Origin of the sequence: Salinivibrio sp. PR932, from assembly GCF_001996125.1 — a bacterium.
Taxonomy (GTDB): Bacteria; Pseudomonadota; Gammaproteobacteria; order Enterobacterales; family Vibrionaceae; genus Salinivibrio; species Salinivibrio proteolyticus.
In genome coordinates this window covers 1-47,381 of sequence record NZ_MUFM01000026.1, presented here as the reverse complement: position 1 = coordinate 47,381, position 47,381 = coordinate 1, and the positions used below count along the sequence as shown (strand labels likewise).

Annotated in this window: 39 protein-coding genes; 23 read left to right on the top strand and 16 right to left on the bottom strand. The window is 47.9% G+C overall.

The window, feature by feature from the left end; translation table 11 throughout:
* The first annotated feature begins 160 nt into the window (after window positions 1-160).
* Window positions 161-670, top strand: coding sequence for a hypothetical protein (locus tag BZG84_RS12260; RefSeq protein WP_077479679.1), 510 nt, complete (start codon window positions 161-163; stop codon window positions 668-670).
* A gap of 790 nt (window positions 671-1,460) precedes the next feature.
* Here the strand turns inward: BZG84_RS12260 and BZG84_RS12250 are convergent.
* Window positions 1,461-2,801 carry an aminotransferase-like domain-containing protein gene (locus BZG84_RS12250; protein WP_077479677.1) on the bottom strand — a complete coding sequence of 447 codons (1,341 nt, stop codon included), beginning with the start codon at window positions 2,799-2,801 and terminating at the stop codon, window positions 1,461-1,463.
* A gap of 394 nt (window positions 2,802-3,195) precedes the next feature.
* Here BZG84_RS12250 and BZG84_RS12245 point away from each other — a divergent pair, with 394 nt between their 5' ends.
* Genes BZG84_RS12245 through BZG84_RS12235 form a run of 3 tightly spaced genes read left to right on the top strand, consistent with a single transcriptional unit; the run spans window position 3,196 to window position 5,904 of the window.
* A complete protein-coding gene (locus BZG84_RS12245) occupies window positions 3,196-4,215 on the top strand; it encodes a TauD/TfdA family dioxygenase (protein ID WP_077479676.1) in 1,020 nt (339 codons plus the stop codon).
* A gap of 10 nt (window positions 4,216-4,225) precedes the next feature.
* Entirely contained in the window at window positions 4,226-5,098 is an 873-nt protein-coding gene (locus tag BZG84_RS12240; RefSeq protein ID WP_077479675.1) for an NAD(P)-dependent oxidoreductase, read from the top strand.
* 20 nt (window positions 5,099-5,118) lie between these two features.
* Entirely contained in the window at window positions 5,119-5,904 is a 786-nt protein-coding gene (locus BZG84_RS12235; protein ID WP_077479674.1) for a TSUP family transporter, read from the top strand.
* Window positions 5,905-5,946: 42 nt separating this feature from the next.
* Here BZG84_RS12235 and BZG84_RS16585 read toward each other — a convergent pair whose 3' ends face one another.
* Window positions 5,947-6,078: a helix-turn-helix domain-containing transcriptional regulator gene (locus tag BZG84_RS16585; RefSeq protein ID WP_077479703.1), complete on the bottom strand. Its 132-nt coding sequence runs from the start codon at window positions 6,076-6,078 to the stop codon at window positions 5,947-5,949.
* Between the two features lie 91 nt (window positions 6,079-6,169).
* Between BZG84_RS16585 and BZG84_RS12225 the strand changes: the two genes are divergently transcribed.
* Both BZG84_RS12225 and BZG84_RS12220 read left to right on the top strand, forming a co-directional pair.
* Complete coding sequence (locus BZG84_RS12225) at window positions 6,170-7,018, top strand: LysR family transcriptional regulator (RefSeq protein WP_077479673.1); 849 nt, start codon at window positions 6,170-6,172, stop codon at window positions 7,016-7,018.
* 152 nt (window positions 7,019-7,170) lie between these two features.
* Window positions 7,171-7,776, top strand: a complete 606-nt coding sequence (locus BZG84_RS12220; RefSeq protein WP_077479672.1) for an isochorismatase family cysteine hydrolase — start codon at window positions 7,171-7,173, stop codon at window positions 7,774-7,776.
* Window positions 7,777-7,835: 59 nt separating this feature from the next.
* Here BZG84_RS12220 and metQ read toward each other — a convergent pair whose 3' ends face one another.
* The 3 genes from metQ to metN all read right to left on the bottom strand — a co-directional run bounded on the left by metQ (window position 7,836) and on the right by metN (window position 10,475).
* Window positions 7,836-8,651: a methionine ABC transporter substrate-binding lipoprotein MetQ gene (gene metQ / locus BZG84_RS12215; RefSeq protein WP_077479671.1), complete on the bottom strand. Its 816-nt coding sequence runs from the start codon at window positions 8,649-8,651 to the stop codon at window positions 7,836-7,838.
* A 113-nt stretch (window positions 8,652-8,764) separates the two neighbouring features.
* Window positions 8,765-9,451 carry a methionine ABC transporter permease gene (locus BZG84_RS12210; protein ID WP_077479670.1) on the bottom strand — a complete coding sequence of 229 codons (687 nt, stop codon included), beginning with the start codon at window positions 9,449-9,451 and terminating at the stop codon, window positions 8,765-8,767.
* Window positions 9,441-10,475, bottom strand: coding sequence for a methionine ABC transporter ATP-binding protein MetN (metN, locus tag BZG84_RS12205; RefSeq protein ID WP_077479669.1), 1,035 nt, complete (start codon window positions 10,473-10,475; stop codon window positions 9,441-9,443). Before metN ends, BZG84_RS12210 begins: the two co-directional genes overlap by 11 nt.
* Window positions 10,476-10,741: 266 nt before the next feature.
* Here metN and BZG84_RS12200 point away from each other — a divergent pair, with 266 nt between their 5' ends.
* The 7 genes from BZG84_RS12200 (at window position 10,742) to BZG84_RS12170 (ending at window position 21,228) form a co-directional block, all read left to right on the top strand.
* Window positions 10,742-11,365: a LysE family translocator gene (locus BZG84_RS12200; protein ID WP_198536735.1), complete on the top strand. Its 624-nt coding sequence runs from the start codon at window positions 10,742-10,744 to the stop codon at window positions 11,363-11,365.
* A gap of 67 nt (window positions 11,366-11,432) precedes the next feature.
* Window positions 11,433-12,746, top strand: coding sequence for a serine/threonine protein kinase (locus BZG84_RS12195; protein WP_077479667.1), 1,314 nt, complete (start codon window positions 11,433-11,435; stop codon window positions 12,744-12,746).
* A complete protein-coding gene (locus BZG84_RS12190) occupies window positions 12,736-14,163 on the top strand; it encodes a hypothetical protein (RefSeq protein WP_077479666.1) in 1,428 nt (475 codons plus the stop codon). Before BZG84_RS12195 ends, BZG84_RS12190 begins: the two co-directional genes overlap by 11 nt.
* Complete coding sequence (locus tag BZG84_RS12185; RefSeq protein ID WP_241825789.1) at window positions 14,153-14,734, top strand: ECF-type sigma factor; 582 nt, start codon at window positions 14,153-14,155, stop codon at window positions 14,732-14,734. Before BZG84_RS12190 ends, BZG84_RS12185 begins: the two co-directional genes overlap by 11 nt.
* Window positions 14,731-16,281 (top strand): hypothetical protein, encoded by a 1,551-nt coding sequence (locus BZG84_RS12180; protein ID WP_077479050.1) that lies wholly within the window; start codon window positions 14,731-14,733, stop codon window positions 16,279-16,281. The genes BZG84_RS12185 and BZG84_RS12180 overlap by 4 nt, the downstream gene beginning before the upstream one ends.
* A gap of 203 nt (window positions 16,282-16,484) precedes the next feature.
* Window positions 16,485-18,836, top strand: coding sequence for a hypothetical protein (locus tag BZG84_RS12175; RefSeq protein WP_077479049.1), 2,352 nt, complete (start codon window positions 16,485-16,487; stop codon window positions 18,834-18,836).
* Window positions 18,837-18,960: 124 nt separating this feature from the next.
* A complete protein-coding gene (locus tag BZG84_RS12170; RefSeq protein WP_077479048.1) occupies window positions 18,961-21,228 on the top strand; it encodes a TonB-dependent receptor plug domain-containing protein in 2,268 nt (755 codons plus the stop codon).
* 89 nt (window positions 21,229-21,317) lie between these two features.
* On the opposite strand, the gene BZG84_RS12165 is transcribed toward BZG84_RS12170, so the two are convergent.
* The 3 genes from BZG84_RS12165 to BZG84_RS12155 all read right to left on the bottom strand — a co-directional run bounded on the left by BZG84_RS12165 (window position 21,318) and on the right by BZG84_RS12155 (window position 26,041).
* Window positions 21,318-22,472: an amidohydrolase gene (locus BZG84_RS12165; protein ID WP_077678261.1), complete on the bottom strand. Its 1,155-nt coding sequence runs from the start codon at window positions 22,470-22,472 to the stop codon at window positions 21,318-21,320.
* Window positions 22,473-22,589: 117 nt separating this feature from the next.
* Window positions 22,590-24,737, bottom strand: a complete 2,148-nt coding sequence (gene pta / locus BZG84_RS12160; RefSeq protein ID WP_077479046.1) for a phosphate acetyltransferase — start codon at window positions 24,735-24,737, stop codon at window positions 22,590-22,592.
* Between the two features lie 107 nt (window positions 24,738-24,844).
* Entirely contained in the window at window positions 24,845-26,041 is a 1,197-nt protein-coding gene (locus BZG84_RS12155; protein ID WP_077678260.1) for an acetate kinase, read from the bottom strand.
* 357 nt (window positions 26,042-26,398) lie between these two features.
* Between BZG84_RS12155 and yfbV the strand changes: the two genes are divergently transcribed.
* Window positions 26,399-26,848 carry a terminus macrodomain insulation protein YfbV gene (gene yfbV, locus BZG84_RS12150; protein WP_069589343.1) on the top strand — a complete coding sequence of 150 codons (450 nt, stop codon included), beginning with the start codon at window positions 26,399-26,401 and terminating at the stop codon, window positions 26,846-26,848.
* Between the two features lie 144 nt (window positions 26,849-26,992).
* Here yfbV and BZG84_RS12145 read toward each other — a convergent pair whose 3' ends face one another.
* The 3 genes from BZG84_RS12145 to BZG84_RS12135 all read right to left on the bottom strand — a co-directional run bounded on the left by BZG84_RS12145 (window position 26,993) and on the right by BZG84_RS12135 (window position 29,432).
* Entirely contained in the window at window positions 26,993-27,943 is a 951-nt protein-coding gene (locus tag BZG84_RS12145; RefSeq protein ID WP_077479044.1) for a ChaN family lipoprotein, read from the bottom strand.
* Window positions 27,940-28,788 (bottom strand): 23S rRNA (guanine(745)-N(1))-methyltransferase, encoded by an 849-nt coding sequence (gene rlmA / locus BZG84_RS12140; protein WP_077479043.1) that lies wholly within the window; start codon window positions 28,786-28,788, stop codon window positions 27,940-27,942. Before rlmA ends, BZG84_RS12145 begins: the two co-directional genes overlap by 4 nt.
* 143 nt (window positions 28,789-28,931) lie before the next feature.
* A complete protein-coding gene (locus BZG84_RS12135) occupies window positions 28,932-29,432 on the bottom strand; it encodes a YfbU family protein (RefSeq protein ID WP_069589346.1) in 501 nt (166 codons plus the stop codon).
* Window positions 29,433-29,604: 172 nt separating this feature from the next.
* On the opposite strand from BZG84_RS12135, the gene BZG84_RS12130 reads away from it, so the two are divergent.
* Window positions 29,605-30,270, top strand: coding sequence for an energy-coupling factor ABC transporter permease (locus tag BZG84_RS12130; protein WP_077456177.1), 666 nt, complete (start codon window positions 29,605-29,607; stop codon window positions 30,268-30,270).
* A 229-nt stretch (window positions 30,271-30,499) separates the two neighbouring features.
* Window positions 30,500-31,687 (top strand): MFS transporter, encoded by a 1,188-nt coding sequence (locus tag BZG84_RS12125; protein ID WP_077479042.1) that lies wholly within the window; start codon window positions 30,500-30,502, stop codon window positions 31,685-31,687.
* Between the two features lie 93 nt (window positions 31,688-31,780).
* Here BZG84_RS12125 and focA read toward each other — a convergent pair whose 3' ends face one another.
* A complete protein-coding gene (gene focA / locus BZG84_RS12120; RefSeq protein WP_077479041.1) occupies window positions 31,781-33,238 on the bottom strand; it encodes a formate transporter FocA in 1,458 nt (485 codons plus the stop codon).
* A 203-nt stretch (window positions 33,239-33,441) separates the two neighbouring features.
* On the opposite strand from focA, the gene BZG84_RS12115 reads away from it, so the two are divergent.
* Window positions 33,442-34,347, top strand: a complete 906-nt coding sequence (locus BZG84_RS12115) for a LysR substrate-binding domain-containing protein (RefSeq protein ID WP_069589352.1) — start codon at window positions 33,442-33,444, stop codon at window positions 34,345-34,347.
* Between the two features lie 55 nt (window positions 34,348-34,402).
* Here the strand turns inward: BZG84_RS12115 and pflA are convergent, their stop codons facing one another.
* Window positions 34,403-35,143: a pyruvate formate lyase 1-activating protein gene (pflA, locus tag BZG84_RS12110; protein WP_077456180.1), complete on the bottom strand. Its 741-nt coding sequence runs from the start codon at window positions 35,141-35,143 to the stop codon at window positions 34,403-34,405.
* A 333-nt stretch (window positions 35,144-35,476) separates the two neighbouring features.
* Between pflA and BZG84_RS12105 the strand changes: the two genes are divergently transcribed.
* A complete protein-coding gene (locus tag BZG84_RS12105) occupies window positions 35,477-37,099 on the top strand; it encodes a methyl-accepting chemotaxis protein (protein ID WP_077678259.1) in 1,623 nt (540 codons plus the stop codon).
* A 168-nt stretch (window positions 37,100-37,267) separates the two neighbouring features.
* On the opposite strand, the gene pflB is transcribed toward BZG84_RS12105, so the two are convergent.
* Window positions 37,268-39,544, bottom strand: a complete 2,277-nt coding sequence (gene pflB / locus BZG84_RS12100; RefSeq protein ID WP_077456182.1) for a formate C-acetyltransferase — start codon at window positions 39,542-39,544, stop codon at window positions 37,268-37,270.
* Window positions 39,545-39,680: 136 nt separating this feature from the next.
* A complete protein-coding gene (locus tag BZG84_RS12095) occupies window positions 39,681-41,192 on the bottom strand; it encodes a DUF3360 family protein (RefSeq protein WP_077479039.1) in 1,512 nt (503 codons plus the stop codon).
* A 353-nt stretch (window positions 41,193-41,545) separates the two neighbouring features.
* Here BZG84_RS12095 and BZG84_RS12090 point away from each other — a divergent pair, with 353 nt between their 5' ends.
* From BZG84_RS12090 to BZG84_RS12070, 5 genes are all read left to right on the top strand, one after another.
* On the top strand, window positions 41,546-42,847 hold the full coding sequence (locus BZG84_RS12090; RefSeq protein ID WP_077479038.1) for a tetratricopeptide repeat protein: 1,302 nt from the start codon (window positions 41,546-41,548) through the stop codon (window positions 42,845-42,847).
* Window positions 42,848-43,420: 573 nt separating this feature from the next.
* Window positions 43,421-44,191, top strand: a complete 771-nt coding sequence (locus tag BZG84_RS12085) for an ABC transporter ATP-binding protein (protein ID WP_069589359.1) — start codon at window positions 43,421-43,423, stop codon at window positions 44,189-44,191.
* 76 nt (window positions 44,192-44,267) lie between these two features.
* Complete coding sequence (locus BZG84_RS12080; protein ID WP_077479037.1) at window positions 44,268-45,044, top strand: ABC transporter substrate-binding protein; 777 nt, start codon at window positions 44,268-44,270, stop codon at window positions 45,042-45,044.
* 38 nt (window positions 45,045-45,082) lie between these two features.
* A complete protein-coding gene (locus tag BZG84_RS12075; RefSeq protein WP_077661791.1) occupies window positions 45,083-45,823 on the top strand; it encodes an ABC transporter permease in 741 nt (246 codons plus the stop codon).
* A 6-nt stretch (window positions 45,824-45,829) separates the two neighbouring features.
* Complete coding sequence (locus tag BZG84_RS12070; protein WP_077479035.1) at window positions 45,830-46,507, top strand: ABC transporter permease; 678 nt, start codon at window positions 45,830-45,832, stop codon at window positions 46,505-46,507.
* 84 nt (window positions 46,508-46,591) lie between these two features.
* On the opposite strand, the gene xthA is transcribed toward BZG84_RS12070, so the two are convergent.
* On the bottom strand, window positions 46,592-47,381 hold a 790-nt coding region (gene xthA / locus BZG84_RS12065; RefSeq protein ID WP_108743620.1), incomplete at its 5' end, for an exodeoxyribonuclease III.

The window sequence follows — 47,381 nt, the reverse complement described above, 5'->3', positions numbered from 1 at the left end:
TTTATATGTTGATCGTAAAAATATGCAACTGATAAATGTAATGTTTCTATTTTTAGGTTTTGTCACTCTAAAAGCGAGTGATTAAGATTTTGATCTTATACCTAATCATGCATTGTAAGTCCTAGATCGAATAATTTCTTAGTGCGAAATTGAGGATAAGGTGAGAGGGCTAAAATTAATTGTATTGCTGGCTTTTGTTTTTGCTAGTGCATCATCTTGGCAGCATTTAGTTGATGTGAAGCTAGAACCAGATCCAACGCCAGGTGACAATACCATTGAAGGGGTTGATTTAGATAATAATGGTGTTAGGGATGACTATGAGCGAGCAATTAGTGATACCTATGTTGATGATGACTTGATTAAAGTTGCTATATCTGCCAGCCAAGAGTGGAAGTCACTGATAAAGATCAGCTTAGATGAGGACATAATCATCACTCAGGATTTTGCGAGTGAGAAACTCTCTAACTTAATATCCTTAAATAAATGCTTTTCAGAACTAAGAAGAATTAATCCTGAATTTGAAACGCCATCAAAGCTATATTTTAATACTTTAGAGCGAGCAATGGAAAAAAGAAAAGTAGAAAATAAGCTCTTTAAAGCACTTAAAGGCGATTTAAGAAGTGTTCAGGTGGCCGAAAGGCCGTGTTTAAATATTGATTTGGTGAAGTGATATGAAAAGATTTTTGGGCTATTTGTGTAATTGTTTTTTAGTCACAGCTTGGCGACGATTTTAGCTATATTCGAGTGGAACTTCGTTCACGCTTTGATTCCTTAAAGAGAAGAGTGAAAATAATCACGTTTATTACAATGTCATAGATAAAAGTTGACATTAGGTCGCTTGGATTTTGCTCTGAGTATTTAAAATATGGATAGATATAAGACGCGAGTGTGATGAATACTGATAGAAACGCAATGGACATCAGCTGTTTTTTAGTAAACAAAGATACGTCTTTATAAATGGAAAACAATGCGATAAGGACAAAGTAGCCGATGAACATGCTTAGTGCGCTTAATCCTTTCTCTACAAAATCACCAATGTATTGATAGCCACTAGTCAGTGATATAGCGAGAGTGATAAATAAGAATGTGATTAATGAAAGGTATTTGTCAGATTTACTCATAAATCCTCTTCGATAAAATGTAATGAGTTGGCATTATCTTTTCGCCCTATGTGGCTTCATATCTAGATTTGGGGGTGTCTAAATGTACCAACCGTTTTGGGCAAAAGTGAAGGCATTCGTGGTTTTTTGAATTAATCTCTCATAGTTTTCCACTAGATACGTCATCCTTTACATTAGAGCAACAGATAAAGGCTTCGATTTAACAAAAAACATACCTTACTCTTTGGCACCCAAATCATCACTCAGCGGATACCAAAAAGCCCGCACTTTTCAGCGCGGGCTCAGTCAGTTTGATGGGGGCGTTGTTGATCAAATCATCCACCTAACGCATTGATCCCTTTAGTTTGGAAAAAAACTATTAATGTCAGAACTCAATAATCTTTGGAGCTGATTCAAGCCATCTCTCAATCGAGCCTCATTCCCGATTGACATCAGAGACAATCTGACATGTGGAGTACTTCCATTGTTTGCGCAGAAGTAACTACCACTGGTAACTATTACCCCTCGATTTTTTGCCTCCATAGCAAATCGATCCGGCTGCCAATGGGCAGGTAATGGTAGCCAAATATGGTACCCAGAGGCCGTAAAATCAATGGAAGTAAAAATCTCCCTTACCATTTTCTGCCTTTTATGTGCAGCTTTCCTTTGTTGGTCTGCTAACCGAAAAGCATCACCAGATTCAATTAACAATGTCGCTGCAATAAAATTAATTGGAGACGCAAGCCAAATATTAGTTCGAATATTTGCATTAAGAGCCGTTATCTGACTGTCTGGGGCTTTTAAGTAACCACAACGCATCGCAGGGCTAATTGCCTTAGATAACGCAGAAATGTGGAACGTATAATCTGGGGAAAAATTAGCTATTGGAGGAACTGGCTCATCATCTAAAAAGCAATAAATATCATCTTCAACCAGCCAAACTTTCTTATCATTGATAACTCGTGCTATTTCCTTTTTTCGGGATTCTGGCATTGAAATCCCTGTTGGGTTCTGATGACTAGGAATTGCTATTACCATTGCAGCTTGATGTGCTTCAATTGCAACCTCTAAAGCTTGTGGGCATAAACCATACTCATCAAGGTCCACACCAATCACATGACGGTCAGACATATTTACGATTGCCAAAATACCTGGATAGGTGAGTCGTTCGACTAGAATCGTGTCACCTGGCTTAGTCAAAGTGTCAACGAGTAAAGATAAAGCGTGCTGCGCCCCATTCGTCAGTAACATATTACCGTTGTTTGCCCCCTCTAAACCGTACTGTTTCGCCCATTTAACACCGGCCGCCCTATGGGCCTTATGTCCAGAGCTCTCAACATATCCAATTTCAGAAGGGGTCAGTAACTCCGCGGATTGCCGGTAGGCATTCTTCAATGCAGGTACATTTCTCTCTAGGCAAGGTTGAAGTATTGAGAAGTTAAAGTGTGTTTCTTCATCGGGGGCTTGTATGGCTTTATCAAGTTCCGAGTTTGCTCTCACGAACGTGCCACGACCAACAAATGACTCCAAACACCCTCTGTTGTTAAGCAACTTATAAGCTTTTGCAACGGTAGCAGGCGTCGTTCCAAGTTCGTCAGCGAGTAAACGATGGGTGGGTAGCTTTGAGCCTGGCGGGAACTCACCTGTTTCAATTTTCTGCTCTATAGCTTCAGCTATACGAATGAACTTACTATTATTCACAAAGGGACTCCTAGGATATGGAAAGCGAATTAATTAGCTTATTGTTAACTGTAACTTGCTGATAATTAGATTTGTCTACCATCAACCAACCAAATGATCGTTCGATAATTAAACAATTTATGCCAACAATACTTGATTAAAATATGCTTGCATATACATATCGTTAACATTTTAAAAACCAAAAATTAAACAAAAATCAACTAAAACGCTCTCCCTACCTCTTGGGACAATCCTCACTTTCAATCGATTATAACATCTGTCTTTTGGTTTTTGACTCTTTTAAATAAACACACCAACTCTATTGACATATGTCATTTTCGGCAATAGTCTACATATAAAACAAAATTGAGATAACTCAATAAAAGCAATGACAACATCAAATCAGGCTTAAGAAATGCAAAAAGAAGTGTTAGAGACACCTAAAAAGCAAAGTGTTCAAGAAGTACATGTATCATACAACGCTACAAATAAGCTAAAAAGAGCATTCAGTAATTTACGGTTTCGAGAGGACAATGAGTGGCTTAACGTAAGAGAGTGGCTTGGGAACGTAGTCAAACACAGTCTTAATGATGAAGTAATCAATGCTATTCAGGACTTTAAGTCAGATGATGATCAATGCGCCCTGATTGTCCGTGGTTTACCTGTTGATAGTAATTTATGTGCGACACCTTACAACGGGTATGTTCCCCCATCAAAAACTCCTTTAGCTAGCGCAATCCATATTGGGATATATCAATTGGCTAAGGTTGAACCAGTCTCATACCAAAGTGAAAATAAAGGATTCTTATTTAGACATGTGGTACCTGCACTCAATGCTCTAAATGAAAAGTCATCTCATGGCTCCACTTTTACCTTTGGTCATCATGTAGACAACCCAGATTTACCATTATCAAGTGAGCCCGTTACAGAACGAAGTGGCTGTCCTGAATTTTTATCACTGATGGCATTGCGTTCCGATCTCAAGGTTCGATCAAATTTTATTCTATTGGATAAGTTGATTGCTCAACTGAGCCGCGGTGTAGTCAACGAATTATGCCAATCTAACTTCCGTATTAACCGGCCTGATTCATTCGGTCAGTCTCGTTCGAGCCGTCTTCCTATTTTAGTAATTAGCGAAGACGGTGTGATGTTATGTCGTTATGACAAGGAAAATACCACTCCTCTTACCGAGAGTGCCGCAGCAGCACTAGTTATGCTGGAGGCTCAGTTAAAAAATGAGTCGTTAAAACAATACGTGGTCTATCAACCAGGTGATTTATTGATAATAAAAAATCAACGGCTTCTACATAGTCGCGAAGGGTTTAAATCTAGATCAGATGGTACAGACCGCTGGTTAGCTCGCATGTTTGGGATGAGTACGTTAGAGCGTATCGTTCCAGCCAGCCCAGAATTTAACCATATTGGAAAAGATTAAGGAAAATAATATGAAATCAAACAACGTCGCTTTTATTGGTTTAGGTGTAATGGGTTTTCCAATGGCGGGTCATCTTGCAAAAGCAGGGCACAAGACCAAAGTGTTTAATCGTACAGAAAGCAAAGCAAAGCTATGGGCTCAACAATTTTCCGGTGAATATCAGCCAACTCCTCGGTTAGCTGCGACAAACTGTGACATTGTATTTTTATGCGTGGGGAATGATGAAGATGTAAGAAGTGTTGTATATGGCGAAGACGGAGTACTCGCTGGTATGGTCCCAGGTTCTGTTTTGGTTGACCACACGACAACATCTGCAGAGCTTGCAGAAGAATTAGCCAAAGTCTGTATGGAAAAGAATATTTCGTTTATTGATGCTCCAGTATCAGGTGGGCAGGCTGGAGCTGAAAACGCAGCTCTTACAATTATGTGTGGTGGTGAGCAAACTGTTTTTGAACACGTAGAGCCCGTGATGAAAAATTATGGTAAGCAATCAACTTTAATGGGAAAAAATGGCCAAGGGCAGCGCAGTAAGATGGTCAACCAAATCTGTATTGCAGGCGTGTTGAAAGGGCTAAGCGAAGGCCTCCTTCTGGCAAAAAAAGCAGGTCTAAATATAAACCAGTTAGTTGATGTGTTAAGGCATGGTGCGGCGGGGTCATGGCAAATGGAGAACAGAACCGTAACTATGTCGCAAGATAAGTTCGATTTTGGATTTGCAATTGACTGGATGCACAAAGATCTCAGCATTTGCCTTAATGAAGCAAATAAGATGGGTATTGATCTTCCGTTAACAGAAAAAGTAGATAGTGAATATCAATCCCTACAGCAACAAGGTTTGGGTCGTATGGATACGTCTGCACTTTTCAAAGTCTACAATCGATAACTTCGACAGGAATTTTCAGTATGGAACTCTTTGGTAACGACATTACACTTTTAATACTAATAGCATTAATGGTATCGGCCTTTGCGGCCGGTTTCATTGACTCAGTAGCAGGCGGTGGAGGATTAATCTTAGTTCCATCTTTTATCCTTGCTGGACTGCCACCTCAATTAGCTCTTGGACAAGAAAAAGTTGTCAGCACATTAGGTACTATCGCAGCAATACGCAATTTCATTCGAAATAAAAAAGTAATTTGGACTGCAGTGGCAACAGGGATACCCGCTGGTTTACTTGGTGCCTATGTCGGGGCAGAGGCCATTCTCTATTTTGACCCAGAGACGATTGGTAAAATTATCTTGGCGATGCTGCCGGTAGGGATCATCTTTTCCTTTCTTCCAAAAGGAAAACTAAGTGAAGAAACGGAAAAGCCTGTGAGCAAAGGCGTACTCTTGTTTGGTGTACCTGCTGCGGTGTTTGTAATTGGGTTTTATGATGGTTTTTTTGGTCCAGGAACAGGCAGCTTCTTGATATTAGCACTGCATTATTTACTCAGATTTGAACTGGTGGCTGCGTCTGCAACTTCCAAGCTATTTAATTTTGCATCCAATATTGGTGCTCTTATTGCCTTTATGATTGCAGGCCACGTGCTGTACCTTCTGGCATTGCCTTTGGTAGCAATGAATTTGATCGGCAATCACGTTGGTAGTTCGTCGGCGATGAAGTACGGGCCAAAACTGATACGTAGAACCATTTCAGCCTCACTCAGCCTTTTGATGTTCTCGCTGGGATATAAATTTCTGCTTGCCTAATAATAGTGAAGCCACCGCTCACTCTGTTGTGTAGGTGGCTTTCTATCGGCGTTGTTGATCAAATGAGTCACCTAACGCATCCACAATCGCCATCAGTGTCTTGAGGTTAGGATTGCCTTTTGGGCTGAGTGTGCGGTAGAGCGTTTCTCGTGAAAGACCGGTTTGGGTTGCAATATCATATGTTTAGGTTTTTATGTGTTAGGGTGCGTAGTTAGATGCCTTTATTCGGTTTGCATTTTTACCTGATCTTTAGGAGAGCCTAGCGGTGATAAATTGGGACGATTTAAAGTACTTTCTGGCGCTTTACGAATCAGGCAAGGTCAGTGACGCAGCAGCGAGGTTAAATGTAAACCATGCGACGATTTCAAGGCGTATTAATCGGCTTGAAGACGCGTTACGAATCAACCTTTTCGATCGTACTGGAGATGGATTTACGCCCTCAATAGAGGGCGAATTACTCTATGAGCGCTCTGTGATTGTGAGAGATGAGGTTGATGGATTATCGGAGTCAATTTCTCCAGACGCTCGTTTTAACCAGTCGGTGAAGATTTCGATGGTGCCATTTTTAGCTGAGAGCATGCTCGTTGAGCAACTAAAAAGTCTTCAATACCGTTTTCCAGAACTGAGAATAGAAGTAGATACATCGACTAGGAATCTGAATGTATCGAAGCAAGAGGTTGATATTGCGTTAAGAATGGGACTACCTAAGCAAGGAGAGTCCATATGTAAAAAAGTGGGAGAATGCTCCTTTCTGATTGCAGGAAACGCGTTTTGGATTGAGAGATTGAAAAACGGTGAGCCAGTGAATATTGTCACTTATACCTCTGAGCTGAGCCATTTAAGAGAGTGTCAATTTTTAATAGAAAAGCATGGCCTTAAGTCAATTCGATTCCAGGCTGATACTGTATCTCTACAGAAAAAGGCAGCAGAGCTTGGCTATGGTGTTGCGCTATTACCCGAAATAACACTTCGCTCCAGCCCTTTAGTGACTTTGGAGCCCGAACAACCCATAAAACGTGATATTTGGATGCTTTCCTCGAAAAGAACGCATGCCTCCACGTCAAAGAAAATTGTAATGGATGAAGTAGCGAAGATATGTCAAACCATGATTTAGCTGCTTTCCATACCCCTCGCTATATCAAAAATAGGTAAGTCAAAGACTAACGCTTCACTGATAAGCATTTTTGCACATCCCATGTGCATCAATAGCACTTAATCCGTTTCGGCAGGTGGATATAATTGGCTTAGTTTTCGAGGAGAAAGACGATGAATGAGATTAAAACACTCAGAGATATTGCCGGAGCGAGTAACTGTAAAGTCAATTGGGAAAGTGTAGCGGTTATTTTTATCGACTATCAGAATGAATATATACACGGTGCCTTGCCTTTAGGAAAATCCGGAGAAAAAGCATTGTTTAATGCCCAAAAAATCCTTGATAAAGCACGCCGCCTGTCTGTTCCGGTTTTTCATGTTTTACATAAAGGAAGTTCAAGCTCCCCCATCTTTAACTGTGATAGTGAGCTGTCTGATGTTGTCAGTTGTTTGACACCTATTTCCAGCGAGAAGGTGATACACAAGATGCTACCTAGCTCGTTTTATAATACAGAGCTTGAAAGTGCCTTGATACGAACCGGTTGTACTCAAATTTTGGTTGCAGGCTTTATGAGTCATATGTGCGTTATGGCAACGACGATTGGTGCTCTAGAACGAGGATATGAAGTGATCGTTTGTGAAGATGCCTGTGCGTCACGCTCATTACCGGATCATCAAGGAAGCACAATTGATGAACGCTCTGTTCATACAGTATCAATGGCAGCGTTGGGAGATCGCTACGCTTCTATTCAATCGACGCGCAGTATTATTACTTCATAGCAAAAAGCCCGCACTTTTCAGCGCGGGCTTGAGTATTTCAGTGTGGTGAGCGGACTGGCTTACCAGCCTTTTACCACTGCGCCGTCAAAAACTTCCATTGCGGCGTTGTAAACCGCGTCGGTTTGGTAGGCTTTAACAAAGTTTTTCACGTTTTCAGCGTCTACGTTGTCTTTGCGCGCCACAATCAGGTTCACGTAAGGCGATTCTTTGTCTTCAACAAACAAACCGTCTTTGCTTGGGGTTAGGCCCACGCCCGCGGCAAAGGTGTTGTTGATGATCGCAATGTCTACATCTTCCAGTGAGCGAGGCAGTTGTGGCGTTTCTAGCTCGATGATTTCCACGTTTTTCGGGTTCTCAACGATATCCAGTTTGGTGGCGTTAATGCCAGCGCCTTCTTTGAGTTTGATAATGCCTTGCTGTTCAAGCAATACCAGCGAACGGCCAAGGTTCGATGGGTTGTTAGGTACGGCAATTTTGCCGCCTTCAGGCAAATCGGCCACGCTATCGAGTTTGTAAGAGTAGGCCGCAATCGGATACACAAAGGTGTTGCCTGCAATCGCAAACTCGTAGCCACGGTCTTTGATTTGTGCGTCGAGGTACGGTTTGTGCTGGAAGGCATTCACGTCCACAGAGCCATCGGCGAGGGCGGCGTTAGGGGATACATAGTCGGTAAAGGTGATGAGTTTCACCTCAAGGCCGAGTTTTTTGGCTTCTTGAACCGCATATTCGGCCACTTGTGCTTCTTCACCGGCCATGACGCCAACGGTGATTTTGCTGTTGTCTTGCACGGCAGCTTCTTTTTCTCCACAGCCGGTAAGGACAAGGGTTGAGGCCAGTCCAAGTGTGGCAAGCAGTGTTTTAATCGTGGTTTTCATTGTCTGTCTCCCTTTTAAAAAACGTATCCGTTTTGACGGTATTCCCGCACCACTTGAGGCCGTGTGGCATCCCAAGTGGCTGGGACAAATGTTGTGTTTATGTGTTTGGGTATTTAGCGGTGATTTGTGCGACGCACTAAGTAATCTCCGCATGATTGAATCGCTTGTACCAGCACGACCAGCATCACAACTGTGATCAGCATGACGGTGGTATCAAAGCGCTGATAACCGTAGCGAATGCCCACATCCCCGAGGCCGCCACCGCCGACGGCACCCGCCATGGCTGAATAGCTCACCAAGGTGACTAAGGTGATGGTGGCACCATTGATGATCCCCGGTAGCGCTTCGGGCAGCAGCACTTTGTAAATGATTTGGGTTGGGGTTGCGCCCATCGCTTTTGCGGCTTCTTCCAACCCTGCAGGTAGCTCTAAAAGCGCCCCTTCCACCAAACGTGCAATAAATGGAATCGCGCCGACCGTGAGCGGCACAATGGCTGCCGCGGTGCCGATGGAGGTGCCCACCACAAAGCGAGTGAATGGGATGATAGCCACCAACAAAATAATAAACGGAATTGAACGGCCGATGTTCACGACGGCGCCCAAAATTTGATTAACCCGTGGCTGTGCTTTCAGTCCGCCTTTTTTGGTGATGTGCAGCAGCACGCCAAGTGGGATCCCGAATACAAAGCCAAGCAGCCCAGAGACCAACACCATATAAATGGTTTGGCCGGTGGCATCGGTCAGCAGTTCAATCAGTGCTTGGTTTTGTCCAATCCATTGGGTTAACGCATCAATCGACATAGCCAAGTACCTCCGTGGCGACATGGTGTTTGTTTAGGTAGTGAATCGCATCATCAACGGCACTTTTCGGGCCCATAATCTCCGCCAAGAGTAGACCAAATTTCACGCCGCCAGCGTAATCAATGTCAGAGCTTAAGATGCTGATATCAATATTAAATAAGCGCGACATCTGGCTGATCAGTGGCTCGTCGACGGTGGCGCCTGTAAATTCTAGACGCACCAGCGGATAGCTGCCTTTAAAGTAGTCTTTTTGTAAGCGTTGGGCGTAGTCGTGTGGCACCGATAAATCCAAGGTGGAGCGAATAAAGTTTTTCGCTAACTCGGATTTAGGATGAGCAAAAATATCGCCTACGGGGCCAGACTCAACCAGTTCGCCATCACCAATAATCGCCACGTCATGACAAATGCGCTTCACCACATCCATTTCGTGGGTGATCAGCAAAATGGTGAGGTTGAGTTTTTCATTAATGGTTTGCAGCAACGACAAAATTGATTGGGTTGTAGCCGGATCCAATGCGCTGGTTGCTTCATCACAGAGCAATACATTTGGGCTTGGCGCCAGCGCGCGAGCGATAGCGACACGCTGCTTTTGTCCACCACTGAGGCTGGCAGGATACACATCACGCTTATCGACCAAGCCGACCAAATCGAGCAACTCGCTGACGCGCGTTTCAATTTCATCGCGGCGCGTACCACTGAGCTCCAGCGGCAGGGCGATATTGTCGAACACGGTGCGCGACGACAGCAGGTTAAAGTGTTGGAAAATCATGCCGATTTTACGGCGCGCTTGGGTTAACTCGCGGTTGGGTAACGCAGTAAGGTTGACGCCGCCCACGGTCACTGAGCCGCTGGTTGGGCGCTCAAGCAGGTTAACCATCCGGATCAGCGTGCTTTTGCCCGCGCCAGAGGCGCCAATCACACCAAACACTTTTCCTTTCGGAATAAATAAATTGATGTCTTTAAGGGCATGAATTCGGCGCTCCCCGAGTTCGAATACCTTGTTGAGTTGTTTTATCTCAATCATCACATGTCCTTAGCGATAAATCTTATGACATCTCGCAGCTGTCCAGCGCCTTGCACCTTGGCTGTCGGGTCTCTCTGGTTATTGATGCTATGGGTTCGTTAAAAACAAGTCAATGGATATTTTTACTTCTAGACGTCCAAATGGCAATAAGTCTAACCGTCCGGTTATAAAGTGAGCGAAGGGCTTGATCTCTGCAGGCAAAGCGCGTTAACTGACAGCTCCTGTACCTAACTGTTAAGACTGTTGTTTTTATGTCTCCGCTTTTAATTGATACCACCATGCTGACGCTGTTCATCCCTACCTTTTTTTTCGTGTCGGTCACGCCCGGCATGTGCATGACATTATCGATGACCCTTGGCATGACAATTGGCGTTAAGCGTAGCTTACATATGATGTGGGGCGAGCTTATCGGCGTGGGGCTGGTTGCGATCGCCTCTGTCATTGGTGTGGCGACGGTGATGCTGAACTATCCCGCGGTGTTTCAGGTGTTTAAATATGTCGGTGGTGTGTACTTGGCGTATTTAGGCGTACAAATGTGGCGCTCTCGCGGCAAGATGGCGATCCCAAATGATGATGACGATACCCCCAATGAAGCCTCGGCATTGTCGTTGGCCGCGCAAGGCTTTGTTACCGCCATTGCCAACCCAAAAGGTTGGGCGTTTATGATCTCGCTGTTGCCGCCGTTTATTAACCCTGCAATGTCACTCCCCAGCCAGTTGAGCGTGCTGGTGTTGATCATCCTTTGCACGGAATTTAGTTGTTTAATGCTATATGCCAGCGGTGGGCGTACCTTGCGTCAGTTTTTGCAGCAAAAGGGCAATGTGCAATTGCTGAACCGAATCGCCGGCACCCTGATGATCGGGGTCGGATTTTGGTTGGCGTTGGGGTGAATTAACTTTTAATAATTCTGCAAATAATTAGAATAACCACTTAAATTCATAGGCTTGGTCGATTATTGTGCAATTTGGTGGGGCTGAGACGCAGCTTGTTTATGATTTTCTCGATTTGTCCGAGGAAGAACAGGAAGTATGGTTAAGTCGGTTGAAAGTCACGTCTCCCTCTCAATACGCACAACTCTTGCCATTCTATCATTGCGATACACAGCCATTGCTGAGCCAAATTTGGTCAGATGGGGCTCAATCTTTCATCGCATCACAGCTGTTTGAACCGAATACTACATTGGATAAATATCGTCTCGGTGAGGAGATTGGCCGCGGTGGAATGGGGGTTGTGTATCGCGCTTATCGCGATGATAGTACGTTTGAACAAGAACTTGCCATAAAGTGTATCCACCCCTCTTTGTACCCTATTATCGGTAGAAATTCTCTGTTCAAAGAAGCACAGATGTTAGCGCGTTTAAGTCACCCCTGTATCGCAAAGGTGTTTGATGGCGGGATCAGTGACGGGTGTGTTTATATTGTCATGGAGTATGTGGATGGATGCACGCTTGGAAAGCAGATAGCAACGCAGCCAACGTCGCACAAGGCACGACTATCCTTGTTTGTGTCGATTTGCTCAGCGATTGAGCATGCGCATCGCCACCAAATGATTCATGGTGATATTAAGCCGGATAATATCCTGATTGATAGAGACGGACAGGCCAAAATTATCGACTTTAACCTCACACAAAAACTTGAATGCTATCCAAGCCCTGATAGTGATGATGGTGTGTTGGCCTACAGTGAGAGTTATGCAAGCCCTGAACAAAAACGTGGCGAATACCTTACCCAACAAACAGACGTATACGCATTAGGCAAATTGTTAGCATTTCTACTGACTGCGGACGGTAAAAAGCCCAATCAAGAGTTGGCATTGGTAATTACTAAAGCGACAGAAGAAGAGGCAGATAATCGCTACGTGACTGTCAACCAGCTTCGTAATGACGTTATTCATGTGATGAATAAAAAGCCGATTTCTGTTAAGCAAGATAATTGGCTCTATCGATTACGCTGTTTAGTACGACGACGGCCTATCCCTCTATTTTTATCGATCGTGTTGGTCGTGTCTGCGTTTGTGTTTAGCCTAGTGTTAGTGAAAAAAAATCAGCAGCTTTATTCTGAAAAACAGGCATCTGAAGAGCTGGTTATGCATCTGACACAGTTGATGTTTCATGGTAAAGAAACGTACGACCACCCGATTAGTTTTGAGGTGATGTTAGATCTTTCTCGTCGTCAAATTCTTGCAAATCCCCATGTCTCTGATGATGTTAAACAAAAATTAATTGTCGCTATGATGGTCCCTCATCCGAGTACTTCAAAAAATGAAAAATAAAATTACACTGCTTTTATTATTCTACATGAGTGTGATACTGCCTGCGCAAAGTGAGCCGCAATTAAGTGGCTACTTTATTGATGCTCCTGTTACAGGTTTATATTACGAAACATCCTCGGGGCATCAAGGCTTTACGGATAAAGGTCGATTTGAATATGACGAGGGTGACGCTGTTAAATTTTATTTAGGTCAAGATAACCGCGGAGCTTTAATTAGTGCAATTTCAGGTCAAGAAATTGTGACTCCTAATAATATTTCCACTCAGCCAAGTAAAAGTATTAATCTTACTCGCTTACTGATGTCACTGGATAGTACACCAAATAACCGTAATAACATCACGATTGATGACAGTGTGAGGAACAATACTGGGCTAATAAACACACTAAACAATCTTGACTTAAGCTACTTAGATAGTCATCTGGATGAGTTTCAACTTGCATTTGTATCCATCGAAGAAGCTGCACGTCACCTTAAAAAAAGCCACGAGTATATTAAGGATAGATTTGCTTCAGAGCATAAAGTTCTTGATGGGAAAGATACAGTGTTCATCTATGAAACCGTCAAGAAAAGAGACTATAAAGGAAATATCTGCGCCATTAATCTTGACCAACTAAGGAATCCTTATTACCACGCGCCGATAGGCAAAACGGTTTTTGAGATAACAGATGACACGATCATTGAATATCCTTCAATAGGCGATAGGTTCAAAGGGTGCCAGCTTGATCCTAGTAACGACCAGAAGGTAGTGGTCAGCCCACTCAGTGAATTTGGTGGTGGACGAGGTCTAGTAAGTTGTGCTAGACAGGGCTGTCGACAATATCAATTAAATGGCTTTTACATTGACGATCGACAAGATGGTAGCGATTGGAAATATCGTTCTATTGCCATAAATTATGATGAGAAAACGCATCTTTTAATGGAGAAATCTCAGGGGCTAGGCAAAAAAAAACATATTGAACACAACAATGTTGCTGAAGGTGTGACTTTTATTTATCCGAAGCGTAAAGAGAGTTTTATTGATTACTCCGGAGTATGGATAAAGAAAACATTTAATGGCAGCAAAACTTCATCTCAGTGCGTATTGATGAAAGGTGATCGTCTCCTAGAAGGGCCTAAAGAAACAGATCATTGTCCGATCACAGAATCAAGCTATCAGTTAATGGATAAGTTTTTGTATCGAGATGCCTGGTGGCTAAATGAAACGGGCAAGACTGCTTTGTCTGCACTCAATGTTACTGTGAGTTGGTTTGATATAGATAAGGGCGATCAATACACCAGTTGGGAGTACTTGCCAGTTAATGAAAGTTGGTTAGGCGGGACTATCTATCAATACAATCAAATAAAAATATTAGATAAGCATGGTTTGCCCAGTTTAAAAACTATTAAGACAAGTATGTATACAAAATATGATGAATAAAAACGCTGACTTCACACAGCTTCTTTTACAATGGAAGCAAGGTGATCGACAATCTGAATCAGAACTTTACCATCTGGCTTATGCTAGGTTAAAGCAACTGGCGGCACGTGAAAGCAAAAGAAGTAGTGATAACTTTGGTGCTGACAACACGATTATTAGTGATGCTATTCACAGTGATACTATGCTTGTTAATGAAGCTTATATCAAAATGACGCAAGTGGATTTAACAGATGTGAATAATCGAAAGTCATTCTATCTCATGGCTGCAAAAATTATCCGTCAGGTATTGATTGAACAAGCAAGAAAATTACATGCTAGTAAGAGAAAATCGACCAGAATTTTCGTAGATAAAAATCAGTTGAGTGGATTAGATAGAATGCTAGTTTTTGATATGGAGCTCGAGAAGTTTGGGCATCGCTATCCTAGGCAAGCTGATGTTTTAAAAATGAAGTATCTGGTTGGAATGAAAGTGGATGAAATTAGCCAGACGTTGAGTTGTAGCAAAAGCTTGATCGAAAAGGATCTTAAATTCTCGAAAGGATGGTTTGCATCGAGGATGCGTGCTCAATGAAGCGGAAGCTATTTGTTATAACGTGTATTTTATGTGTGTCCTTCTTTATCTTAAGACCAGAAAGTGAAGGTGCCGAGGAAGAAGCAACAAAGACTCAATCTGAGACAGTTGAAACGCTAAAAGGAAAAAATAAAGCGTCACTCCCTTTTTTCTCACCAGCTCCTTTATTAGTGACTGAGCAGGATATACAAGTAGAAGAAACGTCAGAAGAAACAATTTTCCAAGCTTCTATCGCTCCAGTCAAAAAGCCAAAAATATCTCCCGGTGACAGTGTTGAGGATGAAGTGGCATTGTTGACGACACAAGCGTCGTCACGAGAAGTGGTTGGTTATCAGAAGCCTAGTAACAGCAAACCAACCATCGATCCTCATGTTTTTTCTCAAATATCTGCGGAGGTTGCAACGTGGCGCTTGGAACAAGACGTTGCCATGTATCATCGGGTTTCGTTCCAAAATTTATTTATTGATGCTGAAGATGATTTCTTAAGTTATCAAGTCGGCATTGAGGGAGCAAAAACACAGTCTATTTCTGTCCGGTTATCATCAAGCCAGGTTGTAGTGAGCGGCACGCCGAATGATCATCTGGAGCGCTTAACTTTAGTAATCAGGGCGCGAGATAATCACCATGGCAGCGGTGAAGAGAGTTGGGCCGTTGCTCGTTTTCCTTTGCCGGGGATTGAGGACAAACCTGATAAGGCAGAGGTGCTTGTTGACCAACCCTTGTATCGTTTAACAACTACACGGATTCGCGATGAAAATGGTGTCGCTTATGATATCTTGCAATGCGAGGTTTTCTTACTTCGTGATGATGCGGTTTGGTATGCCATCGGCCGAGATCGTTTAAAATGTCCAGATATATCAAATATCGCGCAGCGGGGAGCTTACAGAGTTGAAGGTGATGCTGTTTTAATCCAGTTATCGCGTGAAGCTGGCGAGATCACTTGGTTACTGCGCTTTGATTATGATGCTTATTATGGGCCAAGTGCACATCACTACTTGGTTACGCAACGACGTGGTGGGCAATACCAAACCGATACGTTTTTTGATAACAAACGGGCGGCAGAAGCACGGTTGAATATGCATACCGGACGGCATATCTATGAAGGCCGTTATTTTGACCACTTGTTAATGGATCCTGAGGGTAACTATTACTTGGTGGGCATGATGAATTACATCTACAACGTCCGTATTGATGATCCAAGTTATTATCAGCCTGCAGACTCCGATTTAAATATTACCCATCCTATTCATAGTATGACGTGCGCTGACATTGAACGCTGGTATGGCTACTCAGTGTTGATTGGTCCATCACAATACAACACGCTCATCAGCACAAGTGGTGATCCCATGGGAAATTATCCTCCTCAGTGTGGTACGTACCAGCAAACGCCGACGAGAGTGGCGCTCTACCTAGACTTTTCTTTTGATCCGAGTGATATACCGATTCATGGGCGTATCTACTCTTACTTGTTACACCCTAAGCCTGAATATAAAGATCGCTTAGAAACGTTTAAGATCAATCTTCTCTATGCTGAACCACAGGAGTAGTATGATATATAGACAGATTTTATCTATTTTGGCCTGATTTTTATTCGAAAAGTGGCTTTGAGATAAAAAAGACTAAAAAAAATTACGGTTTTTGTATAGCTTTACGTCCCTTGTGCTAGCAAGGTGTTAGCAACAAAATGAACGAAAATGCGCAGTTCGCTTGATCGTGCGCGTAGTTTTTGCAGTTTATTTCAGGGACAAAGATGAATAAAAAAACACTTCTTGCGGCATCCGTTGCGATTGCATTGACCGGTTGTAATGGCTCTGGCTCTTCTGAGCAATCAACTCCATCGAAAGATATGGTAACCATTACGGCAATCGATGGTTATTTGAGTAATGCTGTCGTTTTTATCGACCAAAATAACGACGGTAACTGGAATAAATCCGAGCCTGTTATCGCACAAACGAATAGTGATGGTAAGGCTCAGGTTGCACGTGAAAAGATTAAAGAAAAAGGACCTATCGGGATACAGATTATCGCTGAAGGCAGTCCTAAACTGAGTTGGCTCGAAGAGTTAGGCTTGGATCCTCAAGCGACGATTGACCAAGATTTGAAAGGACAAAAGCTCAATAAAGAAGTCGCATTAATGGCGCCGAGTTCTACTCTTAAGAACAAAAATGTTGTTATTTCACCATTGTCTGATTTGGTCGCAAGTAGAGTGCGCCAAGGTGAAAGTGAAGACGTCGCAATCGACGCGGTGCAAACGGCATTAGGTATTGAAGACTCAGCAGAAATCTTCGATGACTATGTGGGCAAAAATAAAAAATTGCATAAAGTTGCTCAGGTACTGACAGTTTCAAAGGCTGACAGTAAAGCTGAGTATGATGAAATGGCTTTAAAGATCGCTGATCGGGCGGTCCAACATGTTGATACCTTGACTGATGAGCAGTTGGAAGATGCGACGTATAAGCCAGTAATTACGCGCGATAATAACAATGACAGCTTTACGGTCACTGAAAACCACACAGTAAAAGTAAACGCCGATGCCTTAGCTAAACTACAGGCAAAGCTGAGTGACAAAACGAAATCATTAATGGATACCGACAGTTTTCCAGTCATTGATTTAGATATTGCGGAGCTATTCAGTGATAAAGATACTACAGCACCAGTAGCGTGGTCGGTAGACTCATTGTCGCCAGATATGGGGATTCAGATCTCTTATCGCGAGAATACACTTAAGCTTTCGAGTAATGGTGAGGCGTTAAAAGCAGGCCCTGTTGTTCTAACCCTTTTGGCCGACGATTTTAACAGTGATAATAAAAAAGTTGGTAAACAAGCAGTGACACTTCAGTTCACAGTTGGCACATCAAACAAAGCGCCAGTTGTGGATACTCAAGAAAAAACCGAATTGCAGGATATCCTTGATAATTGGTATATCCAGCAAGGTGACGTTTTTGAGCAATCGTTCAGTGTTGCAGCTCTGTTCAAGGACGCCGATGGAGCGATCCAGTCTTATCACGTCGATCAGTTTAATCTCGAGGGTCTCGTTGCCTCCGTGGATAAACAAGGTCTCGTACGTATTACGGGTGTCCCGAAACATGCGCGTCAGTCGGGGACAAAACTCGTTATCTCTGCGAAAGATAATAAAGGGGCGATGACGTCAACCGTGTTCTCCCTTCCTGACGTTAAAGAGGGCTATCAGCCACCAGTGACTGAACCAGAAAACGGCTTTACCCAAGCGTTATTTAACGATAATCGCGTTTGGAAGATGGGTAGTTTGGCAGATTCCGATGGTGAAATTGGTTATGCCATGTTCCTACAAAATGGTGGAGATTATCAGTTTTGCTGGGGCGGCAACGACGAGGAGCCCGACGCCTACAAGACAAACATTAGTCGTAAGACCGATTGGTCATTAACGAATCCACAATCTGTTCAACAGATGTTGGTCTCTCTTGATCATGTAATAGGCTATGTTGAGTATGAACATAAACGTTGCGGTAGTGTGACATTGAACGAAGGGAAATTACAATTGACCTTAGATGGGGCAGGTGAATCGGTAGTGATGGAGCGTCTCTATCACCATGTAGACGCTGAGGGTCAAGAGCAATTGATTATGAAAGCGTTTAATGATGAGTTGTTCTGGCTAGACTCGTCAGATACTCCTTTTTATCAATCAGCTCAGGTTGACTCATTTGTTTACCCTGGTGTTGAAGAATATCAATTGATGGTTGAGCAAACCGGTGTCACCCAAAGTTTCGATGGGGAAGATCCGATTTTGCAATACTCGATATTAATGAATCGCTTCAAAAGCAATGGTTACTACGAATCTCAATCCATCGACTATAAAACACAGTCAAAAGATGACTTTTTTACCGGTGGTCAATGGCGTGTTATTCAAGATGAATTCGGCAATGAGTTGCTTATTCAACAAGAATCGAGTGAGGATCAGAAAAAACGTCATCGATACATTAACCGCAAAATAGGCGATGTTTTAGTGGGGATTTCGTGGTCTCAAGATAACGGTGGAACGTCGTTGCCAAACTACAGCCTTTCTAGTGATAACAAGCAGGTGATGCTAGATATCATGGACAACCTCCCGTTAATTCAAGAGTAATTGAATACAAGGTGTTGTGAAGAGCCCTCGTTGAGCGAGGGCTTTTTTGATCACAAATAACGCTATAAAATGATAACCATTTGCATTATCATCTCCGTCGCTTTTTATTGACGGGGAATGTTCAATGCAGTTAAAGCCAATCGCCTCTTTTATTCTTACCTTTTTTGCTTTTCCTTCTCTCGCACTTGCCGCACCGGCAGAGGATGCCTCTGAAAACGATGCGCCTATCGATACCGTGGTGGTCAATGCCGATCGCTTTTCCGATGCGCTGATGATGCGTGAGGATTTGGATAAGGTTCGCGGGATCAGTAACGCGGATGTCTTTTCGGGCAACACCAGTATTCAGCTCAATAACATCCATAACGAAGCCGGTGCGATTGACCCCGGTATTCGTGGTTTGCAAGGGCATGGGCGGGTTGCGATGCTGATTGATGGCAGTTTGCAGTCGACACATACCTCGCGTGGTTATCAGGGAGTGAGTGATCGTACCTATATTGATACCGATTTATTGTCTTCGCTGTCGGTAGACAAAGGCGCCACAATTGGGCGGTCGCCTTATGCCAGCGGCGCGATTGGCGGCACCATTACCGCTACCACACTCAATGCGACAGACATTGTTCGTGATGGCGAGGGCTTTGGTGCGGTGGTGAAGCTACGTGCCCACAATAACGCTCGTTCGCCGCGAGTGAGTAACGATGCTACGGAACAACTGCGTTATCGCTTGGCCGACCGCAGTGATCATCAAGGGTTTGATAACGGGTCTGCAATGGTAGGGCTAGGGTATCAGAGTGATGGGCTTGGTGGTGTGTTGGCATTTAGCCATCGCAAAAAGGGCAACCACTTTGCCGGTAAAAAGGGCATTGAACGCTACGAAGAGCCTGTGATTGGTGCGGGCCAAGAGGTGGGTAATACCAGCTTTGAGAGTGATTCTTGGCTCGCCAAATTGGACAAAGAATTCGGCAATGGTCATCAGGCAGATATCAGCTATCGGCACCACTACCAAAAGGCTGGCGAGGTGCTGATGGCCTACTGGTATACCGATGAGCGGGAAGAAGGCACCGTTATGCCCCAATGGGGATTGGGGACGGCGGATGTGGATGCTTATAGCGCGAATTATCGCTACACCTCGCCATCGCAAAGCTGGCTGAATCTGCATGCGAATGCGTGGCACACGTCCGCCAAATTGAACCAATACAACGGGCTCTGGGCGAAAGGCAGTAATGCAGAGCAATATCTGCACGAGTATCAAAACGACCGTCATGGCGCGAGTATCGTCAACCGCAGTGAATGGTCGAGTGTGCCGGTGAGTGTGGATTATGGTGTGTCTTACACCAAAGAAACCCTTGAACCGCGTGGTGACACCGACAAGTTTTATACCAGCGAGCCGACCTCTCGCCACGGTAAACGCTCTGAGTGGAGTGCGTTTGCCAATAGTGAAATCGATCTCGCGCCGGTGACCGCAAAGCTTGGGGTGAACTGGCATGAGGCGCAATCGCTGGATAAGCAAACCCAGCAATCCTTGCACTATCGCGGTGAATGGGACTTATTGGGTGAGCTGCATTATGACATCAACGCCTCGGCGTCTGTGTTTGCCAAACTCTCTCGCACGGCGCGGTTACCGAGCTTGTATGAAGTCACCATTTCTAACGAGGTATTTAGCTACAACCCGTATAACCCGCTGGATCCTGAAGTGTCGTTTAACCAAGAGTACGGTGTTAGCTTAGATGGCCGAACTTGGTTGCAGGAACTGGGGCTTGCGCAAACACGCCGTGCTGCCATGACGGTGTCTTACTTTAATAACCATGTCAGTGATTTTATTTCGGGTGGTGTGCTCGATCGCACGCCGGGGATGCCGTCTTGGCGCAGTAATTTTACTTTTACCAATTATGATGAGCTGTCGCTGTCTGGCATTGAGCTGCAGGCACATTACGCGTACCAAGGCTTTTATAGCCACTTCTCTGCTACGTTTTACGATAGGGTGCAGGTGTGCTCGCAAGATCAGGCTGAACGTTCAGGCATGGACCGCTGTAATGGCTTAGGCTTTGCGTGGGGCACCACACCGACTCGCATTCCACCTGAGCGCAAATGGCACCTGAACATTGGCCATAAATGGTTGGATGATCGGCTCGATATTGGCACGACAGTGCGTTACCACAGTGGCAAGTCGAACCCTGCCGATTGGCTAACAGGCACCGGCGCCGCAAGCCCTGTGGTGGCAATCCCATCAGAATACTTGGTGGATATTTATAGCCACTACGACATCACGCCGGATGCCAGTGTCTTTATTACGGTCAATAATCTAACGGACCGTTACACCATTCAACCTGGCTCGGTGGTGAGCATGCCGGACCCGGGCCGAACCATTACCATCGGCACCCAGTGGTCGTTCTAAGGGTGATGCGTTAGCGCTGACTTGGCGTTGAGCAGGATGAACAGGCCTTTGCGGATTCCGTAACAGGCCTGTTTTTATTTTACCAGTGTTCATTCTGTCGCCGGAGGCGGCGCCATGCCATGATGCCGTGTCACCAAGGCGCAGAATAGGTCATGTGCCGTCGATAAAATCGCATCCGGAAAGTCATAGTCAGGGTTGTGCAGCTGTGGATGATGCTCTCCGCTGCCAATCCCAAACAACGCGCCGGGCCAACGGGCGAGAAATTCGGCCACATCTTCTGACCATCGCATCGGCTCGGTAAGTGTTTGAACTGACAACCCAATAGTTTGAGCGGCGTCAACCACATGGGCGTGATGATCCGGATGGTTGTAGGCGGCGACAAAAGGCTCGTGCCATGCAATGGATACCTCTAGCCCCGCGTGCTGCGCGATTGCGTTAATCGAGGCAGTCAGGCTGGCTTTCATCGCGTGGAAAGTAGCGTTGTCATCGCTGCGTAGCGTAGCCATCACGGTGGCATCACCGGGCGAAACGCCAAAGGCGGGTTCACCCAACTGCGCGTGTACTAGGGTGACCAGACTAAAGGCTGGGTGATGTTGTTCCGGCAGTTGCATTAAGGCGGTCATAACCTCTGTCATGGCACTGGCTGGACTGATACCGCGTTCTGGATAAGCGGCATGGGAGGTTTTGCCACGAAGGTGTATCGCGACGCCGGTTGACGCGCAGGCAAAGGTGCCTGAACGCACTACGATGTGATGTTGAGCAAAGCCCGGCAGATTATGAAAGGCATAGACTTGATCGATCTCTTGCGTCGCTAAGCAGGGATCAGCACACATGCGTGCCGCTCCTTCACCGGTTTCTTCGGCGGGTTGAAAAACAATAAGCACCTTGCCTCGCTGTGGCGGTTGTTGCGCGAGGGTGCGCGCCACCATTAACAAAGCGGTGGCGTGGCCATCGTGGCCGCATGCGTGCATGACGCCTTCATGGTTTGAGGCATAGGTACAGTGGGTGCGTTCATGGATGGGAAGCGCATCAAAATCGGCACGCAGTAAGGTGGTGGGGCCGGCTGCCTTGCCGGCAATCTCAACCACAATACCATGTCCACCAATCTCGGTGTGAGGCGTAAATCCGAAGGCGCGCAATTGGGCGGCAAGGGTGCGCGCACTTTGCACTTCGTGGTTGGACAGTTCAGGGTATTGGTGCAGGGTACGGCGCAGGCTCACGGGATCAAATAGAGTGGCCATCATCGACTCCAAAACAAGGATGGACCCTTATGCTAGATCGGGTGAGGGCATCGCGTTGTGAACCCAAACGCAAAAAAGCCAGCAACGAGTGCTGGCTTTTGAATCAAGACGAGGCGAAGCTTACGCTTGGCCGTTGTCTTCTGCTTGTTTCGCTTGGATAGCGGTCAGTGCGACAGTGTAAACAATGTCGTCTACCAAGGCGCCGCGAGACAGGTCGTTGACTGGCTTACGCATGCCTTGCAGCATTGGACCAATTGAAACCAGCTCAGCAGAACGCTGTACCGCTTTGTACGTGGTGTTACCTGTGTTCAAGTCTGGGAAGACGAACACAGTGGCTTTACCCGCAACTGGGGAATCAGGCGCTTTTGATTTCGCGACATTTTCCATGATCGCTGCATCGTACTGAAGCGGGCCATCAATCACGAGATCAGGACGCTTCTCTTTCGCGATACGGGTGGCTTCGCGAACTTTGTCCACGTCAGCCCCTTTACCTGAACTACCGGTCGAGTAGGAGATCATCGCCACGCGAGGTTCAATGCCGAATGCCGCAGCAGAGTCTGCAGATTGAATAGCAATTTCAGCCAGTTGTTCCGCGTTTGGATCCGGGTTGATCGCACAGTCACCGTAAACCAGCACTTGCTCAGGTAGCAGCATAAAGAACACTGACGATACCAATGAGGCGTTCGGTGCAGTTTTGATGATTTGCAGCGGTGGACGGATGGTGTTGGCGGTGGTGTGAACCGCGCCAGAGACCAGACCTTGAACTTCGTTGGCTTCAAGCATCATGGTACCCAGTACCACGGTATCTTCGAGGTGTTCTTGCGCGATCACCTCTGTCATACCCTTGCTCTTACGCAGTTCAACCAATCGGGCAACGTATTTGTCGCGGACTTTGGCCGGATCGATAATTTCAACGCCAGCGCCCAGTGTTACGCCTTGCTGCTCAGCAACACGTTTGATTTCTTCTGGGTTACCCAGCAGCACACACTCAGCAATTTTACGCTCAGCACAAATCGCCGCTGCTTTAATGGTGCGAGGCTCATCGCCTTCAGGCAGTACGATACGCTTCGCCGCTTGGCGAGCCAATTCGGTCAGCTGATAACGGAAAGCCGGTGGGCTTAGGCGACGCTCACGGTTAGAGCCTTCAGACAGAGACTCAATCCAGTTACCGTCAATGTGGCTCGCTACATAGTCGTTCACAAACTCAACACGCTCTTTGTCGTCAGCCGGTACTTCGAGGCTGAAGCTTTGCAGGTTGAGAGAGGTCTGCCATGTGTTGCCCGCGGTGGTGAATACTGGCAGGCCAGTTTCGAAAGCACGATCACACAGTGCTTTGAGCTGATCTGGGATAGCATAGCCACCAGTCAGCAACAGGGCACCAATTTCCACGCCGTTCATCGCAGCCAAGCAAGCAGCGACAATCACGTCAGGACGGTCAGCAGAGGTCACCAGCAATGAACCTGGGCGGAAGTGTTCCACCATGTTTGGAATTGAACGCGCACAGAAGGTGATGCTCTTGATACGGCGCGAGTGAATTTCACCTTCGTTGATGATGGTGGCATTCAAGTGTTTCGCCATATCGCTAGCACGGGTAGCAATCAGGTCGATTTTCCACGGCACGCAACCTAGCACACGAATTGGGCTAGAGTTGAAGATTTGCATAACTTCAACGTTGGTTGGGCGTGCAGCATCTGCATCATCGAAGATTTCGGATAGGTCTGGACGGGTACGGCCAGCATCGTCAACAGGCGCGTTAAGCTTGTTGATGATCACACCAGAGATGTTGCCGTTTTTGCTGCCACCAAAGTTGGTGCAAGCAAATTCAATGCGCTCTTTCAGCTGGGCTGGGTTGTCTGTGCCTGGGGTGGTCACAAACACGATTTCCGCGTCCAGCGTTTTGGCGATCTCGTAGTTGATTTGGTTAGCGAATGGGTGGTTACGCGTGGTGACCAAGCCTTCAACCAATGCTACTTCCGCGTCTTTTGTCGCACGAGTAAAGCGAGCCAGCACTTCTTCCAGCAGGACATCTTCCTGATCAGAGCGCAGCAGATTTTCCGCTTCGTGCATAGACATGGACTCGGCTACCTTCATGTCACTGTTAGCGTGAATGATTTCGGTAGTGAGGTCAGTCACATCAGTGTCGCTGCCGTGATGTGGCTGGGCAATAGGTTTAAAAAACGAGACGCGAACGCCCTTACGCTCCATCGCTCGCATTACGCCGAGGCTGACGCTAGTCAGGCCGACACCCGAGCCGATTGGGATTAGCATAATAGTACGGGACACGTTGACTTCCTCTTACTATCTGATGGATGTGCCGGAAAGCCGGCACAAATACAAAAACGGCTGAGTGGAATCAGCCGTTGGAAAAGTGAGCCTTACAGGCCAGTCAGGCGCGCAGTGTCTTGCGCAATCACCAACTCTTCGTTGGTAGAGATAACCATGGCTGGTACACGGCTGTTGTCAGTGGTGATCACACCTTCGCCGCCGAAGCGTGCTTTTAGGTTGCGCTCTTTATCCACTTCCACGCCCAGAAGGCCAAGACGCTCAAGCACCAATTCACGGATTGGGCCAGAGTTCTCACCGATACCACCGGTGAAGACGATCGCGTCAAGACGGCCGTCTAGGCTGGCAGTGTAACCGGCAACATATTTCGCCAAACGGTGGCAGAATACGTTCATGGCACGGGTCGCTTCTTCTTTCTCACCGTAGTTGTCTTCAACAAAGCGGCAGTCAGAGGTCACTTCGGTCAAGCCTTGTAGGCCAGACTCTTTGGTCAGCATGGTGTTGATTTGCTCAACGCTGTAACCCAGTGCATCGTGCAGGTGGAAGATGATCGCAGGATCAAGATCACCTGAACGCGTACCCATCACCAAGCCTTCTAATGGAGTCATACCCATTGAAGTGTCAACGGATTTACCGTTTTTAATCGCACAAACAGACGCGCCGTTACCGAGGTGACAGTTGATGATGTTCACTTCTTCTACTGGCTTGCCAAGTTGCTCAGCAGCCGCGTTAGCAATAAAGAAGTGAGAGGTACCATGCATACCGTAGCGACGGATACCGTGCTCTTTGTAGAGCTTGTATGGCAGCGCGTAAAGGTAAGACTCTTCTGGCATGGTTTGGTGATACGCAGTATCGAACACAGCCACGTTTTTCAGCGCAGGGAAGGCTTTCTTCGCTGCTTCAATGCCCACGATGTGTGCTGGGTTGTGCAGCGGTGCGAAGCTTGCTGCATCTTGGATCCCTTTTAGCACTTCATCCGTAATCAAGGCTGATTGGGTGAATTGCTCGCCACCATGTACTACACGGTGACCAATCGCGCCCAGGTTCTCGGCAAGCTCAGGTTTTGAGGCGAGAATGGTGTCAACAATAAAGGTCAGGGCTTCGGTATGGGCCGCGCCAGCGCCCAGTTGGGCTTCGTGTTTACCGTCCATTTTCCACTTAATGCGGGATTCTGGAAGGTTAAGACATTCGGCAAGACCGGTAAGATGCTCTTCACCAGATTGTGCATCGACAATCGCGAACTTCAAAGAGGAGCTTCCGCAGTTGAGTACGAGAACCAGCTTTGACATGTATGACTACCTATTTTGTCGTGAGAAGTAGAGTGTGTAACTGAAAAGGATAGTGGACAAACTGAGACACTACCTTTTCAAAAAAGAATTATCTCATGCTTTGTCGCGGGGAAAGGATGCATCTTATCCGTCCTGGATAGGCATTCGCTCCATTGAGCACAACCGGATTAGGTTGCGAGACAATCAAATCCGAGCAACAATGATAAAGTGCGCTAAGGATAGCGGGACTTGATACAGATAACAAAAATTTTTTGAGTAATACTGGCTATTTTTGAAAGTTTTTGAACATTTTGTTTAGTTTTTATTGTAAAAGTTTAGTGACAGCCATCGCGGTCACGCTAAGCAAGTGAGGTAGGTATGGCAACGAACAAGTCAATCTGGCGCTGCCTGCAAGACGGCCAAAAGTATATGAAAGAGTGGCCGATGCGTAAGGAGCTCACCCCGGTATTCCCAGAAAACCGGGTGATTAAAACCACGCGTTTTGCGATGAAAGTAATGCCTGCCGTTGCTGCCATCAGCGTGTTGTTGCAAATGGCGACATATAACTACCAAGGGATGCCGCAAGCCATGATTGTGGCGTTGTTTGCGCTGAGTTTGCCGCTGCAGGGGCTTTGGTGGTTGGGTAAGCGTCGTGATACGCCACTGCCGCCGGCGTTAGCAGGCTGGTATCGCGAATTGCATCAGAAGATCACCAGCCAAGGCCATGCCATGCAACCGTTGAAAAGCCAACCTCGCTATAAAGAGCTGGCCCAAGCGTTAAGTCGCGCGTTTAAAGTAGACCGCGCTGCGTTGGAGCGTTGGTTCTAGCCACGCACCCTTTTTGATATTGAGAATACGAAAACGCCGACCTGCGGGTCGGCGTTTTTTATGGGTACTGTTTGGTAGCTAGGCGTTTTACAACACAAAAGCTTTTTGCGTACAGCCGGCGCTGACCAACAGCGTGAGGACGCGTTACTCACACACCGAGGAAGACGTGCCTTTCATTGCGCTAACGGCCTCACGCATTTCATCCATTGAGCGCCAACGTGCAGGAAGAGGTTGCACCTTCAAGCGGAAGTCTGGGGCGTTATCGGCAAGCGGCGCCTCATCACTGACGGGAGTGATTAATGCGATACGCAGCTTGTTGTTGCGCTGACGAATTTGTTGTGCGGTGCCAAGCCCTTCGGCAATGTGAAAGCGGCCAGCCACATGGACAATTTGTGTCTCTGGATGCGTTTGGTGATAGCGCACCATGCTTTCGGCCATGGTGGCATCCCAAGCTAATTGGGCCGCGTATTGCGATTCGGTTTGACTCGGGGTGCCGTGGTGCATATTGGCTTTAAAAACCGATTTGTACTCTGAGTCACGGGTGTCGATGGTGTCTGCAAACCATGCACGTTGCGCCGCAGGAAGTGTATCGAGATAACTCAGCCCTTGTCGCCCAATGCAGCTCACCATGCGTTTGGGAGCGTTGGCGGCAAGCACGTCGATATTATGCTGTTTGGCAAATTCAATCAGTGGGCGGTAGCTGCCATCATAGTTATCCCATGCGTTGGCCTCGCGTTTAAAGTTATCTTCGCCCAGCTCGTCAGCCAGATAGCGGTTGAGCACAGGCTGGGCATCGCGGCTAAATTGTTCCATGGACAACGCAACAGCATGGCGCTCAGACAAGGCTTGCAACAGCTCTGTTTGAAAGCGGTGTACCCCTGGATGACCATGCCATTCACCGATTAAGACGATATCCGCATCATCCACGTGTTTGGCGACCTCTGCCAAGGTCAGTGCTTTGCCGTCGGAGGTACTGACTTGATAATCAAATAGGGTGTTAAGCGCTTTTGGGGCAGCGCTGGCTGTTGATGCCAGACAAGCCAAGCTCGCGGCTAACAGCCAACCACGCGCTTTTGTAGCAAACGTTCGGTTCATGGCTTGGGGGTCTCCTCTGAGTGGCTGTCCGTACCTTGGTGACGATAGACGCGCAATGTAAAGTCTGCTTCGCACTCGAAGGCGTCGCTGTTCGCTAAGGTGTCACGCCACGCGTCGCTGGCACGCCATGCAAATGGTGTCATTTGCAGTAAGGTGAGTGCTTGCTCACCGGCGAGCGTCATGGTGTAGTGCAGGGATTGCTCCTTCTCAAGCACAAAGTTGGGCAGCGTTTCTGGCGGTGTTTCATGTAACCGCACATCCTGATAAATCCCCGCTTTGAGTTGATAAAGATGACGAGGGCCGGGGGTGACGGTGACCACCACACCTTGCGGTTTTACCGCGCGGTCGAGCTCTTCGCCATTACAGGGCGCATAAATACGCACGACGCCATCGAGGCTGTTGTCGTGAAAGGGCAGTCGCTGTGAGGAGGCCACTGAAAACTGACACTGTGGATACCATTTGGCGGCATAACGGACCGCCACCTTGGCGATATCAAGGCCGTGTACGGACCAGTGTTTGTCCGCAGTTTGGTCGGCAATCGCGTGGGTGTAGTAGCCTTCGCCGCAGCCTACGTCCAAGATGGCTTTGTGTTCGCCATCCAGCGCTTGGGTTAGCGCATCAATCATCGCTTGCTGCATCGGCGCATAATGCCCTGCATTAAGAAAGGCGCGACGCGCTTGCGTCATGGCTTTGTTGTCACCTGGATCTTTGGAGCGTTTAAATTGAACCGGCAGTAGGTTCAGGTAGCCTTCTTTGGCTTGATCAAATTGGTGGTTGGCGTCGCAGTGAACACCACGCGCGTTAGTGTGCAAGGTTTGTTGGCACAGTGGGCATCGATAAATCATGGTTGGTCAGAATCTTGGCTTTGATGCGCTTTAGGGTACGGCGTTGTTAACGGTTCGACAAGCCAGATAAGCCAACCAAGGGGACAATCCATCAAAAAGCCGCCCAATAAGGCGGCTTGATGCTGAGATTCAGCGGCGAGACATTACGCGTTGAGAATACGCTCAATCTCGGTCAGGCTTAAGTGGAATTGGCGCGGGCAGTGGCGCCAAATTTCGAGCATTCGGCGGTATTTTTCCAGCATGGGCATCTGGCTATTAAAGCGATGCTCGCCTTGATCGAACTGGGTATATAGCCCTTCGGTATCAACCAAGAAGCGCACGTAGTGCACTAACGCGCCTTCCGTAGCGGCATCAAAGCCCCAGAATTGGACGCGGCGTGGTGACAACGCGGCTTGGCTGGCGTCATCTAATAGGTTGTAAGAGGCCTGCATTGCGTGGTGCATTTCCATAATATCAATCACTTCGCGGCACTGGGTTTCACACAGTGCTTCAAATTGACTGATCACCTCTGCCATTTGTAATGCGTAGCCGCGCTCGATAATGGTCTGCAAACGGCGATATTTTTCACTGTTTGAGGGATCGAGGTGGCACATCAATTGGTATTGGTTAGATAAAATAAGACGTTGAGCAGGGGTCATATCCATYGCGGTTGGCCTCTTCACTAATAAAGGTAAAATAGCGTCTATCAAAGATGACAAACAATAAGAGAAGATTATCAGTTGCGCGATGGGCAAATCTTGATCTGGACCATGTCCGTAGCACGTTTTTCACCCGCTCATGTGCAATTGTTGATTTTGCCTTTAGTAAGGATGCGATATGAGTGATTTAGCCGCGCTAAGTGGCTGGCAATGGCTGGGTTGGATTGTGTTTGTGGCGGTGCTTTATGCCACCTACCCACGGGAGTTTTTCCCCAAACTCCGTCAGGAAGTTGGCTACCAGCATTTGGCGTTTTCGTCCGCGGTTGTACTGTTTGTGCTTTGGGCCTTGCAAGCAGGGATCAAAGAAGGGCTCGATATCCACTTTTTAGGCGTCACGACGCTGGCTCTGTGCCACGGCTGGCGAATCGCCATTTGGATTACCACGGTGCCTTTGACGCTTATGGCGGTGTTTGGGTTTGTGCCTCTTGGCGATATTGGTATGACGGCCTTGACCACAGCCGTGCTCCCCATTCTGTTTAGCTATGCCATTTTTGCGCTGAGTTATCATTACTTAACGCGCCATTTATTTATCTATATTTTTATTGCCGCTTTTTTGGGCGCTGCGCTGACCATTGTGTTTCAGCTCTCGGTGAGTTCGCTATGGTATTGGGCGGCGGACCGTTATAGCTGGCAAGAAATTGTCCACAATTACCTGCAAATTGCGTTGCTGATGTGGTTCCCTGAAGCGCTACTAAATGGGATGGCGGTGACCGTGATGGCGGTGTATCGGCCGCATTGGCTACGCACCTTCTATGATCGCGAGTATTTATCGCCTGAGCGATAAAAAAAGACGTGACACCTGCTGACAAAGTCGTTAAAAAAGCGGGGAGGTGTTACGTTTATCCCTCTGACTTTCTGGCGTTTTTATCTATAGACGCCCGTGAATCCTTCCATCAAAATTTTTTATCATCAGCAAAGAAATTACTCGCTTTACCTTGGCGAAAAGCGGCGTCATAGTGCGCGCGTCTCGGCCCGTTCGTGCCTGATTTCTCCAATATAATGAGCGTACTTAAATGAACAAGACTTCCTCTGTGTCTCATGGTGGTTGCGTGACTCCGTCGGCTTTCCCTTGGGTGCCGTTGGTGAGTTTAACCGGCTTTGCGATTGCCAGTGGCTATTTGATGAGCTTGATTCCGCTTGCCCTTGCACCTTTGGGGTTGGCGCCGCATCTGGCCGCATGGCTAGCCAGTGCGTTTTACGCCGGTTTGTTATTGGGTGCGACGTTCAGTGCACGTATTGTTGCTACGCTGGGGCATCGCCGTGCGCTGGTGATGTTTTTGGGTATTGTGCTGCTCTCCATTACTGCCATGGCGGCGATTAAAGGGCAGGGCGTCTGGTTGCTTGCGCGCTTTGTGGCGGGGGTTGCCATTGCCGGTGTCTTTGTGGTGGTTGAGTCTTGGTTGCTGATGGCCGACTCTGATCGCCAGCGTGCGAAGCGATTAGGTTTTTACATGGCGGCCTTGTACGGCGGTAATGCCTTGGGACAGCTCGGCGTAGGTTATGTCGGTGTGACCGGCAATCAGCCTTATTGGCTCATTGGTGGACTGATTACGCTTGCGATCATGGTGCCTTTGTTTGCACGTCATGGGGAACCTCGCCATGAGGAAGGCCATAGTGCACGTTTAGGTTCGCTCAAATCTTTGCGTAAAGCGGCCTATATTGGTTGCTTGGTGTCTGGGCTGACGCTCGGTGCCGTTTATGGCTTATTGCCATTGTATTTGGCTGAGCGAGTCAGTGATCATCAACAAGTGGGTGCTATGATGGCGCTCGTGATTGTCGGCGGAATGGCCGTACAGCCCGTTATTGGTCTCGCATCGGCAAGAATGAGTAAAGTGCTGCTGATGACATGGCTATGTGTGATTGGCACCGGGGCTGTCGCCTTAATTGCTTTTGCGGGCAGTCAATGGCAAATGGGTATCGGATTAGTCGTGTTGGGTGCCGCTGTGTTTGCGATTTATCCTGTGGCGATTACCTATGCCTGTGTTGGGCTGGCCGCTGAGAAAATCGTGGCGGCCACCGAAGTATTGCTGCTCGCGTACAGCGTCGGCTCCGTATCAGGCCCGTTGCTGGCAGATAACGCGTTTTCTGGCACCAATGGTTTGATGACCTATTTAGCCGTTTGTTTGTTAAGTACGGCGGTTTATATGTTGGTGATGTATGTGAAAGAGCGTCGTCAAATGCCCGACCTCAGTGCGGCCTGACATCGTTCAAAACAGATAAGGCAACAAACGATAAAGTAAACGCCCCAGTCATTGGCTGGGGCGTTGTTTTATGAGGCTTAGCGTCTCTGTGTGTTACGCGGTGACGAGTCCTTCTTTGGCGTCGGCTGGCAAGATATCCATGGCATTGCCATACAAGGGGGCTAGCGCTCGGACCACATCGGCTCGAGTAATCACACCAACCAGCTGATTATCGCGCATCACTGGATAGATGTAAGGGCGCGAGACCGTCTGTGTTTTCGCACGCTCTAGCGCGGATTGATTGGTAAAGTGGGTGGCGATTCCGGTATCGCTGACCGGATAAACCACTTTGTTATCAATGCTCATATATTGCGCCAGTTCAATCACTGATTGTTCGGCATCCACGGTTTGTACTTCAGTGCGCATCAGGGATTCAACTTTGGCATCCATATCCGGCTGGTAATCGTTCCACCACAGGTCGACCAGAACATCTTGTACCGAGAAAAAGCCTACCAGATCACCGTCATCGTCGAGAACTGGAGCGCCGGATAGTTGGTATTGGTTGAGCTTTTCTAATGCATCGGCGACATACTGGCGTGCGCTTAATGCACACTGAGCGGGTTTCATGTGTTTTTCGATGGTTAATGTTTCTTGGGTCATAATCGCACTCTCAGAATAGGAAGCCGAAGGCAGAGCGAGTGAAGCAATCTGCGCTGTTTTCTTTTCTCTTTCAGGGTTAATAATTAGCCAGTAGCCCATGCCGACCAGTCCTGCGCCCCCAAGGATATTGCCAAGGGTGACAGGGATCAGATTGGCGCTGATAAATCGGGCCAAGTTTAAATCGCTAAATGCCTCTGGGCTGGCTCCCACCGCCTGCCAAAAACTGTCAGGGGCAAAGGTGGCAATACTCATGCCCAGTGGCACCATAAACATGTTGGCGACACTGTGCTCAAAGCCGGTGCTGACAAACATGGCTACGGGCAAGATCACCATTACCGCTTTAGTGAGTGGGTTTTGCGAGGTAAACGTCATCCAAATCGCAAGACAAACCAGTAAGTTACAAAGCACACCCAGTGCAAAGGCTTGGATCCAAGTGTGATGGAGCTTGTGTTGGGCAACGTGCAGCGCGTTGAGTCCCCATTGGCCGTCATCAAGCTGATATAACCCCGCGGTCATCACGATCAACACCAACAACAAGGCGCCGAGTAAGTTACCTAGATAGACTCTCGCCCAGGTATGCAGTAAGCCTGCGGTTGAGATTTTGCCGTTGGCACGCGCCAGCATGGAGAGCACGGTACTGGTAAACAATTCCGCGCCGCCCAGTACCACCAGAATCAAGCCCATGCTGAATGCTAATCCACCCAGCAAGCGGGTGATCCCCCAGCCAGCGTTGCTGCCAGTGGTAACCGTGAGATAAAACACAAATGCCAACCCGATAAATAAGCCAGCCATCATTGCGAGCCCAATCGCCATCCGGGTAGATTTGCGGGTTTTGCTCACCGCATACTCTTCAGCTTGGGCAAGTAACGCCGCGGGCCCTTCGGGCTTTTTGATTTGAGTTGCAGTTACCATTGGCTGTCTCCTCTGGCGGCACACTCTGCCCGAGGGCTAAGACATATCAACATACAGGTTGTACTCCTTTTTAGACGGATTGTGAATACATCCAGACTAAGCGGCGCGATATAAGGAGTAAAATTGATATTGCTTAGGGTAATAATCACAAAAGTTGATAGTGTGGTGTCATTGAAATCAGGCATCGTAGAAGGGTAAAAAACATGCGCTACTCACTGAAGCAATTAGCCGTTTTTGAAGCGGTTGCAGCCAGTGGCAGTGTGAGTCGAGCCGCCGACCAATTGGCACTGACGCAATCGGCCACCAGTATGGCCCTGTCACAATTGGAAAAACTATTGGGTCGGCCGCTGTTTGAACGGCAGGGAAAGCAAATGCAGCTGACCTACTGGGGGGCATGGCTACGTCCGAAGGCGCGTCAGTTATTGTTTGATGCGCAGCAAATTGAAGCAGGATTTGACGGCCAGCATGTTGTCAGTGGCGATATTGCCTTAATTGCCAGTCAGACGGCGGCCGAGCATCTTATTCCTGACCTTATCAGTATTATTGATAGTGACTTTCCAGAGCTTAGAATCGACTTTACGGTGAAAAACACCCAGAAAGTGATCGACAGTGTGCGCCAGTATCAACATGATTTGGGGATCATCGAGGGGCGTTGCGACGACAGCCGCTTAAAGCAACAAGTTTGGTGCCATGATCATCTTGTCGTGGTTGCGGCAAAGCATCATCCTTATGCGCAGCTTGACCACGTTAGCTTGGCGCAACTCGAGCAGGCGCAATGGGTATTGCGTGAACCCGGCGCAGGGACTCGGCATAGCTTTGATAGTGCGATTCACGGTGTGATTGAAGATCTGGATGTGCGCCGCGAGTATGAGCAAGTACCCGTACTGAGAACCTTGGTCGCAAACTCGAGTTATCTCAGCTGTTTACCGTACTTGGACGTAGAAAAATGGATTGAGCGAGACGAGCTGGTGGCTTTGAATGTCCCTGAGCTGAATATGCGGCGGACGCTTTCGTTTATTTGGCGGGCAGATGCGGCAGCGAACCCGTTACGCGACTGCATTATTCGCGAAGCAACACGGATGACCAAAGCGCGTCGCCGTGATATGTAGTACAAAAAAGCCGGCCCAAAATGGCCGGCTATTCGTGATTTATCTAAGGGATTTATTAGTAGGTGACCGTGTGGCCATAACTACTAATGATGTTTTTGACGTTATCCATCACTTCTTTTGATGGTGGAGCAACGTCCTGCAGCTCGTAATCGTAGCCGAGCGCTTCCCATTTGTGGGCCCCTAATTGGTGGTAGGGCAGTAACTCCACTTTCTCGATGTTATCCATCTCTTTAATGAACTGGCCAAGACGGTGGGCAGAGTCATCATCGTCGGTATAACCCGGGACAACCACGTAACGAATCCACGTCTTTTGGCCAATTTTATGCAGGTAGTTGGCAAAGTCGAGCGTGCGGCGGTTTGACACGCCGACTAAATTCTCATGGATTTCATCGTTCAGTTGTTTGAGATCCAACATCACCAAGTCAGTGGCGTCCAACACTTCATCAATCACTGGGGTGTGTTTACGCACGTACCCATTGGTATCTAAACAGGTGTGGATCCCTTCCGCTTTCGCAGCTTGGAAAAAGTCACGCACAAACTCAGGTTGAAGCATGGCTTCTCCCCCTGAAGCGGTTACACCACCGCCCGACGCCGTAATAAAGTGGCGATAGGCGCGCACGTCTTTCATGATTTCATCGACGGTGACTTCTTTACCGCCATGCGTGTCCCATGTATCACGGTTGTGACAGTATTTGCACCGCATTAAGCAGCCTTGCATAAAGACAATAAAGCGGATTCCAGGACCATCTACGGTACCACAGGATTCAAACGAGTGGATGCGACCAACTGCCGACATAAGTGTCTCCAGACTGCGAATTGCTATGTCGTTATTTTATTACAAAACCCGGTCTTAACGTAAGGGAATTCGCGCCTTTTTCGCGATTTTGCAAGTTGTCTGAATCGCCGTTTGCAGTGCCTACCAACTTAGATCACAGTTCCATTTTTTCGTCTCATCACAATGAGATCACACCGAGGAAAAAACCATGTCGACATTGAGGTAACTCTTATGTGTGCCCAAACTTACGTGCAACATATCGAGAAAGCTGACATAGACTGGTAGAGATGTGCGTGAATACGTCGAGGGCTTGCTGCGTTGACGTGTTGAAGCCGAAAAAGTTGGGAATCAATAATGAAAAAAATTAGTGATTTAAGGGTAAAGAACAAGCTAATTGCACTTATGTTAGTCGCCATTGCATTACTTGGCGCAATCAGTGCCTACACCATTTCAAAAGAAAAAGACCAAGCCTATGCCGAACGGACAGCCTCGTTACGCAATAACGTGGAAGTCGCTGAAAGTGTGGTGAACTACTATCGCCAGCAAGCGGCGCAATTGGGTGAAGAAACCGCGAAGGCGCAGGCGATTGCTCAGTTAAATAAACTGCGTTACGACGGCGATAACTATTTTTGGATTTTAACGCCTGATCTCACCATAGTGACGCATCCTCTCAAGCCTAACTTAAACGGGACCAGTGCGAGTGAGATCACCGACGGTGATGGCCGCTTTCATTGGCGTGAAATGGTAAAAGTGAGTCAACCGCCGGAAGGTGGGGTGCTGGATTACACGTGGCGCTCGCCAGAAGGGGAGTTAAAACCCAAGATCTCTTACGTGAAGCGCGTGAACGGCTGGAATTGGATCATTGGTTCAGGCGTGCACGTGAGCGATATTGAAGAGCAGTTTATTGCCTCGGCGTGGCAGATTGCGGGTATGACACTTATCGCAGCGGTGATCTTGTTAGTGGCGGGCGCCTTTGTGAGCCGTGATATCGTGATGCCGCTTGATGAGCTGGTGGAAAAATTTGACCGAATTGCCGGTGGCGACCTGCGTGTGCAATGTGGCTACACGCGCGAAGATGAAATCGGCAAATTGGCACGTCGAATGGATACCGCGATGACCAGCGTCCGTGAAGCGTTACGTATCGCGCATGACGAAGCCAAACAATCGTCGACGATGGCGTCGTCGATTGCGTCGGCCAGTGAGCAAAGTGCGCAAAGTATCCAGTCGCAGCGCGCTGAATTGGAGCAACTGGCGGCGGCGATGAACGAAATGACAGCAACGGTGGCGGATGTGGCTGACCATGCAGAGCAAACCGCCCAAGCGACCAATGAAATTGCCGATATGGCCGAAGTGGGTAACCACAAATTAGACAGTACGGTGGCGAGTATTCGCGAGGTGGCGGAGCGTATTGCCAGTGCCGATAAGCTAGTGAACCAAGTGAAACAAGGTGTGATGCAAATCAGTGATGTGGCGGGAGTGATCCAAGGCATCTCTGAGCAAACCAACCTGTTGGCATTGAATGCGGCGATTGAAGCGGCGCGAGCGGGTGAGCAAGGCCGTGGCTTTGCGGTGGTTGCCGATGAGGTGCGCTCGTTGGCGCAAGGCACCCAGAAGTCGACCACTGAAATTCAAGGCACCATTGAGGAGCTGACCAATAACGCGATTGAGGCAGCCGAAGCGATGACTTCGAGCCATCAATCCAGTGAAGCAAGTGTGGCGACAGCGCTCGAAACACAGCAGCAGCTTAAAGACATGGTGGCGGCCTTGCATCAGTCTAACGATCGTGTGGTGCAAATTGCGGCGGCTGCAGAGCAGCAAGGCACTGTCTCAGAAGAGATGAACCAGAATGTGAGTAACATTCATAACTCGGCCAATGAAGTGAGCGGTGCGGCCACTCACCTTGCCGAACAAAGCCAGCTACTGGCTGACTCCGCGCGAGAGTTAGATAGCAAACTCGATCACTTTGAGGTGGTGTAGCACCTGAGTAAACAAGCGACGTTAGCAACGGATGGGCTTTGGTTGGCACTGAGGTGGGTTGCGGATTAAATCGTGAAAGGGAAAGAGTGATAAATAAAAACCGCCAGCATTGCCGGCGGTTTTTTCTTTTTAGAAGCCCTTATTGTGTGAAGGGCTCTTGATCATCTCTTACAGTGAAGAGGTGAAGGTACGAGTGATGACGTCTTGCTGCTGCTCTTTGGTCAGCGAGTTAAAACGTACCGCGTAACCAGAAACACGGATAGTCAGCTGAGGATAGTTCTCAGGATGTTCCATCGCGTCGAGTAGCATTTCACGGTTCATCACGTTCACGTTCAAGTGTTGGCCGCCTTCTTGACCGCTTTCATGGTGGAAGTAACCATCCATTAGACCGGCAAGGTTAGCGCGCTGGGTGTTTTCATCTTTACCCAGAGCATTTGGCACGATAGAGAAGGTATAAGAGATACCGTCTTTGGCGTGGGCAAATGGCAGTTTACCAACCGAAGTCAGTGACGCAACCGCGCCTTTTTCGTCACGGCCGTGCATTGGGTTAGCACCTGGTGCGAAAGGCATACCTGCTTTACGACCATCTGGCGTGTTACCGGTTTTCTTACCGTATACCACGTTTGAGGTGATAGTCAGGATAGATTGCGTTGGGACAGCGTCACGGTATGTTTTCAGTGAACGGATTTTGTTCATGAAACGCTCAACTAGGTCACAAGCGATTTGGTCAACACGCTCATCGTTGTTACCGAAGGTTGGGTATTCGCCTTCGATTTCAAAGTCGATTGCAATACCGTCTTCGTCACGAACAGGTTTCACTTTTGCGTATTTGATCGCAGACAGTGAGTCAGCCGCTACCGATAGACCCGCAATACCACATGCCATGGTACGACGTACGTCACGATCGTGCAGTGCCATCAGCGCCGCTTCGTAGCTGTATTTGTCGTGCATGAAGTGGATGCTGTTCAGGGCAGTTACATATTGCTTCGCCAGCCAGTCCATCAGGTGATCCATGCGGTCCATGACTTTGTCATAGTCCAACACTTCGTCAGTCATTGGCGCGTGTTCAGGCGCAACTTGGATTTTCAGCTTCTCATCGATACCACCGTTGATGGTATAAAGCAGGGTTTTCGCCAAGTTGGCACGAGCACCGAAGAACTGCATATGTTTACCAACCACCATTGGTGATACACAACATGCAATTGCATAGTCGTCTGACTCAAAGTCTGGGCGCATCAGATCATCGTTCTCGTACTGGATAGACGAGGTATCGATAGACACTTTGGCACAGAATTTTTTGAAGCCTTCAGGCAGTTTTTCAGACCAAAGCACAGTGATGTTTGGCTCTGGGCTTGGACCCATGGTGTATAGGCTGTTAAGGAAACGGAAGCTGGTACGAGATACCAGAGTACGACCGTCTAGACCCATACCGGCTACTGATTCAGTTGCCCAAATTGGGTCGCCAGAGAAGAGATCATCATACTCAGGCGTACGTAGGAAACGAACCATACGCAGTTTCATCACGAAGTGGTCGATCAGCTCTTGCGCTTGTTCTTCAGTCAGTTTGCCAGCGGCCATGTCGCGCTCTAGATAAATATCTAGGAAGGTTGACGTGCGGCCCAGTGACATTGCTGCACCGTTCTGGGTTTTTACTGCACCTAGGTAGCCGAAGTAAGTCCACTGAATGGCTTCTTGCGCATTTTCTGCTGGGCGAGAAATATCACAGCCGTATTTCGCTGCCATTTCTTTAAGTTGGCCCAGTGCACGGTACTGCTCTGCAATTTCTTCACGCAGTTGCATGGTCATTTGCAGATCTTCGCCGTTTTCGAATTTCTCTTGCAGAGAATCGAACTGCGCTTTTTTGTCTTTCATCAAGAAGTCGATACCGTATAGCGCGACGCGACGGTAATCACCGATGATACGACCACGGCCGTAGGCATCAGGAAGACCGGTCAATACGCCAGACTTACGACACTTCATGATTTCAGGGGTGTAGATATCGAAAACACCTTGGTTATGGGTTTTACGATACTCGGTGAAAACTTTCTTCACTTGTGGGTCAAGCTCACGGCCATAAGCGTGGCATGAACCTTCTACCATGCGGATACCGCCGTAAGGCAGCATGGCGCGTTTTAGCGGCGCGTCAGTCTGTAGACCAACAATCTTTTCCAGATCTTTTTCGATGTAGCCGGCGTCATGAGAAGTCAGGGTAGAAACCACAGACGTATCAAAGTCAACCGGTGCATGCGTCGCGTTCTCTTGCTTGATGCCTTCCATCACGCGCGCCCACAGCTGGCTAGTCGCGTTAGTTGGCTCAGAGACTAGGAATGATTCGTCGCCCTCGTAAGGGGTATAGTTTTTTTGGATAAAGTCGCGAACATCAACGGCTTTGCTCCAGTTACCTTCAACAAATCCTTCCCATGCATTAGAAACGTGCTCAGACATGTTGCACCTACCTGTACTCTTTTCAAAAAGAAGTTTATCGGGACCAGGTTCAGTCATAGTGTTTGTCAGTATGGCTGACGCCTGCGACCCATCGATTTAAATCCGGATTGCCCCGCCCGTAAGCGGGGCTGAGTTATTACAATAACGCTGGAATGCCGGGAATCATTCCAACTGCCAACATGGCAGCAATACAAATAATCACAGTGGCGGTTGGAATCACCAGACGGTCAACCGCTGACAGCGTTTTAGGACGCTCTTTGTCACCGATAAGGCCGTTGTTGTCCAAAAGCATTGTGACTGCCCAACCAAAGACTGGGTTAACAGCCATGGAGGCGAAAATACAAATACCGGCTGACTGACTTGACTTGGCGTCTTTGACCATCTGCATGCCTGCTTCAAGCAAGGGCAGGAATACCCCTGAAAGCAGTGCGATAGTCATCACTGGAGGCCAAGTGGCAACGTCCATTGGGTAACCAATTAAAGCCACACCGATACACAGTAAACCGAGAATAATGGCACCACCTGGGATCGGGCGGCGAGCTATCGCAGCCGGGATCATATAGGTGCCCCATGATGAGGTGATGTTACCGCCACCTACAGAGGCGCCGACCATTTGGCGAATTGAGCACCCTGTCATGGTGTCATCCACATCCATCAGTACTTTTTCGGCTTTCTTAGGATAGTTTAGTTCCTGGAAAATACGGTGACCAAGGAAGTCTGGCGACCACATCGCAACCGCGAGCAAAGCAAATGGCAATGACGCTAAGAAGTGCGATACATTAGGTAAACCTAGCTGCCAACCTTGTTCAGTCGATCCCCACCAGTACACAGGGTTAAGGTTTGGGATACCGGGCTGGGTGACAAACTCTAATGACGAGCCCGCACCAAGTGCAGTGGCAATCAAACCACCAGTAATGGCGCATACAGGGATCGCCAGCCAGCGCTTACCAATCCGAGCCAAGAAGGCATAAATCACAATCGACACGGCAAGAATCAAGATGGAGACATAGCCCATGTTGATCTCTGCGCCCCAAGCCAACAGGCTCTCAATTTGTCCTTTTGCGCCACCAAAGCCGAGGAAAATCAGCAAGCCACCGGCCACGCCCTGACTAGTAAGATTTACCAGTTTGGACCCACCTTTGAGGTAGCTTAAGGTCAGGCCAAATACGCCGATCAGAATACCGAGAGCAAGTGGGTGAGCACCGGCCAAGGCGATGGTTCCGACCAACGGGATCATCGGACCGTGGTTACCGGCTAAGTTCGCGCGGGGGTTGATAAAGCCGCACAGTAACACACAAAACAATAAAGCAGGTATTAACATTTCCACGCGAGCAACCTCGACGGCAAATGCTTTACCAAGTGTGATGTGATCCCACGCTGCGGTTAGCCCCTCAGCCCATGACATCATTACCGCAGAATACATTGCGATGATGCCGATGGTACCAGCTAGCGCGGGAACAAGATCTTCAAGTTCAAAACGGAAGTCACGGCCGGGCAGGTTTAGCCCCCAACGGCGCGGACGCATGATTTGTAGTTCGTGATTCAGGTAGTCAGCGCGGGAGGCGAATGATGAAGCCGGCTTGTGCTTCTTTTGATATTCGCTTTTTTCTTCGTGACTCACACTGCGGTCTTGAGCATGTGTTGCCATAATTTCCTCGTCTACAGAAAGCAAAAGCTTTCGAAACAGTGGTTTAGCCAGTCTTTATATTGTTTTTACGCTGGCCTTGTGGCCGTGTTCTGTTTCGTTATCAGCATGCTAACAATAGAGGATTTTCTGAATGTTGACTTAGATCATTACCGTGTAATTTTTTTACGTGCCACGGCCGGTTATCGGCGCTTTTTAGCGCGCCAAATGTGCCTAAAAAGCCACCCATGTCGGAGTTTTGTAATTTTTTTACCAAAAATCACGCCTAAAATGTGCTACAAAACAGGCGAATATCGAGGGTGAAAGTGGGTGACTGTGTCGAGGAACGCGATCACACGCCAAGGAATGTAGACAGCATGACAGCTAGCGCTGCTGACAAAGAAAAATTACGTTATAGTCATCCCATCATGGTTGAACAATGGATAAGTTTGGTGCGGCGACTGATTTCGAGCTTAGGAAGCGCTTTTTCGAGTAAGGGAATTCACGCTTGTATGCTGGCAAGTATGTTGGTGTTGGCACCCGCGTACGGACAACAAACCGCCAGTGTAGATGCCGTCAGTGGTCTGATTCAACAAGGGGCGTATCAGCAGGCGTTGCAAAATAGCCAAACGTTGCTGACCGCGAAGGATGATGCAGCACTGGATAATTCAGCACGTGCCGAGTTATTGCGTCTGCAAGGCGTAGCGCATTTGTATTTACAGCAACGGGCAGAGGCTTATCGCAGTTATCGTCAGGCACTCGCGCTCAATGCATTAAGTAAAGACAGCGAAGCGGACGCCTTATCGGCAGTGATTACTTTAGCCTACCGCGTTAAACAATATGATGAAGTCCTTCGCTATGCGCGGCAGATGGCCGAGCACCATGAATTACTGCCGCATGCCAACCGTTTGGCGATGCAGTCGGCTTACGCATTATCTCGCTATGATGTGGCGATAGACTATGCGTCGCGACTACAAAAGAGCGGCAATGCGGATGCGTTTACTCTGCAAACCAAAGGGTTGAGTGAAATGGCCTTGTCGCAGTTTTCCGCCGCGGCACGTACCTTTGATGCACTGGCTCAGCAAGACGATGTTGCGCCGAAATGGTTGGCTCAGGCTGCGCGAGCACATGCGCATGCCGGATCGCACTCTCAAGCCCGTCAATACTTAGCGAGAGCGAGGGCCGATATTGCGTTGTATCGCACATTGGCGCTAGAGCAACTCGAACAAACCCAACCTCAAGAAGCGCTGGCTTATTGGCAGCAAGGGTTAAGCCAATTGGATCGCGTTCCCACACGAGATGAGCAACTTTTGTTGGTGCAGTGTCTGCTGCAAAACAACCAGCGTGTCGCGGCACTTAATCGGGTCAGCGAGATCAACCTGAGCGCGCCTGATACACAAACCCTTAAGCTTCAAGTGATGTTGGCGTATCAGCTCAAGCGCTGGCAAGAGGTGATTGATACGTCCCAAGTGGCGCTTTCTCATGGTTTAAAAGAAGATAGGATGCTTTGGCAGTGGTTATCTATTAGCGCTATCAAAGCGGGAGATTATGCCTTGGCTGACTTTGCCTTAAATGAGTGGCAAGCAAGGGATACCTCAGGCTTGGCTGAACGTTGGCGAGAGACGTTGGAATTACTTAAAGCAGGTCGCGCGAGCTTGTCTGATCTATCTATTTCCTAATCTGTCTTACAATGCGGGCGCTTTTGTCTGCCATCATGGTCTTAGCGTTCGCCCCTTCACAGTTTTGTTACTTCTTGGTGCGTATTAACACTGAAAAGCGTTCACCACCCGTGCGTGAGAGTATGGGTTTCTATTCAGCGCCTACTTTATTTCCTTAAAAACAATGTGCTGCGCTATGCTTGTTGTTAAGCGATACCTCACGTTCGCCCTTTTGTATCTCGCCCATACTGCCGACGGTTGGCTGTTGGAAGCAGAGTAGAGAAATATGACAGTTGTAACTTTGTTGGTATGTCGACGATCTCGATGTGACGAATGTGCTGGTTGTTTTTTCAGCAGTTAATTTTGCGTTTGACTTTTTATGCAATAATATTGACTATAATAATTCCATTTTTAAGGTTAACAAAATGTTGCTCATTAGAGGGAGGGGTGATATTTTCGATTGCAAGATGTCGAATTAATCACCAACGATGGTGAGGGGTCAGGCACTCACCCAACCGTGAGTAATAATAAGCGCGCATTTGATGTGGGCGGTACGTAAACACAACAGATTTCATGGATGATAGGAGCTAGCGCATGACGGAAGCTGTAGCGCTACAGGTTAAGTCACTCAAAAAAAGCTTTGGGCAGCACCAAGTGCTCAAAGGCATTTCTCTCGACGCCCACCGTGGCGACGTTATCTCTATTATTGGCTCTTCCGGATCCGGGAAAAGCACCTTTTTGCGTTGTATCAATTTACTTGAGACGCCCACCGGCGGCGAAATTTGGGTCAATGGTGAGTTGATCAAAATGAAAAACAACCGTGCTGGTGAGCCTGTTCCCGTCAGTGACAAACAAGTGCAACGCATTCGCTCGCGTCTGGCCATGGTATTTCAAGGCTTCAACCTTTGGTCACACATGACGGTGATGCAAAATGTTATTGAAGCGCCTGTTCATGTATTGGGTGTGCCCAAGGCGGAAGCGATTGAACAAGCTGAGGCCTTGTTGCATCGCGTTGGATTGTATGAGCGGCGCGATTACTACCCAGGCCATTTATCCGGTGGTCAACAACAGCGTGCTGCGATTGCGCGTGCGCTCGCCGTCGAGCCAGAAGTGTTGCTGTTTGATGAGCCAACCTCCGCGCTGGATCCTGAATTAGTGGGAGAAGTGCTGGGGGTGATGCGTTCACTGGCGGAAGAAGGGCGAACTATGCTGGTGGTTACCCACGAAATGAGCTTCGCGCGTGATGTGTCGAATCATGTGATGTTTTTACATCAAGGGTTGGTCGAGGAGCAGGGTGATCCGAAAGAGTTGTTTAATGCTCCGGAATCTGAGCGCCTGAAGCAGTTTATCTCATCAATCTACTAATTAAATATATCAATAGCATAACCATGCAAATGGGCGTAGCCCGCACAACATCGTAAAAACGACAGGAGAAAGGAAAATGAAAAAATGGCTAGTTGCCGCCGCCGTGATGGCCGCGGTTGGGTCAACCTCCGTAGCAGCCAAGGATTGGAAGGTCGTACGTTTTGGTATCGAAGGGGCGTACCCTCCATTTAGTTGGACCACCAATGAAGGCGAGCTGAAAGGCTTTGATGTGGATATGGCCAATGCGCTGTGCGAAGAGATGCAAGCAAAGTGTAAAATCGTCGCTCAGGACTGGGATGGCATCATTCCCTCACTGTTAGCGCGTAAATACGATGCCATCATCGCAGCGATGTCTATCACCGAAGAGCGTAAAAAGAAAGTCGATTTCACCAACAAGTACGCCCTCATCCCGAACAAATTTGTAGCTGAAAAAGGCACGGATCTGACCTTTACCAAAGAGGGGTTAGAGGGCGTTAAAATCGGTGTTCAGCGCGCAACCACCCATGATAAATACCTGACGGATAACTATGGCGATGCGGTCGATATCGTTCGCTATGGCACTTTCGATGAAGCTTACCTTGATTTGAAAGCAGGCCGTATCGAATCAATTCTTGGCGATGCGTCAGCACTGCAGCAAGGCCTGCTTGATAAAGAAGGCGGTGATGCGTTTGAGTTTATTGGTCCGTCATTAACCGATCCTGAGTGGTTTGGTGAAGGTTTTGGCATTGCGACACGCAAGCAAGACAAAGCGCTGACTGAGAAGCTTAACCAAGCGATCGATTCGTTGCGTGAAAAAGGCGTGTATGACGAGATTGCAGCCAAGTACTTCAACTACGACGTATACGGCGAGTAATAGGCAGGCGGGCAGCATGAAAGTGCTGCCCGAATCATATGATTGATTTGAAAGGTTACGAGTGGTCCCTGCTCGAAGGTGCATGGGTGACCCTTCAGGTTGCGCTGCTCTCGTTAGGTCTTGCCATGCTACTGGGTATGCTCGGGGCGTTGGCAAAATTGTCAAAATTCTCAACGTTGCGTGGTGTTGCCACCCTTTATACGACTGTGATCCGCGGTATCCCTGACCTTGTCTTGATGATGCTAATTTTTTATGGCGGACAAATGCTTCTCAATAACAGTCTGTATGGGATGAATGAGTGGCTCAATGAGTATATGGCGGGGCAGAACCCTAGCCATGAATGGACGTCTTATTTGCCGGATTACGTCGATGTCAGCCCATTTATCGCCGGGATCCTAACCATCGGGTTTATCTTTGGCGCTTACATGGCGGAAACCTTCCGTGGCGCGATTATGGCGGTGGACGCAGGGGAAATGGAAGCGGCACGTGCCTATGGCATGAGCAGCAGTTTAGCGTTTCGCCGTATTCTTTTACCGCAGATGATCCGTCATGCGTTACCAGGCTTCGGTAACAACTGGCTGGTGCTACTTAAAACTACCGCGCTGGTGTCAATCATCGGTCTTGATGACATGGTGCGCAAAGGGGCATTGGCGGCCGGATCCACCCAGATGCCATTTACCTTCTATTTTACTGTCGCGCTGATTTTCTTGCTCTTCACCAGTATCTCGACCACGGGACTGCGTTGGATGGAGCGTCGCTTTAGTATTCACACGCGGTAGGTGCTTATGGATTTTTCACTTGTTCTAGAAACGTGGCCCATCTACCTCGAGGGATTGTGGACCACTGTATGGCTGGTATCACTGGCATTGGTGATTGGTTTAGTGGTGGCGGTGCCGGTCGCGGTAGCACGCAACGCGCAATTCCCTTTATGGCGCTACCCAGCGTGGGCGTTTATTTATTTTTTCCGTGGCACACCGCTGCTGATCCAGCTGTATCTGATTTATTATGGCTTAAGTCAGGTAATTAATGTTGAAGACACTTTGTGGCAGCACGCTTGGTTCTGCGCCTTAGTGGCCTTTGTGCTGAACACAGCCGCTTACACAGCGGAAATCATCCGTGGCGCGATTAATGGCCTTCCTAAAGGGGAAGTCGAGGCGGCGATCGCTTATGGCATGAGCCCCTATAAAGCCTTTTCGCGCATTGTGTTGCCGAGTGCGATGCGTCGTGCGTTGCCGGCGTACAGTAACGAAGTGGTGTTTATGCTACACGGCTCAGCGGTGGCTGGGATTATCACCATTGTCGATTTAACCGGTGCCGCTCGGATAGTGAACTCTCGCTATTATGCGCCGTTCGAGTCGTTTTTGACCGCCGGCGTGTTTTATATGGCGCTGACATTTAGCATCCTTTGGATGTTCCGCTTAGCGGAGCGCCGCTTCCTACGCCATTTAAGGCCGCTGAGCTAATCGGCTCAATCTCAAATAAGAAACGCCGCAGTGATCACCTGATCATCTGCGGCGTTTTTTTATCCAACGTGTGCGCCTTGGGGCTTACTTAAAGGTTGCCCAAATCGGCGCGTGATCTGACGGTTTTTCAATCGCACGGAGTTCGTAGTCAATGCCGGCATCGATGCATTGGCTCGCCAGATCTGGAGTGGCCAGAATCACGTCAATACGCAGGCCACGGTTATCGTCAAAGCCGCGTGAGCGGTAGTCAAACCACGAGAACTGATCGTTCACGGTTGGGTGCAGGGCTCGGAAGGTGTCAACAAACCCCCAGTCCATCAGAGTGCCCAGCCACTCACGCTCTTCGGGTAAGAAAGAGCACTTACCGGTGCGTAGCCAGCGTTTGGCGTTTTGCTCACCAATACCGATGTCATCGTCTTTCGGGCTGATATTAATGTCGCCCATCACCACCAGCTGCTCACTGGGATCACGGTCAGCTAAATAGGTCATTAAGTCTTGATAAAACTTACGCTTGGCGGGGAATTTGGTTTCATGGCTGCGGTTTTCCCCTTGCGGGAAGTAACCGTTGAGCACAGTGATTGGCTTGCCGTTTTCGTCTTCAAAGGTCGCCATGATCATCCGGCGTTGAGCGTCCTCATCGTCAGTAGGAAAGCCTTTTTGCACGCTGATAGGGGACTTTTTACATAGCATTGCCACGCCATAATGGGCTTTTTGGCCATGAAAGTGCACTTCGTAACCCATGGCTTCGACATCCGCGAGCGGAAAGGCGTCATCATGGACTTTGGTTTCTTGTAACCCGATCACGTCAGGTTGATGTTTTTCAATCAAGGCTTGCAATTGATGCAAACGAGCACGAATACCATTGATATTGAAT

Coding starts and splice junctions, on each gene's coding strand:
- BZG84_RS12085 (WP_069589359.1), top strand. CDS start 43,421: ATGACGGAAGCTGTAGCGCTACAGGTTAAGTCACTCAAAAAAAGCTTT.
- metN (WP_077479669.1), bottom strand. CDS start 10,475: ATGATTGAGATAAAACAACTCAACAAGGTATTCGAACTCGGGGAGCGC.
- BZG84_RS12245 (WP_077479676.1), top strand. CDS start 3,196: ATGCAAAAAGAAGTGTTAGAGACACCTAAAAAGCAAAGTGTTCAAGAA.
- BZG84_RS12210 (WP_077479670.1), bottom strand. CDS start 9,451: ATGTCGATTGATGCGTTAACCCAATGGATTGGACAAAACCAAGCACTG.
- BZG84_RS12115 (WP_069589352.1), top strand. CDS start 33,442: ATGCGCTACTCACTGAAGCAATTAGCCGTTTTTGAAGCGGTTGCAGCC.
- BZG84_RS12125 (WP_077479042.1), top strand. CDS start 30,500: ATGAACAAGACTTCCTCTGTGTCTCATGGTGGTTGCGTGACTCCGTCG.
- focA (WP_077479041.1), bottom strand. CDS start 33,238: ATGGTAACTGCAACTCAAATCAAAAAGCCCGAAGGGCCCGCGGCGTTA.
- BZG84_RS12185 (WP_241825789.1), top strand. CDS start 14,153: ATGATGAATAAAAACGCTGACTTCACACAGCTTCTTTTACAATGGAAG.
- BZG84_RS12070 (WP_077479035.1), top strand. CDS start 45,830: ATGGATTTTTCACTTGTTCTAGAAACGTGGCCCATCTACCTCGAGGGA.
- rlmA (WP_077479043.1), bottom strand. CDS start 28,788: ATGATTTATCGATGCCCACTGTGCCAACAAACCTTGCACACTAACGCG.
- BZG84_RS12095 (WP_077479039.1), bottom strand. CDS start 41,192: ATGGCAACACATGCTCAAGACCGCAGTGTGAGTCACGAAGAAAAAAGC.
- BZG84_RS12145 (WP_077479044.1), bottom strand. CDS start 27,943: ATGAACCGAACGTTTGCTACAAAAGCGCGTGGTTGGCTGTTAGCCGCG.
- pflA (WP_077456180.1), bottom strand. CDS start 35,143: ATGTCGGCAGTTGGTCGCATCCACTCGTTTGAATCCTGTGGTACCGTA.
- pta (WP_077479046.1), bottom strand. CDS start 24,737: ATGCTAATCCCAATCGGCTCGGGTGTCGGCCTGACTAGCGTCAGCCTC.
- BZG84_RS12220 (WP_077479672.1), top strand. CDS start 7,171: ATGAATGAGATTAAAACACTCAGAGATATTGCCGGAGCGAGTAACTGT.
- BZG84_RS12170 (WP_077479048.1), top strand. CDS start 18,961: ATGCAGTTAAAGCCAATCGCCTCTTTTATTCTTACCTTTTTTGCTTTT.
- BZG84_RS12090 (WP_077479038.1), top strand. CDS start 41,546: ATGACAGCTAGCGCTGCTGACAAAGAAAAATTACGTTATAGTCATCCC.
- BZG84_RS12235 (WP_077479674.1), top strand. CDS start 5,119: ATGGAACTCTTTGGTAACGACATTACACTTTTAATACTAATAGCATTA.
- BZG84_RS12105 (WP_077678259.1), top strand. CDS start 35,477: ATGAAAAAAATTAGTGATTTAAGGGTAAAGAACAAGCTAATTGCACTT.
- BZG84_RS12130 (WP_077456177.1), top strand. CDS start 29,605: ATGAGTGATTTAGCCGCGCTAAGTGGCTGGCAATGGCTGGGTTGGATT.
- BZG84_RS12165 (WP_077678261.1), bottom strand. CDS start 22,472: ATGATGGCCACTCTATTTGATCCCGTGAGCCTGCGCCGTACCCTGCAC.
- BZG84_RS12190 (WP_077479666.1), top strand. CDS start 12,736: ATGAAAAATAAAATTACACTGCTTTTATTATTCTACATGAGTGTGATA.
- BZG84_RS12180 (WP_077479050.1), top strand. CDS start 14,731: ATGAAGCGGAAGCTATTTGTTATAACGTGTATTTTATGTGTGTCCTTC.
- BZG84_RS12155 (WP_077678260.1), bottom strand. CDS start 26,041: ATGTCAAAGCTGGTTCTCGTACTCAACTGCGGAAGCTCCTCTTTGAAG.
- BZG84_RS12240 (WP_077479675.1), top strand. CDS start 4,226: ATGAAATCAAACAACGTCGCTTTTATTGGTTTAGGTGTAATGGGTTTT.
- yfbV (WP_069589343.1), top strand. CDS start 26,399: ATGGCAACGAACAAGTCAATCTGGCGCTGCCTGCAAGACGGCCAAAAG.
- BZG84_RS12080 (WP_077479037.1), top strand. CDS start 44,268: ATGAAAAAATGGCTAGTTGCCGCCGCCGTGATGGCCGCGGTTGGGTCA.
- pflB (WP_077456182.1), bottom strand. CDS start 39,544: ATGTCTGAGCACGTTTCTAATGCATGGGAAGGATTTGTTGAAGGTAAC.
- BZG84_RS12135 (WP_069589346.1), bottom strand. CDS start 29,432: ATGGATATGACCCCTGCTCAACGTCTTATTTTATCTAACCAATACCAA.
- BZG84_RS12175 (WP_077479049.1), top strand. CDS start 16,485: ATGAATAAAAAAACACTTCTTGCGGCATCCGTTGCGATTGCATTGACC.
- metQ (WP_077479671.1), bottom strand. CDS start 8,651: ATGAAAACCACGATTAAAACACTGCTTGCCACACTTGGACTGGCCTCA.
- BZG84_RS12075 (WP_077661791.1), top strand. CDS start 45,083: ATGATTGATTTGAAAGGTTACGAGTGGTCCCTGCTCGAAGGTGCATGG.